The sequence below is a fragment of the Rheinheimera sp. 1928-s genome (assembly GCF_029269265.1).
Taxonomy (GTDB): domain Bacteria; phylum Pseudomonadota; class Gammaproteobacteria; order Enterobacterales; family Alteromonadaceae; genus Pararheinheimera.
In genome coordinates this window covers 1-56,041 of record NZ_JARIXP010000010.1, presented here as the reverse complement: position 1 = coordinate 56,041, position 56,041 = coordinate 1, and the positions used below count along the sequence as shown (strand labels likewise).

Below are 56,041 nucleotides of genomic sequence, written 5' to 3'. Positions count from 1 at the left end.
AATGAGTTGTCGGCGCTGTCGGTGTAACATTGTTTCTCGTTATTGCCACCGCCGGTACAATTCACCTCATGACTCCACTTTGTGGCGTCTATGCCGGAACTACTAAATTCGTCGTTCCACACCATGACCCAGTCACTGACAGGCTGAATTGGATCAACCTTGCCAAAATCTGATTTTGTTTCTGCTCCACCGCCACATCCGTGCAGGCTGGTCAGTGTGACGCCCGCGCAGAGTATGGCGATGCTTGTCGCTATCTTTCTCATGTGTAATGCCCTGTCAATTGGAAGTTTGTTTTTTGATCAGTGCAGCTGATCATTTATGGTTATGAAAGCGCTACCTGAAAGCGCTTTCAAGAGCGTATTAGGAGAGTGAATAAATATCAACCATCAGGTTAATAAATTTCACTTATTGTCTTTAAGTTATTGTTAAGTAATGGGTTTTTATTTTATAAAATGCGGCGTGATTAAAGTTTGAGCGTTTCAGCTGGGTGGATATGAACTTAAATGATTAAGTTTTTAATAAAATTGAACTGGGGATAACCCTGTTTTTGGCGCACTATATTCTGAGTGAGGCAGAGGGTGGTGTTCAATAAATTATAAATAGATTCATGAGGATACCTGTTGTGCGACATTTTTGTGTGTTTTTTCTGTATTAATTAAGGTACTGCACGATTTTTGGGGGCATACATGGTGGTCAGAAAAAATTCTATTGTAAAAACAGCGGAAAAATAATCATTAATTCGTTTAGATCTTAACAAAGCTTAAGTTTTCTTTAAGTTTAGTCCCGCACACTGCCTGCTAAATCGATATGCGGGAGTGTGCTTATGTTGTCTTCTTATCAGTTCGGTCAGTCAGTCGCTGTGAGTTTGCCTGTGCCGGATGTCAAACCGCTGTTGCAGTTGGTGAAAGCATCAGATGTGCAGCGTCCTTCTGTTGAGCAGTTTATTGCATCAGGTTTTGCCAAAGCCTATCAGGCCGATGTGCATAGTTTTATGCCAAATTTGTTAGGCGTAAACAGAGCTGGTGAATGGCAGGCCGTGCTTGGACTTCGCAGTGCGGCTCATACAGATTTATTTATCGAGCACTACTTACCAGCTTCTGTAGAGCAGTTACTTGCTACTTATGGCATGCAGACCGAACGTACTCAACTGATTGAAATTGGCCATTTATATGCCATCAACAAACAAAGCTTATTACAGCTGTTTGTATTGATGGCTTATGCGCTGGACCAACTGAATTACCGTTATTTGTTATGTGCCGCCACTACCCAGGTTCGCGGTATTTTAAGCCGCCATGGCATTGAGCTGACGGAACTTGGCGAAGCAAAAGCTGAAGCTTTAGGTGAAGATGCTGCCAGTTGGGGCAGCTACTACGACACCAATCCCAAAGTTTGTGTGATGGATTTAGCTGCCGTGACCCGCTTTATTCACAGTGATGAAAAATTAACAGCTTTAGCCCATCAACACTGGCCGCAGTTGCATCAGTTAGTGGCTCGTTTACCACAAGGAGACTGCTGATGGGTATTGAATTACCAACAACGGCGGTACTGCGCGACTTAGCGACAGGTTTGGCTTACTCACAAGCTCAAATCAAAAAACAAATGAGGGTATGGCAAGAATTATTGCTGGGCTACGGCGCACAGCGTATTGCGTTGGCGGCGAATAGTTCAGCGCAGTGGGCCTTGTTGGATTTAGCTTGCCTGGATGCGGATTTACTGCTTGTGCCGCTGCCCACTTATTTATCTGAAAGTCAGTTTGCCCATGTCATGAGTCAACTTGAGCCTGATTTCTATATTTCAGACCAAGAACAAAAAAACGCAGAATTTACCTTGTTAGAACAAGTAGGCGATTTATTGCTGTATCGGCGCGAGTTACAAAGCTCTGGCGCTGCTATTCCTGCTACTTGTCAGAAAATTACTTTTACCTCGGGTTCCACGGGACAGCCAAAAGGTGTCTGTTTATCAGCGCAAAGTCAGTTTGATGTGGCGCACAGTCTGCTGGAGCGCATCAACCAAGACGCGCCTAAGCATCTGTGTTTATTACCTTTAAGCACCTTGCTGGAAAATATCGCCGGTATTTATGCACCTTTATTAGCAGGTGGCGAAGTGCTGGTAGCTCCGGATTCATTACGTGGTTTTAGCGGCAGTCAGCTTAGCAATCCACAGGCTTTACTGGCGCTTATCAGCAGTACAGCACCAAAAAGCTTAATTTTAGTGCCTGAGCTGCTGCAACTACTGGTAATGGCGTGCGCTCAAGGCTGGCAAGCACCAGAATCACTGGAGTTTATTGCCGTAGGTGGTGCCCATGTATCCGCCGCTTTATTGCAACAGGCTGCACGTCTTGGCTTACCTGTGTATCAGGGTTATGGCCTGAGCGAATGTGCTTCTGTGGTGGCTTTATCCAGTGTGGATGCACGTCAAAGTACGGCTGCAGAACTGGAATTAGTGGGTATGCCGTTAGCACATCGTGATATTGAAATTATCGATGGCGAAATAGTAGTGAAACAGCCATTTCTGGGCTATTTGGGCGATGCGGCGTCGCTAAGCGACAAAGTCTTTACCGGCGATTTGGGTGAGCTGGATACACAAGGCCGCTTACGTATTCTGGGCCGTCGCAAAAACTTACTGATCTCAAGCCTGGGACGCAATATCTCCCCTGAATGGCCAGAAGCGTTATTGACTCAAAGCGGTTTAATCCGCCAGGCCGTGCTGGTGGGTGATGCCCGGCCTTATTGTGCTGCCTTGTTGTATCTGGCTGATGCCAAAGCGACAGCGCAGTTGCCTGCTTATCTGGCTCAGGTCAACCAGCAGTTACCGGATTATGCCCAAATCAAATCCTATCAGCTGTTAACTCAACCTTTGTCTGTGGTCGATGGCACTTTAACGGCCAATGGTCGGCCACGCCGAGCGGAAGTAGTTAAAAAATACCAAGGCGAAATCAATAATTTATTTGTTTCTAATGATCTAACAGGAGAATCCTATGAGTTTTTATCAGACGCTGGTTAATGCAACTGAAGCAGAGCGTGCTTATTTACTGGATGCTCCCATGATCCGCCGTACTTTCGCCGGGGATTTTACGCTTGACCATTATGTGGCTTTTTTAACTCAGGCCTATCATCACGTCAAACACACAATACCGCTGTTGATGTCGGTGGGTGCCTTGTTACCAGAATCCAAAGAATGGTTACGTGAAGCTGTAGCTGAATATATTGAAGAAGAGTTAGGCCATCAGGAGTGGGTATTAAACGACATAGCAGCTTGTGGTTATGACAAAGAGCAGGCTCGGGCCAGCACTCCGGCTTTTGCCACAGAGCTGATGGTGTCTTATGCCTATGATTCGGTACGCCGTGTTAATCCTTTATGCTTTTTTGGCATGGTGCTGGTGCTTGAGGGGACCTCCATCGCGTTAGCCGAGCAGGCGGCCAGTAAAATAGCCGGTACTTTGCAGTTACCACGTAAAGCTTTTAGTTACCTGAACTCCCATGGTGCTTTGGATCAGGACCATATCAAGTTCTTTGAAAGCCTGATGGATAAGATCACAGAGCCTGCCGATCAGGCGCTGATTATCCATAGCGCCAAACGCTTTTTTCACTTATACGGCGACGTATTCCGTAGCCTGGAAAAACCTCATGGCCTGACTAAAAAAGTGTTAGTAGATGAGGCAATAGCATGAGCGGGTTAGCAGGCGAAACTGTGCTGCTGACAGGGGCGACAGGTGGCATTGGTGCTGAAGTCGCCAGGCAGTTGAGCGGCGAGGGCGCACGGTTGATTTTAACCGGTCGCTCTGTTGAAAAACTTCGTGCGCTGCAAAACCAGTTGGCGGCTGAAACTTTGATCTACTCCTGTGATTTAACTAATACAGCAGAGCAACAAGGTTTGCTGCATTTTTGTCAGCAGCAGGGGGGCATTGATGTGCTGATTAACAACGCTGGTATTAGTCAATTTGGCTTGTGTCAGCAACAGCAGTTTAGTGAGCTGGTTAGCATTAACCTGCTGGTGCCTATGCAACTGTGCCAGATTTTTCTGCCTATGTTGCGGAAGCGCCAAGGCCAAATTCTTAACGTTGGTTCTGCCTTTGGCAGTATTGGTCACCCAGGCTTTACTGGGTACTGCGCCAGCAAGTTTGGTTTGCGTGGTTTTACCGAAGCCTTGCAGCGTGAACTGGCCGATAGCGGTATGCAGGTGAAGTATTTTGCACCACGAGCGACAGAAACTAGTATTAATTCCAGCGATGTAGTGCAGTTAAATCAACAGCTTGGCAACAGCATGGATAGCCCGAACTGGGTGGCAGGACAGCTTGTTAAGCAGCTGAAGTCGAACGAGCTACGCCGTTTTCTTGGTTGGCCTGAACGGATTTTTGTTCGCCTGAACGCCGTGTTCCCGACACTGGTGGATATGGGGTTAAAAAGTAAATTAACACTGATTGAATTATTTGCAGTGGGCAAAAATCACTAACGAGRTAGATATGAATAACGTATTGAATAAATTAGTTTTAATTCCAGCTTTGTTTTTAGTTCAAGTAGCACAGGCCGATGTACTGCAGGATATTAAACCTTTGCAGGATCGCTGGGCTGAAGTGAATTACGCTATGAGTGAAGACCAAAAAGAAAAAGCCTTTCCAGAGCTGGTCAACCAAGCCAATGCAGTGGTTGCGGCCAATCCGGACAAAGCCGAAGCCTTGATTTGGCGTGGCATTATTAAATCTAGTTATGCCGGGGTAAAAGGTGGTTTAGGCGCTATGTCACTGGCAGAAGAATCTAAAGCTGATCTTGAGGCTGCACTTAAAATCGACAGCCAGGCCTTACAAGGTTCGGCGTACACCAGTTTAGGTGTGCTGTACTACAAAGTTCCAGGCTGGCCTATTGGCTTTGGTAGCGATAAAAATGCCAAAAAGATGCTGGAAAAAGCCCTGACGATTAACCCTCAAGGTATTGATCCCAATTATTTTTATGCTGAATTTTTAACTGAAGAGCGCGACTATAAAGCAGCCATGAGTTACATTGAAAAGGCAAAACAGGCTGCACCTCGTCCTGACCGCCCAACAGCCGATCAGGGCAGGTTGCAGGACATCGCTGCACTGGAAGCCAAAGTAGCGAAAAAGCTAAAACGTTAATCAATAAAACGTGTAGGAGCGTGGCTTGCCCCCGCCCGTATCAAATTTCAATCAGATGCTGTTTAGGGGTTATCCCAGTTCATATTCAGGTTCGAATACAGGGGCATGTATGAGACTATTGCTGGTCGAAGACGACCTAGATTTAGCCAAAGGCTTGGTGCTGGCATTGTCCAGTCAGGGTTTTGTGGTAAATCACGTAAGTTTGGGTCAACATGCGTTAAGCAGCATCAAAGCCAAAGACTGCGATGCTGTGATCCTCGATTTAGGTCTGCCTGATATGGATGGTCTGGATATACTCAAACAAAGCCGTCAAAGAGAAGGTCATTTACCTGTGCTGGTGCTGACTGCCCGCGATGGGGTGGATGACAGGATCCGTGGTCTGGATTTAGGCGCTGACGATTATCTGGTTAAACCTTTTGCTATGCCTGAACTGTTCGCGCGTTTGCGGGTGATAGAGCGGCGGCTTGGCACCGCAGCTACGCATTTAATTAAACTACAACAAGTAGAATTGGATACCAGCGCGCATTTAGTCCGAGTCGAAGGTGAATCTGTTGGCTTGTCACGCCGCGAATATATGCTGCTAAAAGAATTGATGGAGTCGGCTGGACGGATAAAAACCCGCGAGCAGCTTGAAGCCAGTTTGTACGCCTGGGGTGAAGAAGTGGCCAGCAATGCGCTGGAAGTGCATATCTCCAATTTGCGTAAAAAGCTGCCGAAAGATTTTATTAAAACCCTGCGAGGCGTGGGGTATAGCGTGAGTGTGAACCCGGCATGAGCCTAACTATATGAACCAGCCATGAGTCTGCTATGAGATCCTTGCGCCGCTACTTAGTCACAGTGCTGATCGCGCTTTTTACGCTGATTAGCTTTGTTGCAGCTTTGCAAAGCTATAAACAAAGCGCCAGCAGGGCCGAAGCTTTATTTGATCAGGACTTACAGATCCTGGCGTCCAGTTTGTCGCAGCAATATCAGGCCGGTTCACAGCAACAGCTGGGGCTGGCGCTGCAAGTCTGGCAAAAAGGTAAGTTGGTGTATCGTAGTGCTTTGGCACCTGAAACGTCGATGTCGGACGCTGAAGGTTTTAGTGAGCATAATTTTGCCGGTAAAAGATGGCGGGTGTTTCGTCAGACGCCTACCGATCTGTTGACTGTGATAGTGGCACAACCCTTGACACAGCGCCAGCAACTGGCGGATGAAGTGATCACAGCCTCTATTTATCCGGTTGTGCTGAGTTTGCCGCTGCAGGCCTTATTGATATGGTTGGTGGTGAGTAAAGCTTTGTCGCCTATCAAACGTTTTTCTGCCCAGTTGTCGTCTAAAAAAGCCAATGATTTAAGCCCGGTAGAGTTGGACCAGGTACCGGCAGAGCTGGATCAGATGCTAAAAACCACCAATCAGTTATTTGCCCGTTTAGCCGATGCTTTTGAGCGGGAAAAACGTTTTGCCTCTGATGTAGCGCACGAGCTACGTACCCCTTTAAGCGTATTGCAGGTGAATTTGCACAATGCTTCTCAGCAGTGGCAGCGTTGTGGCATTAACGACCCTGAAGGTTCTATGTTGGCCTTGCAGGCTGGTGTAGAGCGCATGAGTGCTTTGATCGAACAAATTATGCTGTTGAACCGAACTAACCCAGAGCATTTTCAGGCCCGCACTGAACAGCTGGATTTAGCTGGGTTATGCCGCCAGGTGGTGGCCGACTGGTATCCACACATTGAGAAAAAGCAGCAACAAATTGAACTGTTGGGCCTTGAGCATTTGTCACTGAAAGGGGACGCTTTTGCGTTGCGTTTATTAGTCAGCAATCTGGTGGGTAATGCCAGTAAATACACTCAAGTCGGCGGTTCTATCCAGCTGGAGCTGTCTACTGACCAAGATAAAGCCATGCTTGTGGTGCAGGATAATGGCCCTGGTATAGCGCCCGAAGAATACAAAAGAGTGTTTGACCGCTTTTATCGGGTGGGTGGTGACAGGCATCAATCCGGCACTATAGGTTCAGGTTTGGGCTTGGCTATAGTACGGGATATAGTGGTTTTGCATCAGGGCAACATCAGCCTTGGAGCCTCTGATTTTAGCAGCGGATTAAAAGTGACAGTGGAGCTGCCGCTTTGAAAAACAAAAAGTTAAGAAAAAACAGTAAAAAGGCATTGCCCGTTGCAGCATTGTTATTGCTGACTCTGCCTGTTGTAGCGGAGCAAAAGGTATTTGAGCTGCACATTAAAGATCATCTGTTTCAACCCTCTGTGCTGTACGTACCCGCTGGTGAAAAAGTGAAGCTGCTGGTGCTGAATCAGGACCCGTCGCCTGAAGAGTTTGAAAGCTTTAGCTTAAACCGCGAAAAAGTGATTTTAGGCAAAGGCAAAGCCACCTTATTTGTTGGGCCTTTGCAGCCTGGCAAGTACCAGTTTTTTGGCGAATACAATCCAGACAGCGCACAAGGTGTGTTAATAGCCCTGCCTGAAGATGAATGGCTACGGCATAGGGCGAATCATGCTTATTAATACGGTGCTGATGTTTTTACGCGAGTTGTTACCGCTTTGTTTGCTGCTTGCGACTTTGCTGGTGTGGCACAGAACTGTCTGGCGTAGTTTTGCTTTGTATTTTGCCTTGCCCTCAGTGCTGATGCTAAGCCTTATCAGCCTGAAAATGGTATGGGTCTCAGAACAACTCGATGGTCTTGGGCTGGAGCTTTTATATAGCTTCTTGTATCTGAGTTGTTTTGTATTGCTCTGTTTGTCGGCCCTGAAAGCTCAGTGGGCGCTGTTGAGTTCAGCGCTTGCCGCAGCTTGTCTGTTTAGTATTAGTGGCAGTAACTTATTGTTATACATCTGGTTGCCAACACAGGCAGAAAACACACCGGCCGATTTGGTGTTAGGGTCAGCCTTAGGAGTAGGTATAGGGGCCAGCATAGCTGTGCTTTGGTATTACCTGCTTAGTGAGCTGAAACAGTGGCGCATCAGCAGTTTTGCTTTGCTGTTGTCATTATCCGGCGCTCGTCAGGTGATGATGGCATCAGCCTTATTGCTCCAGTCTGATTGGCTCCCCGCAGGGCCACAGCTTTGGCAAACCGAACAGCTACTGTCGGAGCAATCCGAATTAGGTTTCTTTTTACAGGCGCTGATGGGTTATGAAGCCACACCTAGCCTGTCGCAGCTGCTGTTGTATTTACTGTGTTTTGGTCTGTTGTTCTGGTGTTGCAGCTTGATGGAGAAAAAAAGATGAAGCTTTACAGCAAAAAAGCGGTGATGAAGGCTTTGTGCTTGGTTTGTCTGTGCAGCAGCATGTCGGCTTTGGCGGATGGGCGAGTGGTCGACAAGGTGTATCACCCTTATGTGCAGCCGCTGGAGCGTGAATTTGAGTACCGCTACTTTTACCAGCGTCAGGCCGATCATCCAGATAACAATACCATGGGGCAAAAACTGGGTTACGGGTTTTCTGTGACTGAACGCGCAGCATTGGAAATTTACGTCATCGCAGATCGCATCAGCCCTGAAGATTACAAATTAACAGGCTACGAGCTTGAGCTGCGCTGGATGCTGACAGAGCAGGGCCAGTACAGCGCTGATTGGGGGATGTTGTTTGAACTGGAGCGGCAAAATAATCAGGATAACTACGAATTCACCACTGGCCTTTTAATGGAAAAAGAATTCGGCCCAACCAGCCTGACCTTAAATGCCTTGGCTGTCTACGAGTGGGGTCAGACACTTGACGCCGAATGGGAAGGCGAGTTCCGCGCTCAATACCGATACCGCTGGTTACCTGCAGTACAACCAGCCATCGAACTCTACGCCGGTGAAAACTACAAAGGCGCAGGCCCAAGCTTAATGGGGGTGCATAAGTTTGATAAACAAAAGCAGCTGAAATGGGAGCTGGCGGTGATAGTCGCCATAGACAACGACACAGTAGACCGCACTTTACGTTTTGCGTTGGAGTACGAGTTTTAGAGGTCGCTGCATTTTGTTGTTGCGATAAGGGCAAGGTACGTGCAGACCGCCTCAAATCGTGTTGGTCAGAATACGAGGTTGGAATGACGAGAAAAGTTCTACGTTGAGCTTATTATTTACCAGAGTCCTCTTAAGCCTCCCTTAAGTATCTACTTTTATGCTGGCCTCAACTAAAAACTGAGGCCTGTTTATGTCTGCTGTAACCGCCGGAAAATCGTCTTTACTTTCCAATTTTTTTTGCTTAGGCCCTTATCGCTACTTGATCCGCACTGCTGTGTTGGGGCTGGTGCTGTTGAGTCTGAGCAGGCTGGCTTTAGTGTTGTGGCAATACGACAGAGTTGTGCAAACTGATGTACTGATGCAGTTGTTTGTGCAGGGCCTGCGGGCCGATATTATTGTGATTTGCTTACTCTTGGTTGTGCCTGTGCTGCTTATTCCTCTCTCATCAGTGCGAGGATTCGGCAAGCTCTGGTTTCAGTTTAGTTATCTGTGGTGCCTGAGTGCTTTGATGCTGCTGGTGTTTATGGAATTGGCATCACCTGCTTTTATTTTGCAATACGATGTACGACCGAACCGGCTTTTTGTTGAGTACCTGAAGTACCCAAAAGAAGTGTTATCGACTTTATGGTTTGGCTTTCGTTTGCCTTTAGTTTTAGGTGTTGTCGCGACTTTGGTTTTAACCTGGTTCATGCGGCGGATTTTTCGCTCTGGTAAATGCAGTTTGATTAGTTGGTCTATGGGTAAAACTGTTGTGCTTTGGTGTCTGGCGCTGGTACTGCTTTTTGCTGGTATTCGTTCTAGCACCGACCATAGGCCTGCTAATCCGGCATTATTTGCTATTACCTCCGACGCTATGGTCAATTCTTTAGTGTTAAGTTCAGCCTATTCAGTGCTTTATGCCATCTACAATTTGAAGCATGAAGCGCACTCCAGTGAGATCTATGGCAAATTGCCAACAGAACAAATGCTGAAGCAAAGTCTGGACTGGCCTTGGCTGAAAAGCTATCAGTTTACTAATCCCTATTACCCTACAGCGCATTGGCAACAGGCGGTGTTCAAGCGCGCGAGGCCACTGAATTTGGTAATCGTACTGCAGGAAAGTCTGGGTGCTACTTTTGTAAAGTCGTTAGGTGGTTTGGCCGTCACGCCAGAGCTTGAGAAGTTAAAACAGCAGGGCATCTGGTTTGAAAATTTGTATGCCACAGGCACCCGTTCTGTGCGTGGTATTGAAGCTGTAGTGGCTGGTTTCCCGCCAACACCTGCACAAAGCACAGTGAAGTTATCCAATAGCCAGCAGCATTTCACTACTCTAGCGTCAATCCTTAAAGCCCAGGGCTACCACACCCAGTTTGTGTATGGTGGTGAAGCGCACTTTGACAATATGCGCAGTTTTTTTACCGGTAATGGAGTAGATCAGATTGTGGATCAAAGCCAGATGCAAAACCCTGTGTTTATCGGCAGTTGGGGCGTTAGTGATGAGGATCTATTTACTGTTGCGCACCAACAATTAACTGCTTTGCATCAGCAGGGTAAGCCATTTTTTAGTCTGATTTTTACCTCCAGCAATCATGAGCCTTTTGAGTTTCCGGATGGCCGTATCCAGTTAAATGAAGAGCCAAAAGCTAGCGTCAATAACGCGGTGAAATATGCAGACTGGGCTATGGGGCAGTTTTTCGAAAAGGCCAAACAAAGCGACTATTGGCAGGATACCTTGTTTTTAATAGTGGCCGATCATGACAACAGAGTGTTCGGCGACAACCTGATCCCGGTCGAAAAGTTCCATATTCCGGCGCTGATTTTAGGTGCTGATACAAAGCCAGAACTGCTGAAAACCCTCGCCAGTCAGATTGATTTAGCGCCCACCTTACTATCTATGATGGGTATATCCAGCTGCCATACCATGACAGGACGTGATTTTGCTCTGGATAACACCAGCCCCGGCCGCGCCTTACTGCAGTTTGAAAATTACTTTGCCTTGATGCAGCAAAAGCCGCAGCAGCAGGAATTAGTGATCCTCAAACCTGATGGTAAAAGTGTCGCTGCGATTTATCAGCCACAACAGCAAAAGCTTGATTTAAGCGATCAAGCTGTGTCGCTTGCAGATAAAAAGCAGGCTTTGGCTTTAGTGCAGTTGCCTTCGTATTTATATCGGGAGCAGAAGAATTCAAGTAAGGCGAGTTGTATATAAAGATGATTGTAGAGTGATGCATTGCCGCTTCGCGTCGAATACATCCTACGTTTTTTATAGATGAAGGCTATAGGTGTAGGGTGGACTCGCTGCAGGCAGTCCGCCATAAGTCACAGCAAGCATATTGCATTTTGCTTGTGCCGGAGTACTCTGCTCTACACCTTGTGTAGCTCAGGAAACAGCATGAACCGTAAATTATTTATCAACTTAGCTGCCAGCGATTTAAAAGCCTCGACTGACTTCTTTCTGCAACTTGGGTTTGGTTTTCATCCTCAGTTTAGTGATGATACCGCCAGTTGTATTGTGCTGAGTGATGACTTGTATCTGATGCTTCTGACCAAAGAGAAGTTTGCATCTTTTAGCCCACATCCTTTAATCAACAGCCATCAGCAGACGCAGGTGCTGAACTGCTTAAGTTGCCGCAGTAAAGCTGAAGTGGATGAACTGGTGCTAAAGGCAGTAAAAGCCGGTGGAAAAACCTATAGCCAGCCCCAAGATCATCCTTATATGTATGCTCATGGTTTTCAGGATTTAGATGGTCATGTCTGGGAACTGGTGTATATGGAAATGCTGCAGGCCTCTGTGTGAAACTCCAGTAGTCAGCGGCATTTCAGCTGTTATAATGCCTCGGTATTTTATATGTCCAWACTGACAAATTTGCTGTCGGTGCATTTAGATAAGGATTTGAATTTTATGGCGGACGTTGAACATCGCCCAACTAACTTTATTCGTCAGATCATCGATGCCGATCTGGCTTCGGGCAAACACAGAACTACTGTGACCCGTTTCCCGCCAGAGCCTAATGGTTATCTGCACATTGGTCATGCAAAGTCTATTTGTCTGAACTTTGGTATAGCGGAAGATTATCAGGGCCAGTGTAACTTACGTTTTGACGACACCAACCCTGAAAAAGAAGACATCGACTTTGTAAATTCGATTCAGCAGGACGTGCAGTGGTTAGGCTTTCACTGGTCTGGCAATGTGCGTTATTCGTCAGATTATTTTGATACGCTGTATGGCTATGCAGTTGAACTGATTAACAAAGGTTTGGCTTATGTTTGTTTTTTAAACGCAGAACAAATGCGTGAGTACCGTGGCAATTTAACTCAGCCTGGTAAAAACAGCCCAACTCGTGACACCTCACCTGAAGAAAACTTGGCCTTGTTTGAAAAAATGCGTGCCGGTGGTTTTAAAGAGGGCGAGTGTTCGCTGCGCGCTAAAGTTGATATGAGCTCAGCTTTTATGTGTATGCGCGATCCGGTGATTTACCGTGTTAAATTTGCCCATCACCATCAAACCGGTGATAAGTGGTGCATTTACCCAATGTACGACTTCACGCACTGTATTTCTGATGCGCTGGAAGGCATTACGCATTCGTTATGTACGTTGGAGTTCCAGGACAACCGTCGTTTATACGACTGGATTTTGGACAACATCACTATTGCTTGCCATCCACAGCAAATCGAATTCTCCCGTCTGAATCTTGAATATCAGGTGATGAGTAAACGTAAGCTGCACACTCTGGTGGAAGGTGGCCATGTTGCTGGTTGGGATGACCCGCGTATGCCTACTATTGCAGGTTTACGTCGCCGTGGTTTTACCCCAGCTTCATTACGTGAATTCGCAAAACGTATTGGTGTAACCAAGCAAGACAATATGATTGAAATCAGTGCGTTGGATTCGTGCATCCGTGAAGATCTGGATGCCAATGCACCACGGGCTATGGCGGTGATTGATCCGTTAAAAGTCACCATCAGCAACTACAACGCCGCTGATGTGGAATGGTTAGAAGTACATAACCATCCAAAAGAAGAAAGCATGGGCAGCCGTAAAGTGCCGTTTGGCCGTACTTTGTATATAGACCGTGCGGACTTCCGTGAGGAAGCCAACAAAAAGTACAAGCGTATGGTGACAGGTGGCGAAGTTCGCTTACGTGGTGCTTATGTTATTCGTGCTGACGAAGTGATTAAAAACGAAGCGGGCGATATTGTTGAACTGATTTGTTCGTACGATCCAGAGACTTTAGGTGTGAACCCGGCGGATGGCCGTAAAGTGCGTGGTGTTATTCATTGGGTAGAAGCGTCGCAAGCTGTGCCTGCTGAATTCCGCATTTACGACAAGTTATTCACAGTACCAAACCCTGCAGCTGAAGAAGACTTTTTAGCTGTGATTAACCCGGCTTCATTAACAGTGAAAACAGGTTGGGTTGAGCCAAGCTTAAAAACAGCTGAAGCAGAAAAAGCCTTCCAGTTTGAGCGGGAAGGGTATTACTGTGCTGACAACAAAGATTCAACGCCGGATCATTTGGTGTTTAACCGTACTGTAGCGCTGCGCGATACCTTCTTCGAAGACTAAAAGTAAGTCAGAGCCTTGGTTCTGACTTACTTATCAGGCTTTGCTGCCCCGAATTAGGGAGGTGAAGCCTGATTTATGTTGCTTCATCGATCACAGGGGGAGAACCAATGGCTCTCCCCTTATTTATCTTCTAGACTCTAAGCAATTCAATGATCAGGAAATACCTGATGTACAGATTTTGCTGTTATCTGCTGCTTTGCTTGGCGCTTTGTCTGACTTCTTCTTTGGCTGCTGACACAGTGCGTTATCCTGCTATCGAAGATTCGACTGATCATCGTTCTGTATATGCTATTGCTTTACTTGAGCTTGCCCTTAAAAAAGCGGGGAGTACAGCAAGGCTTCAAAGCACAGCTAACAGAGTGTCCAGAAGTCGCGCTTTGCATTTGCTCGAAATAGGAGTTGAACTGGATGTGGTCTGGACCATGACCTCTGTTGAACGTGAAAAACGTTTTTTACCAGTCCGGATCCCTATCTACAAAGGCCTTGGCAGTTACCGCTTGCTGCTTATCCGAGCTGAAGATCAGGCTAAATTCAGCGCTGTGAAAGATGAAACCGCTTTAAAGCAGTTCATGATGGCGCAGGTGCATGATTGGGTTGATACGCAGGTGCTGCGCCATAATAAATTTAAAGTACTGGATGCGTCAGCTTACCAGATCTTGTTCCAGATGTTATTGCACCACAGAGTCGAGGCGGTGCCGCGCAGTGTGCTTGAGATATCGGCGGAACAACAGCAATTTGCAGACCAGGGCTTGGCTATTGAAACCGACTGGGTATTGCATTATCCCGGGGCCGTGTACTTTTTTGTTTCCAATAAAAACCCTCAGTTAGCACAGCACATAGAAACAGGATTAAGGCTGGCATTAAAAGACGGTAGTTTTGATCTGTTGTTTCAAAAACATTTTGTCAGCCATCTTAAAAAAATGAAACTGTCTGAACGAAAGCTGGCAGAACTTGATAATCCCTTTCTTCCAGCCGAAACGCCTTTGGCAGAATCAGTGCTCTGGTACAGGCTGGATTAAAACCCTCAGAATAAATACAAAAGCCTGGGTTTTATCGCTTGTGTTTAAGAGCCGATCTGCTTTAGATTCAATGCATTAATGCTTTGTCCTCTGGAGTTGTTGTGGACGTTTTCTTTGCTGTGTTGTTTTTTGCCTTTTCCACTACCGTAACCCCGGGTCCGAACAACATCATGATGTTGTCCTCTGGTGTGAACTATGGTGTTAAAGCCAGCCTGCCGCATTTTTTCGGTATTTGTTTTGGTTTCCCTTTGATGGTGTTGCTGGTTGGTTTGGGTTTTGGTGTGGTATTTGAGCGTTTCCCGCAGCTGCATATCTGGATCAAAGTGATTGGAGTGTTGTATCTGCTGTGGCTGGCCTGGAAAATTGGTTCCAGCACGCCAAGCAGCATTGAAGGCTCTGATGCTAAACCTTTTAGCTTTCTGCAAGCTGCCTTATTTCAGTGGGTGAATGGCAAAGCCTGGATTATGGCATCAGGTGCTGTGGCTGCTTTTACCACTGTGGCAGGTAATGCCTGGTGGGATGTCACTCAAATCACTGCTGCGTTTTTGCTGGTCAGTTTTCCTTGTGTGGGCGTCTGGTTAACCTGTGGTGCTTTGCTGCGTTCCGTATTAAACCAACCTTTGTATCAGCGTATTTTTAACTGGGCCATGGCTATGTTGTTGGTGGTGTCTGTACTTCCGGTCTTGACTGAGCTTTATTCAGAGTGGATGAACTAAGATGCTGAGTATTAAAGATTTAAGTTTTAGTTATGGCAAGCAACAGCTGTTTTCAAATGTACAGCTGCAGTTAGAATCCGGTTTACATTGGTTAAGTGGCGTCAATGGCAGTGGTAAATCCAGCTTGTTGCGGGTTTTGGCTGGATTAGATAAAGCTCAGCAGGGCAGCATTGACTTTAACCAACTTTTGGTGGGCAGTACTGCTTATCAGGCAGTGGTAGGTATCAGTGCTGATGCAGTGGCACCTTTGCAGGATAATACAGTGCTTGGCGTATTGCAGTTGGTGGCTCGTTGTCGTGGTATTGCGATGCACCAGTTGATGCTTTATGCCGTAGCTTTTGCTCTTGAGCCTTTGTTGCTGCAACAAGTGGCTGTGCTGTCGTTAGGGCAGCAGAAAAAATTGAGTTTAACTTTGGCTTTGGCCGCAAAACCGCAGTTGTTGTTGCTGGATGAGCCTTTTAACGCTTTGGACCCGAGTTCTTTGCGTTATTGCTGCACGCAATTGCAAAAGGCGAAAGAAGAGGGAGCTTTAGTGCTGATTGCCAGTCATTTATCCCCTGAAAGTTTTGAGCTTGCAGTCGATCAACATCTGGAGTTAAAGGCCGGTGGGCACTTATCTTTTAGTTCGCTTTGAGTTGTTCTGGCAGCAGACTTGTAACGCCTTTGCGCCGCTGCAGAAGTTTTCCTTTTTATTGCTGCTGGTCGCAGGCCATGCATTGTTGGGGCTGTTGGCTCCTTTGGTGTTGCTGGGCTTCCAGTTGTTTAACCCGGAACTGAGTACTACCGAACGCTGGCCTTATCTGCAGATGTTATTAGTGATCCTGTTCTGCTGGCAAGGTGGTGTCGCCTGGCAGCAAAAACCAATGGCCCAGCAGTATTTTGTCGAAAGTCTGGCACCTTCTGCTCGCGTTGCCTGGCTTAGCAATAAACTGATGGCGACCTTCAATCAGCTGCCCTTCTGGTTCTTAACCTTGCCGGCATTTGTGTATCTGCTGCTCAGCGGTAAAAGTATGGCCTCTGTTGACGCCATCCAACTACTGCTGGTGCTGGCGGTACTCTGTTTGAGCTTTAGAGCCTATCAGACTAGTTGGCTGGCGTTGCTGGCAGTGTTTGTATTGCCTGCCATCAGTTTTTGGAGTGTGCCTTTATTGGCTTTGATGCTGTTAGAGAAAACTCTGCAGCAGAAGCTACAGGGGCTGCAGTTATCGGCGGGTTCTCTGTTTCGTTATTGGCTGTATTGGTTTGTGCGGCAGCAACAAAACAAAGCGATGTTATTACTGATCATTTTTGTACAGGCTTTATGGTACTACTGGCTTGAGCAACAACTGAAGCCTGAAGCTATGCTATTTGTAAATTCGGCTTTTAGCTGGAACCTGGCACTTTTATGTTATGCCCAGCAGAAGTTATGGCAACAGCATCTGTTGGCTCAGCATTATTTTTGGCTCTCTCTGTGTACAAAAAAACAGTGGGTTCTGTTAAAGCTGCTGAATGTTTTACCTGTCGGGCTAGCTCTTGGTCTGGCGCTGAACTTATTTGATGCAGTTTCTGCTGTCAGTACTATTGCTCTGGCTGTTGCTTTAAGTTTTTGGCAAAAGCTGCGTTTATTGTCGGTAGCGCTGTGTTGTTTTATGCTTTTATTGTTACTCAATGGACAAGGACTTTGGGCATGAAAAATGTACTGATATTACTTTTGTTGTGGGCGCCAATGGTGCTGGCGCAAAGCCTGTGGATTGATGTACGCACTGCGGAAGAATATAAAGCAGGGCATTTAGAGGGCGCAATCAACATTCCTTATAATGAAATTGAGCAAAAGATCACTGATATCAGCGCGGATAAAACCGCAGATATTCAGTTGTATTGCCGCAGTGGCCGCCGCTCTGGCATTGCGCTTGAAACCTTAACAAGTATGGGCTACAGCAATGTAACTAATGCAGGGGCTTATGAGCAGCTGAAACAAAAACAACCCAAATCTAACGATTAGCTTGTGTTGTTTTGGCCTGGTAAGCGGGGCGCTTTAATTCGGTTTTAAAAGCCACAAAACTGGCGCGTAACGAGCTTAACGTCAGTTGTTTTACCAGCCATTTGGGCAATTCACCACCTGGGTGGGCAGATCCTTGATATTGCATGTCAAAACCCTGGTCTTTTGGGGTTAAAGTCCAGACTGCTTTTACATCCCGAATGCGCACATAGTCTTTAGTTTCTGGCACTAAGTCTGAGCAGTCGCTTATTTGGACCAACAGGCTTTTCATTTTTCTGATCACATCAGCACAGGTCACCATATCCCGTGGGCTAACAGGCCAGACCGATTGAAAGCGGGTGTAAACCTTCCAGTGGCTTTCTGTGCTGCCTTCCAAAAGCTTTGCGTCCTCGCTTTGTTTCAGCCAACGTCGCACCGATTTGGTGTCTTTGAGTAACAGCAAAAAGCTCTCTGGTTTGCCCGGATAAAAGGCACTGGCTTTGACTTCAAGCTCTGGGTTGTATCGGTAACTCAAACTGATCCCGGCTTTGGTTTTTAATGAGGTCCATGTTGGCTCTGTAGCAACAGCGGGCTGAGCCACCAACACAAATAAAACCACAGCGAATAAAAAATGCATAACCACCTGACTTTTTTCGTTAATATACAAGCTTATACGAAACACAACTTTGTTGGGTGTGATGAAAAGCAGTATCGATGAAAAAATAGCGCTGGAACATCAGGCCGCCAAACTTTTTATGCGACTGTACCAGCACAAATTCGGCATCAAAATGCAGCATATCTGGCATAACGAGCCAGCTAAGCCTGATGTGTCCTGTTATCTGGAGCAGCAACGGCTGGATCTGGAAATTGCTCATTTGTATGGCAGCGAAGCCGAAGCGATGAAAATACTGGGGCGGGAGCTTAAAGGCGGCACGCTGGACGCTTTGCAATCACTGACGCAATTTCCTGTGGCAGAACGTTTATTGCAGGCGCTGGATAAACTCATTAGCAATAAAGCGCAAAAAAGTTATGACTCCGAAAAAGTCTGGCTGGTGATCCGCAATGCTCATCCGGATTGGCATGCGCAAGAGCTGGAACAAACTCCGCATCTGTTACAAATTCCACTAAAACATCCGTTTGAACAGATTTGGCTGGTTGCGGATATGACGGGACAAGCCGGACTTGTGCCTTTGTACCCTGTCACCTTAGCATCAAGCCTGAAAGAGAAGGGCGTATGAATCTGCTTAGCAAGGCACAGCAGTTAGCGCAAAGGCTGTATATCTGGCGTTTTGGCCTGGTGTTTCTGGGTTTTTATGCGCTTGGTTTTGGCGTCTATTACCTGCTGCAAGGCCCGTCTGTGGTCTATGAAGTCGCCTTGTTATTATCCGTTGTATTACTCGGCTGGGTGCTATTGGCATGGCTGGCGTTATTATTATTTCGCCATTTGCCTGATTGGCAAACACCACAAAGCTGGTGGCATAAGTTAAAACAAGCAGCGCATAAATTATGGTATCAGGCCTTGCTTTGGAGTTGCTTGCTGCTTAGTATCGCCACCCTGTATTTAATGGCCAAAGCGCTGAAAGCTTTGGTTAGCCAACTGATCTGATAGCTAAAAGGTAACGCATGCGCTGCGATTTGTTTTGTTCTGTAGTAGATAACTTTGGTGATATCGGCATTTGCTGGCGTTTAGCCCGGCAACTGCAAAATGAACATCAATGGCAGGTCACCTTGTGGGTTGACGATTTAGCTAGCTTTCAGAAAATTTGCCACAGCGTCAACCCAAAGCTTGCCAGTCAGTTGCAACATAATGTGCTGGTAAGGCATTGGACTGCTGTATTGCCAGAGCTTACAGCAGCTGACAGACCCGATTTGGTGATAGAAGCTTTAGCCTGCACTATTCCGCCTTCTTATTTACAGTGGATGGCTGCTTTTACTGACAAACCTTTGTGGTTGAATCTGGAATACTTGTCGGCAGAGGACTGGGTGCATGGCTGTCATGCCTTACCATCACCTCACCCACAATTACCGCTGCAAAAGTATTTCTTTTTCCCGGGTTTTACTGAGCAAACCGGTGGCTTATTAAGAGAGCAGGGGCTGGTTGATTCTTTGATGAAATTATCTGATTCAACAGAGCTACAACAGCAGTTTTGGCAACAACTTGGTCTGTTGGATGCGATGGATTATCAGCAAAAAATCTCCTTGTTTGCTTATAGCCAGGCTGAAATTCAACCTTGGCTGGAGCAGCTGGCTGGTGCCACAGAAAAAACCTTATTGTTGGTGCCTCAAGGGCAACTGGCGACAGATTTAACCCAACTTTTCTCCGAACTAAAAACAGGCCGTTTTGACAATAAGTCGTTAAGTATCCGCATTTTAGATTTTATGCCTCAGCCTATGTACGACCAGCTACTGGCCTGCTGTGATATCAATTTTGTCCGGGGTGAAGACTCGGTGATCAGAGCTCATTGGGCTGGCAAGCCTTTTATCTGGCAAATTTACCGACAGGAAGAGCAGGCGCATTTAATCAAACTGCAGGCCTTTTTAGACAAGTATCTGCAGCATGCAACGGATGAACAAAAAGCCTGTATAAAAAAACTGCATATGGCCTGGAATCTGGAGCAGGATATCAATGCAGAATTTGCTTTATTCAGTAATTTTCATGAACAAATTCAGATGCATAACAAAAAGTGGCAGGAATATTTAATTCAGCAGCAAGATCTTGCCAGCAACCTCGTGCGTTTTGCTGAAAATAAACTTATAATGTCGCGCAATTTTTCCTAACAAGAAGATATTTCAATTATGATGAAGACTGCTCAAGAAGTACGCGCTGGCCAGGTGATCATGGTCAACAACGAGCCAATGGTTGTTCAGAAAGCTGAATTCAACAAATCTGGCCGTAATGCTGCTGTTGTAAAAATGAAAATGAAAGGTCTGTTAACTGGTGGCGGTCTTGAGACTGTGTACCGTGCTGACGACAAGTTCGAACAAGTCATGTTAGACACTAAAGAAGTGACTTACTCTTACTACGCAGACCCAATGTATGTATTTATGGATGCTGAGTACAACCAGTACGAAATCGAAGCAGACAACATGACTGACGCGCTGAAATATCTGGTTCCGGATATGCAGTGTTCAGTCGTTTTCTACGGCGAGCGCGCTATCTCTGTTGACTTACCTCCATTCGTTGTACGTGAAGTGGTTTACTCTGAACCTGCTGCCCGTGGCGACACTTCAGGTAAAGTCATGAAGCCAGCTAAGCTGGACACAGGTTTCGAATTAATGGTTCCTGCTTTCGTTGAAATCGGCGACAAGATTGAAATCGATACCCGTACTGACGAATACCGCAGCCGCGCTAAGTAATTAGCTCGTTGCCGGCCAAGGGGTCAGAGCCATTGATAAGCGAATAGCGGATCAATGACTCTGGCCCCTTTGTTTTTATGCCGTTATTTTTCTGACCCACCTCTTTTTTAAGGAGTTCTGATGAGCATTATTTCAACCCGCATTGATGGCCTGGAACTGCGTTTAGCGACAGAAGCTGATGTGCCTGCTATTTTAAGTTTTATTCAGCAACTGGCCGATTATGAAAAACTGTCAGATCAGGTGGTCGCGACTGAGCAAAAACTGCGTGACACTTTATTTGCTTACAAAGCCTATGCCGAAGTGGTGCTGGCGAATTATCAGGGCAAAGATGTAGGTTTTGCGCTTTTTTTCCATAACTACTCGACCTTTTTGGCCAAGCCTGGAATTTATCTGGAAGACTTATTTGTTGAGCCTGCTTGCCGTGGTGTGGGCGTAGGTAAAGCCTTGATCACTTATCTGGCGAAGCTGGCGGTAGAGCGTGATTGTGGCCGTCTGGAATGGTCTGTTTTGGACTGGAATCAGCCCGCTATCGACTTCTATCAGTTTTTAGGTGCTGTGATGCTGCACGACTGGCGCATCAATAGGGTGACTGGTGCTACCTTGACGCAGATGGCAGAGCTATTTCCGGCTTGAATTAAAGCTGATGATCCGGATAGAGCAAATAAGGCTGGCGTTGCTGCCTGAAGCGTATGAGTTCACTCTGCCAGCTTTGGCGAATTTGAGCTTCGCTCCAGCCTTGTTCAATGTGTTCTCTGAGCTTATTTGTGCCAGAGAGTTTGTCCATAAAGTCCGGCGAATTAAATAACTTCAACTGATGTTTAGCAAAAAGCGCCTGCGCCTGAATTAAATAACTTAAATCCAAACCTCCGGCTTTAACTTGACGCAAATCCAGCCCTAAAACCAATTGATTTTTCAGCGGAGGGTTCAGGGCAGCGCCAGCTTTTGAGACAGGACTAAAGGCAAAATTTCCTAAAGGCGGGTTGGCGTACCCCAGCACCTGAAATGGAAAGTCAGTACCCCGGCCAATACTTAAAGGTGTGGCTTCAAAAAATCCTAAAGACGGATACAAAGCCACAGCCTGAGCATTCGGCAGATTTGGGCTAGGCCGCACCGGTAACTCATACGGCATATCCCGCTGATAGTTTTTTACTGGCAGTACATAGAGCTTTAATTGTTCAGCCTTATTAATCCAGCTTTCGCCTTTGATCATCAAAGCCAGCTCGCCCAGCGTCATGCCATGCAAAAGTGGGATAGGGTGCATCCCGACAAAAGACTGATACTGTTTATCAAGTACAGGACCGTCGACATAAGTGCCATTTGGATTGGGCCTGTCGAGCACCAAGAGCGGAATATTCTGCTCTGCTGCAGCTTCCATCACATAATGCAAAGTGGATAAATAGGTGTAATAGCGCACGCCGACATCCTGCAGATCAAAAATCAGCAGCTCTATATCCTGCAGAGCTTCTGGCGTTGGTTTTTTGTTTTTGCCATACAAAGACAGCACAGCGACACCAGTCTGTGGATCTATGCTGTTATCCACTGCTGCGCCGGCATCTGCAGTACCTCGAAAACCATGTTCAGGCGAGAATATTGTTTTGACTTCAAGGCCTTGTTGCAGCAACAGCTCCAGCAGATGAGTATCGCCCACAAGCGAGCTTTGGTTGACTATCAGGCCTATATGTTTTGCTTTTAATTCAACAGGAGATGAGCCGGGGAGTGTAGCCAACTGGCTAGCACCAGTTTGTAGTTCTTGGTGTTGAGCAAAGCAGGTCGTCGCGAAACAGACCAGCAACAAAATGAAAGCGCGCATCAGGCAGGCACTCCATTAAGTTCTGTTTGCGCCACTGTATCGCTACTTTTACCCAACTGACAAATGCCAAAAGAGCAGACAAAACCTATACAAAGCTGCCAGCTAAAGGCTAAATCAAACTGCCAGTAGGCAGGTAAATAATAAGTTTGAATATAAGGTTGCATCAGCAAGGTGATGACAAAACCCGCTATTAAAGCGGCCAATACGGATGCAGGACTGCCACGCTGACTAAAAAGTGCACTGGCATAAACCCCAAGTAAACCACTGTAGCTAAATACCATCACGCCCAAAGCAAAGGTCAGTAATGGCATATCGCTGCTTTGTTGCCAGTAAAAACACAGCATCGCCATCAGCGACAAGGCAGTAGCACAGAGCAACATAGACCAGCGCGCTGCGGCAACATAATGCTGTTCTGTTTTATCTGAGCGCTGTTGCTGCCAGGGTTTGTATAAATCCTGAATAATCACAGAAGCCATAGAATTTAAACCCGATGTCAGAGTAGATACGGCTGCGGCTATTACACCTACAGTGACTAATCCGCGTAAGCCAGCAGGCATTTCATGCAAAACGTAATACATAAATACAGTGATATTTTCTCCGCTAAACTGACTGCTTTGCATCGTAGCGCCAGAACCGGCCATCAGATCGGGTCTTTGGTAAAAGATATGCAGTAAAAAACCAATGACGATAAACACCAGGGTAACGGGCACCACTAAAATCACAGACCAGATGATAGCTAACGAACCCTGGCGGGCATTTTTACAGGTTAAAGCGCGTTGGGTCAGGTCCTGATCCAAACCAAAAGAGGCGATATAAAGCAAAAACAGGCCGGTGATACTGGAATAGAGTGTAAAAGCACTGGCCGAACTGAAATCCCAGCTGGTGTCGATCAGCAGCAGTTTACTGGCAGCGTTTTCAGGCGGATGTTCTAAGGCCTGCCACACCGTTGCAAAGTCGGCTGGGATCGACTGCCATAAATACAGCATTACCAAGACTGCGGCGCCAACATAAACAAAACACTGGAAAGCATCGCCATAAATCACCGATTTAATGCCACCAAAAATCGAATACAGCAGCGCAACCAGACAAAGCAGGGCGATAGACCAGATCACATGAAGCAAGGCTATATCGGTAAATAAGATCATCGACACCGCTATAGCCGCCATATAAAGCCTGGCACCATTGGCGAAAATCCGGCCAAATAAATACATTAAACCTGCCTGTTTTTTAGCCTGGCTGCCAAAACGTAATTCAAGCAGCTCATAAACAGTGCTGACTTTGTAACGGTAAAACCGCGGAATTAAAAAGTAGCCGACAAAAAAGGCCGCCATTAAAGCGCCTATAGTGCTGGCAAGGTAGGTCAGATTGCTGCGGTAGCCAATATCAGGGCCACCTAAAAACGTAGCGGCAGATTGTGCTGTCGCCAACACAGAAATGGCTGCCAGCCAGGTGGGCATGCTGTTGCTGCCGATAAAATATTCCTGGCTGTTATTCGCACCACTGCGGTTAATCCACCAGCCGGTCAGGGCCAGCAGTACAAAATAAACAACAAACATCAGCCAGTCTAAAGGTGAAAAAATGGACGTCATTGTTCCTCTGCTGGCTCTGTTGGCCAGTTCATTGATTTCATCTCTCATTGAAGCTTATTCAAAATCGCTTGGCAAGCGCTGAATTCTGCGGAAGCTGTTGCTTAAATTCTGCCCTTTTTACAGAATTCGCTTTTTGTTTCAGCTCTGATTCTGGCATACTACATAGGTTTTTGTAATCGGTTACATTGTTAATGTGAACTTGACAGATGGTGAACACGAACATCCGTTGCTGTTTGTCCTTGTCTTTTGACAGAGCCACTTTCAGGTGGCTCTGTATGGTTTTAGTCCGGGTGCGACCGGGCTAGATAGTTCGTAGCTAAAACGGATTTGAGTTGCGAAAAATTGGGTGTATACCCGCATTCTTGATGAATGTCCTGAAACAGCAGAACCCTTCTCCCATTGGGTTTGCGAGGCCAGTCTTACGGACTGGCCTTTTTTTATAAGCGTCTTATGCCTGATGTTTACCCAAAATAGGTTAGCCTGCGAAATATAAATCTACAGGCTAGACTAATTTATTACGTAATACTTTGATCTGGGTCGCCTTTAGATCAGGTAGCTAAAAACCACCAAGGAATCTTTATGTCGGTACAACGCAAATTTATGTTAACACTCACCGGCCTGGTTTTACTGGCTATGCTGGGATCCATAGTGGTTATTTCATTCAGCAAATATCAGGAAATTGAAGCCGGGGTAAATACGGATAAAGACAGATTAAATCGTGAAATCACTAATATTTTAACTATTACAGACAGTTTGCTGGGCCAGCAGGTGCAAAGCAGCATGAAGCTGTTAAGGCAGCGTATTGCCGCTTTGGGCAGTGTTTCACAGGGGCCGCTGTTGTCTTTTGGTCAGCAGCAAGTGCCTGATTTATTGCTTGGCACTTCAGCGCAGGGCAATCAATACCAGTTGGTTGATGACCTGACCAGCATTATGGGTGGCACCGCCACTATTTTTAGCCGCACCGGTGATGATTTTGTCCGGATCTCCACTAATGTAATCACAGACACAGGTCGGGCTACTGGTACTTTATTGGCCCCCACTGGAGCCGCTATGGCGGCCATCCGTCAGGGCAAAGCGTTTTATGGTTCTGTTGATATTTTGGGTAATCCTTTTGTGACAGGTTACGAGCCACTTAGCAACGCGCAGGGAGAAGTGGTTGGTATCAGCTATGTTGGTTACAAAGCCGATTTAGAATCTTTACGCCAGCTATTGGCTTCAAGCCGTTTATTGACCTCAGGTTTTGTCGCTTTGCTCGACAGAAATGGAGCCATTCGTGCTCAGTCCAGCCATATCAAGCCAGAGGAACTGGAGCAGATCCTGAAAACTAAAAACCCGGACTGGACTATTCACACCGAAGCTTTTGCGCCATGGGGTTATCAGATTGTGTCGGCCTATTCCAATACAGAATTAAGTGCTGCTGTACGCGACAATGTGGTGAAAAGTTCGGCTGCTATAGCAGTGGGTGCAGCTATTTTATTGTTAGTGGTGTACTGGTTAACCCATAGCATAGTGGTGACCCGGGTGAACGATACCATCAGAGCCATTAAAGCTATTACCGAAGGTGAGGGCGATTTGACGCGACGCTTCTCCAATTACAGCAGTGACGAATTTGGCGAAATGGCCCGTTGTTTCGACCAGTTGCTTGAACAATTACGCTTAACCATAGTGGAGCTTCGCTCAATGACGAATGGTTTGGTGCAGGCTTCGGTGGAATTGGCGCATGTGGCTGAAGAATCGAGTGCTGAAGTTGAGAAACAAACCTGTGATATTGAAGTGACAGCCTCTTCTATTCATGAACTTGCGACAACAGCTTCAGTTGTTGCCCACAATGCAGAGCAGGCAGAACAAGCCAGTGTCGAAGCCTCTCGTCTGACTCAGGGCGCGATGAAAACTCTGGACGCAGCAGTTAAAAATGCAGCTCAGCAGTTACAGGACTCCCAACAATCCCAGCGCTCAATTGCAAGCTTATCTGCATCAAGTACGGAAATAGGTAAAGTGCTGGAGGTGATCAATACCATAGCTGAACAAACCAATCTGCTGGCATTAAATGCGGCTATTGAAGCGGCCAGAGCGGGTGAGCAAGGTCGTGGTTTTAGTGTGGTTGCCGATGAAGTTCGTTTATTAGCGGGCCGCACTCAGTCCTCTACAGGTGAAATCAAGCGGATGATTGAACAGTTGCAGCAAGGAGTAAACGAAGTGCAAAGGTTAAACTCGACGGCACAAGCGACGGTAAAAGATAACGAAGTAAAAGCCAGTGAAGCCAGCCACGCTATGGATTTAGTGCTTAAAGCCATAGAAGAAATTAATCATCTGAACGCGCAAATCAGCTCCGCTGCTGCAGAACAACGTGATGTCGCTGACGGTGTTAACCAGAAAACCAACCATATCCATTCAGCGGCGCAGCAAAATGCGGTGCACAGCTCGACTACCAAGGATTCCAGTCGGGGATTAAAGCATATAGCGGAAAACTTCAGCGCTGTGTTGTCGAAGTTTAAAGTCTAAAAAGTGTAAAAGTAGTGAGGAAGGGCATCAGAAAAAACTGATGCCTTTTTTGTCACGTCAGCGTTATTTCACCAGTGTGGTCGCATTTTTCAGATACAGAGCACCTTGCTGCTGCACTGTGGTGGTGTCCATTTTTTCAGACGCAATATGCACTTCTTCCAGCACTACTTTGAGCTGTGCCGTTTCCTGATGGATTTTTTCCAGCGCCACTTCCATGCTGTAGGTAAGCTGATGAATTTCCGCCATAGCTTCAGGCGTAAGCTGAGCAGACTGTAACTGAGCAAAGCGTTGATTGGCTTCTTTAAAGTTAACCACAGCTTCGGCCAGAGTTTTGGCTTCTTTGCCTTTAAAATGATCCGGGCGATCAGAGGCCATGGCAGTAAAAGAGCTGGCGACTAACACAAAACAACCTACGACCAATGCAGAACTTTTCATCACACACTCCATTAATTACACTTAGATGAGAATAGTTATCAAGAAGGTTATCATGAAGTAAAGCACTAAACCAGCCGCATTAGCCTATTGCAGACTATTTTTGTCCTGTTGTCTGGTGATCCATTCAATCAAGCCATCCAGCACCTCGCGTCCACGGCCTGCCGTGGGATCGTTGATAAAGCTGGCAACGACCCAGGTGCGGCCACTTTGGTCGGTGACAAAACCAGCCAGTGCCACCACATTACGTAAAGTCCCGGTTTTTAATCGTGCTTTGCCTTGGGTCTGAGGCTGAGTAAAACGCCGTTTTAAGGTACCGTCGACGCCAGCAAGCGGCATACTGGCGATCAATTCCGGCTGATAACGGGCTTGGTAAGCATGCTGCAGCAGGGCGGTCATCAACTGCGGACTGATACGCTCGGATCGGGATAAACCTGAGCCGTTTTCTAACCTAAGGCTGCTGTGATCCAGACCTAAGCTGCTGATAAAACTTCGGATCTGTAACTCAGAGCTCTGAGCGGTAAGCTGAGTTTCTACTGCACTTTGTTGTGCCCCTAAGGTTAAATACAACTGGCGGGTGACCGCATTGTCTGAGCTTTTATTCATATCCCGCAGCACTTCAGCCAAAGTGCGGCTTTGATGTTCTGCCAGCAGTACAGTGGCTTCTGCTGCGTTTTGCTCCAGTACCGGCACTTCTTTTTGTCCTGAGATCTGTTGCCACAGTTGCTGAACCGCTAAGCGGCTGAAATCCACTCTGTTGATCAGTTGCAAATAATCACGCTTCTGGCAGTTTTTCGGAAACTCGCCCTGCAACACCAGTTGCACAGCATGCGGCTGGCGCTTAAAGGCCATATGTTGTGGGTGCGGATACCACTGGGCGCAGGGAATATCTGTCAACTGAACCTGAGTTGTGACCAGTTCAAGGCCATGCAGCGAAGGGTAAAATTGCCCTGAAATACTATCTGCAGTGGACTGCAGCCTGATACCCAGCATATTGCGCTGTAAAAACAAGGCGTCTGGCAGCAGGTTGTAATATTCGCGTGGGGTTTCATCAAAAGGTAAAGCGGTCAGCTCAGGCCGGGCCGGATTAAACCAGCTCCGGTCGATCTGAATGGCGGGTACCTGACGTATGCCCTGATCATGCGCCTGTTGCAGTAAATACCACAGCTGTTGCAGCGTAAAATCCATATCAGCTAAGCCTTTAAGCACTAAAGGGTGCTGCATATTTTCTTGCGCTTGTTCATAAGCCCGTAGCTGAGTTTTACCTCTGTAAGCCGGACCTAATTGTTCTAATGCAGCGATACTGGTCAGCAGCTTCATGGTAGAAGCGGGTTGCATGGATTTTTCGGCTTGATAGCTGACTTTTTCTGCAGCATTGTCCAGCGGATAGGCCGTAAAGGCGAGGGCATCCGCAGGCAGGCCGGCGCCCTGTAATTGTGCTGATAACTGACTGAGCAGCTGGTGTTGCCGGGTGTGCAGCTTTTTATCCGGATATAGACTGCTGCAGGCAACAATGGATAAGGCTAAAGCCAGCAGGAGCACAGATTTAAATAACGACGACAGCATTGCAGTTCCTCGGTTAATTCACCGGAAAGTCAAAGTAGGTGTCAGGGTATTTTTCATTTGCCAGTGTAAAATGCCACCATTCCATGGCATAAGCAGCAAACCCCTGTTGTTGCATTAAGTCTTTGAGCAATAAACGGTTGGCTTTTTGCTGAGGACTAACAGCAGGGCTGTCTAAATGAGAGACAGGGTCAAATAGATCATAAGTTCCCCCCATATCAAGCTGTTGCCACTGTCCTGCTGCATTTTTTTTCAGCAAGGTTAAATCCACAGTTGAGGCACGGCTATGGCCTGAAAAATTAGCTATATAGCCCTGATTTAACTGACTTTTGTCAAGGTTCGGATAATAAACCGCTTTGGTGATTTGGTCTGCTGTATTGCCAACCCACAACATAAAATGACTGGATGCGCGCTGAGGTCTGTAACAATCCAGTAGTTGCAGTCCATAGCCTAAACGTTCGGCCTGCAGTGCCACTCTGGCCAGCGCTTGTGCTGCATTTTCTTCTAAATAGCAGCTATTGGCCTGATATCCAGGTACTGCTTTGCCGGTAAAGTTGTTGTCACCGGCATAAGCCATAGTGATTTGAACTTTGGTTGTGGCGGTCAGTATATTCACTACATCGGCAGGTTTATGGGTTTCAATCCGGAATGGCCCCTGCGGATTTAATGTCGGAGCCGCTGCAACTTTGGGGATTGGAGCTGGGCTTTGTTGCTGTACTTTACTGGCACAGGAGAGCAGCAAAAAACAGCTATAGACAACTAAGGTTTGTGTTTTCATTTAATGCTCATCCAATGTTTATCCAGTCTTGGTCCAACGCTTATTCAGGCTTGCGTTCATACTTAGCCAATCATTAACCATCCACTGATTAAAAAAGCGATCAATGCCAAAGCGCCACAAAACAGCGCATAAGGCAGCTGAGTTTTGACGTGTTCTAATAAATCACAGCCAGAGGCGACGGAACTGACCACTGTGGTGTCGGAGATAGGTGAGCAGTGATCGCCCCAGATGCCTCCACTTAAAATAGCCGCCAGCAGCAGAGAAGGGGGCAAGCCCAGCATTTCCACCAGTGGCATGCCAATAGGAATTAAAATGGCAAAAGTTCCCCATGAAGTGCCGGTAGTAAAAGAAATAATGGCGCCAGCGATAAAAAGCAAAGCGGGAATAAGCACCAGTGGTGTCGATTCTTTGACAAAAGATGCGACATAAAACCCAGTGCCGAGATCTTTCATGGCACTGCCCAAAGCCAGCGACAATAAAACGATGCTGACTAAAGGCAATAATTCACTCATGCCTTTAAAGCCAATAGTCACCAGTTGCTGATGATTAAATTTCCGGCTGTAGGCCATCAGGCCATAAGCCACTACACAAGCTAAGGTTGTAGCATAAAGCGCAGCTTTGGCTCCTGAACCTTCGACCAGACTGCCGTTACCAGTCCACAACATAAAGGCAACCATACCAAGCACCAAGGTCAATAATGGCACCAGCATCAGTGACATACTGCTAGGAGCAATCTCAATGTCACTGTGGCTGGAGACAGTATTCAGATCAATCTCAGCCTGTTTCATCGGACCATAGACTTTGTCGGTATAGATGGTGTAGAACACCACCAACAGTGTAAAGAGGGCATAAAAATTCAGTGGAATACTGCCAATTAATACGGAGATAGCAGATTCCGGCAAGTTGTAGGTGCTTAACAGCCCAAGTACATAAGCACCCCAGCCATTCAGCAACACCAAAATACAAATAGGTGCGCTGGTGCTGTCGACTATATAAGCAAGACGAGCGCGGCTCATTTTAAATTTATCGTACAAACCACGGGAGACTATGCCTGCTGTTAAAGCACTCAGGTTGGATTCAATAAACACCAGAATGCCTATGCCATAACTGATAAAGCCGGCCTGACGTTTCGTGCGGGCCACTCCTTTGCGGATAAACCAGTCCACCATAGCCGATACGCCGCCTGAATCCCGCATATAGGCCATCAGTGCGCCTATCAGCAAAGAAAACAATAAAATCCTGCTGTTATCGGCAGAAGAGGTGACAGAAATGATCCGTTCTAAACTTTGCACTGGGCCATGCAACAAAGCGCCAAAGACACTCAGTTCCGGCTGTTTTAAATAAAGTAAAACTTCAGCACAAGCTACGGCCAGGATCAGCGCCAAAATTACTTCTTTGCGCCAAATAACAACAGCAATGGCGACGACGGCGGGTAATAAACTTAAACTATCAGGCACTGTAGCTTCCCTTTATACAGAGTTAAGCAAATGATGGCTTTTATACTGCAGCAATTAGCTGTGGCTTTCCAGTTCGGCTGAAGTCTTTATTGGGTTAGTTGGTTGATTTTTATTCGGATCTGTTGGATAAATGCGAAAGAGGAGGTTTGACGAGGAAAAAATCAAAAAAAAATTAGCTAATACCTGGATTAGAGTACTAGCTAATTCATGCTGTCACAGGTGCTGCTTTGGGCCATATCAGCAGCTGTAACCGCAAAATCGTAACTTAAAACACGTTATTTAAAGGTTAAACTGCCTGCCCTTACGCTTTGCACACCTTTGATATTTTCAGCCAGTTGCACGGCAAGAGCTTTTTCAGAGCCACTGTCAACCAGGCCTTCAAGAGTAACCACACCTTTGGTGGTGTTTACCGCAATGTCTGAACCATCGACATTACGCGAATACATAAACGTGGATTTAACCTTGGTCGTGATCCAGCTGTCTGCCATCACAGTACCTGGTTTGGATTTGTTATCCGGGTTTGCTTCTACCGTCAGTTTATTGTCCACCGACATAACGCCGCGGGTGGTCATGGCTAAATTACCCGCCAGTTCCATAGCTTCTTTCGTTTCAGCTGTTCCGGTTAACGTCACCATACCTTTTTTGGTGGTGATTTTGGTGTTACCGCTGTCGACATAACGGCTCCACATCAATTTAGATTTCACTGCTGCGGTGACGCTGGCATCATCAATAATTTCGGCGTAACTTGACTCGCCTGTGCGCACTGGTGTCTGGTAGTTTTCTTCGGTGATCATCTTGTTATCAACATCACTGACGCCTTTTACGCCTTGGGCAATTTCAGTGGCCAGATCTTTATTGACATCGCTTTCTACTTTGCCAGTGATAGTGGCTTTCCCATCTTTCACTGCGACACTGATGTTATCGTGGCGTAAATAAGGGCTCAGCTGATAAGTAGTCAATATCTGGCTTTCCAGTCTGGCATCAAGCACATCCTGATTGGCTTTATTGCCTTGCGCCATCACTGGGGCTGACAAACTGGTTAACATCAGCACCAGTGCAACTGAATGTGGTTTTTGGATCAATTTCATGTTGCTCTCCTTGGCTTCATTAGCTGCGATTATCGATAAAGTTCTTTACTTGCTTATCGGCATCCGGCCGGCTGATGGAGTAACGCAGTTGCACCAGCTCTGCTAATTTCGCCGGTTCGCCTGCTGATTTTTTCAGCTCGCTTTCAGACAGTTTGCTCCATACTTTATGGGCTGCGCCTACACGCTTTTTCCAGGCATCGTCTGTTGTTTTGTTTTGCTGTGGGCTGGTCAGGCCCTGGCTTTTTTGTGTGGTTGCAGCTATTGACGCTTTAGTTGTTTTTGGATCTTTTGTTGTTGTGGTCGTAGTCATAGGTGTGCCGGCAATAATAGGACTGATCTTTGCTGTTTTATCTTTAGATGTAGTCATTAGTATTCTCCTTGACCTGCATGCTTCAGCGAAAGTGCAAAGCATGCAGGGGGTGACGCTTAACTAAAGTAGGAGGAATCAAAGCGCACTTCAGTGCGTTACCGCGCTAAAGTAAGAAAAGGCTTATTTAATACGCATATCATCTTTCACCGACACCACGCCAGAGACGCCACGGGCCAGAGTAATAGCTCTGTCCGCGTCAGCACGCGAGTTAATAAAACCACTTAATTGCACCACGCCTTTAAAGGTTTCTACATTAATTTCCGCGACTTTTAAGCCTTTTTCGCCTAAAAATGCGGCTTTTACTTTAGTGGTGATCACAGTGTCATCAACATATTCGCCTGTGCCTTCCGAGGTACGGGTAGACGCGCAGCTCACGCTGCCAAGTACAGTCACTGCCAACAAGGTAGCCAGCAGCAATGGTTTAATAGTCATAGGTATTCTCCAATAAAGATCACTGTGGACAGGCCCGGGACTGGGCTGGTTCACTGAGTAACCTGAGTCAATAAAACAGTAGGGTAATGCCGAAGTTCTGTGGTTAGAGACGACGTCTTTGCACCAAACGCAATACAAAAAGCACCAGAGCAACGACCAGCAGCAGGTGCAGAGCGCCACCTAACGAATAGGATGAGACCATGCCCAAAAGCCATAAGATCACCAGCACCGCAACAATAGTTTCTAACATGAATTACTCCATATATTTAAGGAAAAGCCTACTTTGAGCGAAGCCTTTTTAGCGGTCTGTGCGTTGGCGTACTTATAATGAAAAAGCCCTGAAATAGGGTTCAGGGCTTAGCTCGGCAATACAACTTTTACGCGTTAATCAAGCGCTGCTTCATCAGTTCGTTCTGTCGTAGTAGCTATGGATCAGTTCACGCCATGCAGTGTCTGCCATATCAGGCCAGTTATCTTTATCAAAGCCTGGTGCGTTATCTAACCTGTCTTTATCGATATCCAGTTTAAATCTTTTGTTTTCGGTATCCAGGATCAGTGCACTCCACGGCACTGCAAATAGTTTTTCACCCATGCCTAAAAAAGAGCCGAAGGACAATACGGCATAACTGACTTTGCCTGCGTTCATATCCAACATGATTTCTTTGATATCACCCACTTTTTCTTCATGGTGATTGTAGACATCATTACCTATCAGGGTTTCGGCACCCATCAGGCTTGGGCCTGGGCCTTGATTGCCGTTTTCAAGCAGGCTACTGGTTTTATAAATGCCATATTGGTCTTTATCGTTGTAATTCACTGAGAACTCCTTGAGGCTTTCGCCTGAGCTGCCGGCGCAGCGGCATCATACCGGACCCCGAGTCTGCCCCGTTCAAACACCTGGTTCCGTTCGTCAACGAACAAAGCCAGTGTTTGGATAGGGTAAGTCAGGTAAAAAAAGCTGCTGCTTGTCGAGCAAATCGCGGTAACAGCTGCAGCAAGCTTTCTCCAGCGCAGCGCGATTTAGAATGTGAATCTGGCCTCTGTGATAATCAATGATTTTTTTTTGCAACAAGGAACCCGCAGCTTCGGTCACACTGCTGCGTCTGACCCCTAACATCGACGCTAAATACTGATGGGTCAGAAAAAACTGATCGCCGCCAGCTCTGTCATGGGTCATGAGCAGCCAGCGGGCTAAACGGGGTTCTGTCTCGTGGTAATGATTGCAACAGACTAAACGGGTCAACTGAACCACATAAAATGCCAGATAGTGCTGCAACAGCTGTTGTAACTTAGGGCTGTGCTTCAATTCTGTGGCAAAAACTTCGGTTTCAATCTGCAAGGCCGTGCCGTTCCCCTGAACTACAGCCTGTACAGGCGACGTGTGCACGCCGACACAGGATAAAGCGCCAAGCATGCCTTCATTACCGATTAAACCTACTTCTAACCCCTGGTTGTGTTGCATTGAGGTCAGAATGGAGATAAAACCCGACAAAGGAAAATAAACATAACCGCAGTTTTTTCCTTCTTCACATAACAGCTGACCAAATTCCATATCGATGGTTTTACTGTGCCGCATGATCGCTTGTTGTTCCTCGTCAGACAGTTGTTGCAAAAGTTTGTTTTGCGGTAGGACTGTATGCATCGATCGCGCCTTGTTGAAGAGTACTAAACATCAGTCTGTTTGATTCAACTACAGATTTCTGTTCGCCACAGCACCAAACTCCAGTGTCAGAGCGCTGACGCACAGAAGCTGGTTTCGGCATTGTGTCAGGCTGTATTTTTGGTTGATCCATTTCAGCAGATGGCAACTGTGATGCAGCAAAAGGCGGAGGCTAAAATTGACAGAAGGAAGAGAGCAGGTGAAGAAACAAGCCGCAGTTTCGCCAGTGATAAAAGTAACCACCTTGCGGACAGACAAAAACAGCCTGTGTTTAAGCCCTGCTTTGATGCAGAAACTTCGCAATCGGTTAAAGCGGGTCATAAAGAAACATCAGACAGCGACAGCAGTTACTGGCTGATGGGTTCATTCTGCAGAGGACTTTACACTTTCGCTGTGTTTTTGGCCCATGGTAATAGACGGTCTGACTCTTTACGCACAACGGCGTAACATTCACAACTTAAGCTTTCAAGTTTGGCGCGATTTAGCACCTGAATATGGCCTCTGTGGTATTCAATCACTCCTAAGCGCTGTAAACGACCTGCCGCATCTGTAACTCCTTCACGGCGCACCCCCAGCATATTGGCAATCAGCTCCTGCGTCATTCTCAGTTCATTGCTTTCCAGCCGGTCCAGCGACAATAACAACCAGCGACACAATTGCTGGTCAATAGAATGATGGCGGTTACAAACGGCCGTTTGTGCCATTTGAGTGATGAGGGCTTGGGTGTACTTCAAAAAGGTGTGCAGCAGAGCGCCATGGCGATGAAATTCATCTTTTACGCGTTGCGCCAATAAACGATAGGCCTGGCCAGCACTTTGTACTATGGCTCTGCTGGTCGTACTGTCACCGCCCATAAACAATGCGACGCCTATCAGGCCTTCTTTGCCGACGACGGATATTTCTGCGGAAGCACCACTTTCCATCACATACAACAAAGAGACGATGGAATTAGTAGGGAAGTAGACATAACGCAGGGTATCACCGGATTCATACAACACTTTGCCAAGAGGTAATTCGACAAACTCCATATGCGGATACAATCTTTCCTGAACATCGGCAGGCAGGGCAGCCAGCAGATGATTCTGCTGTGGGCCTTTTAAATGAGGCATCCAAAACTCCATGTATAGACTTAGGGTCGACATTGACCAGCATTAGCATCAGCTGTTATTTACCTGAAGTCTGTACGCCGCCGTACAGAGAATTCTGTTTTAATGAAATTAGTTTGGATCCAACTAGTTAAGTTGGATTTTATCATCAGGAAAAACAAGCAGCTCTGCATCACTTCAGATGCTGCGGTTTTTACCTTTCTGTGTTCGATACCATACCGAACAGTGCATTTTTATTCGCCACTATCGATTGGCGGCAGGTAAGTCATGAGGCTGCTAAACGGGCACCGATTTATCTGTTTGAATTCAAAATCAATCCAATGAGGTATTCCATGATGAACATGAAAAGAATTCTATCCACTGGCGCTCTGGTATGTATCTTAGGTGCAGCATCAAGCCTGGCCTTTGCAGCAGATAAAATCGATGCCGACGACTTTGTCGAAGAAGTATCTGCAAAAGGTATTGCAGAAGTAGAGAGCGCAAAAATGGCGCAACAGAAATCAAGCTCTGCTGATATCAAAGCTTTCGCCACAAAAATGATTGCTGATCATTCAGCTGCTAACGCCGAACTCGCAGGTATTGCAAGCCGGAAAAACCTGGAGGTATCTGATGAGGCGGAACTGACCAACAAAGCGAAAAAATTCATGTTGGAACAGCGTGATGGTGAATCCTTCGATAAAGCTTATGCAAAGAATCAGGTCAAGGCACACGAAGACACTATCGAATTATTCCAGCGAGCCACGCTCTCGGATGATGCTGAGATTGCAGCCTTCGCGACTAAAACCTTACCTAAATTCCAAAATCATTTAAAAATGGCGAAAGAGTTGGCCGCGACACACGACAAGGAATAACTACAAGCATTCCTGCTGGCAGCCAGAGCTGTTGGCAGGTGATGTCTTATCATTGTTAAACTGAATCCGTGTTGAAGCGGACAGCTGAGTGCGTAGGGGGATGTGATGGCCATCGGAAGCGAAAATAAATACACCAAAGAGCAACGAAGAAAAGCAAAATACATAGAAGATAGTGATGAGGAAGCAGCCGTTTCACATAAAAAAACTGAGCATATAGCCCGGACCGGGAAGAATAAACAATCCGGTGCTGATGACCTCACAAATGAGGGGACTGCAACTTCTGAATGGCAGAAAAAAACAGTGCGCAAAGACTCAGCCAAAAATGCGGTAAAAAATACGCATGCTTTGGCTGAACCCACTGCATTGGAGCAGCAGCCCATTGACGTGCTGCGCAAAAAAGCCAGAAAAAAGCATATTAGTGGCAGTTCATCTATGACTCAGCTTGAGCTGATACACGCATTACGAAGCCGCTGACAATGCCCGGGCCACCAGGGATAAAACTTAGCTAAAACGAAGTATGAAACCCAAGGTTACACTTTGTCTGTGTATTTGGCCCATGGCAATAGACGGTCTGACTCTTTGCGTACTACGGCATAACATTCACAACTTAAGCTTTCAAGTTTGGCCCGATCAAGCACTTGAATATGGCCTCTGTGGTATTCAATCACTCCTAAGCGTTGTAAACGACCTGCCGCATCTGTAACGCCTTCACGTCGTACCCCCAACATATTGGCAATCAGTTCTTGTGTCATCACCAGTTTATTTCCCTCCAGTCGGTCCAGTGATAACAATAACCAGCGACACAATTGCTGGTCAATGGAGTGGTGGCGGTTACAGACGGCTGTTTGTGCCATCTGAGTGATCAGCGCCTGAGTGTAGCGCAGCAAGGTATGCAGCAAAGCACCATGGCGATTAAATTCATCTTTTAAGCGTTGGCCCAATAAACGGTAGGCCTGGCCAGCACTTTGTACTATGGCGCGGCTGGTGGTGCTTTCGCCACCCATAAAGAGTGCAACACCAATTAAGCCTTCATTGCCGACCACCGAAATCTCGGCGGAAGCGCCACTTTCCATCACATACAACAAGGAGACGATGGAATTGGTGGGGAAGTAGACATAACGCAGGGTATCACCGGATTCATACAACACTTTACCCAGAGGTAATTCAACACATTCCATATGGGGTAATAATCGTTCCTGAACATCGGCAGGCAGGGCAGCCAGCAGATGGTTTTGCTGCGCTCCTTTTAAATGAGGCATCTGAAACTCCATGTATAAATTTAAGGTAGAGACCGATCGACCCCAGCTTCAGCGGTTCTGCTGCTGAAGTCTGTACGTCGTCGTACATAGAGGTCTTAGCGAATAAAATTCATCTGTGATCCACAGATTTAAACAGCTGTTAATCCTGAGTTTGACGTTTTTTCTGCAACCAGTGCTGGCCCAGAGTTAAGGCAACAGACCAGAGTAAAGCCGATTCTTTGCCATGCAGTTTATTTTTCAGCACCATCAGCCAGGGGGCTGCGCCGGATAACTGTTGCTGCAGCAACCTCATGCCCAAGCTGCGGGGAAACTGATCGGCGTCCTGTTGCTGCTGTGGCCCTATGTATTGTTGGATCAACAGGCGTTGCTGTGCCATTTTCTGACGTAACAACAGAATTTGGACTTGTAGTGGTAACGGCTTTTCAGTAGTCATACCTGACGCCTTAATAGCTGAAGGTCGGTTTTTAGCTCTTGAAAACTTGCGTTAAAGGCGCTCTGACCTTTACTGCCTAAGCGGTGGATGAGAAAAAAACAGGCTGCGGCTAATAGAGTAAAAACCACCGGCAAAGTCCAGATCACTAAGGTAAAGCTCTCGTTATTTCTGTTCAGATAAAGCAAAGCGAAACCTGCAAACAGGAAGGCCAAAAATACAAAACTGATGCTAAGCACACTGTAGAGCATGATCCATTGCAAACGGCGTTTTTCCTGTTGCCATTCCAAATGCATCAACTGCCCATGCAAACCCAACTGTGTGATCAGTTGCGGGCTGGCTTTATCGAGCAACCAGAGCCAGCGGGCAGGGTCAAAACCTACAGAACCTTTGTTGGCATTTTCCATTTCAGGTGTCGACATGCAAACTCCATTTAAAAAAACCGACCGCAAAGGGTCGGTGTACGTCATGTTATTTAGAGCCTGAACCGCTACAACGGGCGACAAAAGCGCCTAATATGAAGCTGGCCGCTGCACAGACAGCAATAGACTGCCAAGGCTGTTGGTGCACATAACGGTCTGTTACTTCAGCAGAGTGGCGGGCTTTGGCAGCAAAGTTCTGGCCTATATCTTCCACTGACGCTTTGGCTGTAGCCACACGTTCAGTCAGCTTTTTCTTGGCTTGCTCAAATTCCGCTCCGGTTAAGGACGTGGTGGTTTTGAGTAAATCTTCGATGTCTGCAATAAAGTTGTGGAATTCATCGGTTAAAGCCGGGCCGTTCTGGCTTGAATTTTGAGCTGCGCCATCGGTACGAGTGGGCATAAGTACATCCTTTTATGTGGGTGGCAATCTGGTCCCTGAAAAATCTGACCGTCAAATCCTTTTGCTCAGAGTGAAGGGCCAGACTATAGCACCTAAACGGCTCTGTATGTGGGTCAGAGCACAAAGTAGCTAATTAACTTTGTATTAAATTTTTTTTATTGTCTTTTTCACATGAAAAGTAACAGTGCTATATGAGCGCCAGCGCACCGAGGGCTGTGATTTTAAGGTTCAGTATGCAAAAACAGGCAGGCTCGTATCGGCTGAGTTTCAGGAAGAGCTTTGCTGTTTGTTGTTGTTTTTTGATTACTGATCAGGGAGTTACCATGTATCTATCCACGAATTTATCTTCGTACTTCTCAAGCCGCTATCCATCTGTCCGCAACACTGTATTGATGTTAAGCCTGACAGCTGTACTTGCGTCTTGCGCTTCAGCACCAGAAGCACCAGTAGGCCAGATCCAGGCCGCAGAACAAGCTATTGCTGCCGCTGAACGTATTACAGCAAGCGATTACGCCTTACCAGAATTGCTGGAAGCCAGAGCTGATTTAGTTTCAGCCCGTACTGCGGTTCAGAATGAAGACATGCTGGCGGCCAGCCGTTATGCCGAGCTATCCAAAGCGGGTGCTGAACTGGCATCAGCCCGTGCCAGTGAAGGAAAAGTCCGCGCTGTGATTGATGATATGCAAAAAAATATCGATGTGTTAAGGCAGGAAATGCAACGTAAAACAGGACAAATGCAATGAAAATTTTAACAAGGACGACCCCAATTCTTGTGCTGGTTGCCGGTGTAATGACCTTATCTGCCTGTAGTTCTAAGGTGGAGAAACCTGAGGGCTCTTATGCGGTCAGACAAAAACTGACTGCTTTGCAGGCCGACCCGAATCTGGCGAACAGAGCCGTGTTGCCAGTGCAGCAGGCCGTAACCGCTGTATTAGCCGCTGAGCAGCCAACGAAAGACAAAGCTCTGGCTATGTACAGAGTCAAGCTGGCAGATAAAAAAGTGGAAATAGCCAAAGCTGTAGCGCAAACCAGTTATCTGGATGAGCAATACAAAACCTTAGGTGCACAACAAGCCGATGCCCGCCTCGATTCCAGAACTCAAGAAGCAGATGCAGCCCGCTATGACGCCAAATTAGCCCGGCAGGATGCAACAACAGCTCAAGCCGAATCGGAATTGGCCAGACAACAAGCTCTGGAATTACAGCAACAAATTTCAGAGTTGAATGCAAAAGAAACCGAAAGAGGCTGGGTGGTGACTTTGGGTGATGTGCTGTTTGATACAGGCCGTGCTGAGCTCAAAGAAGGTTCACTGAATAACTTGTCGAAACTGTCGGCCTTTTTAAATCGTTATCAGGATCGTACTGTGCAGATTGAAGGTCATACCGACAGCATTGGCAGCTCAGATTCCAATCAGGGGTTATCAGAGCGCCGTGCTAATTCAGTGCGCCGTTATCTGGAAGCTCAGGGGATTGCTTCTAACCGTTTAACGGCCAGAGGTTTAGGCGAGCATGCACCAGTCAGCGACAATGAGTCTGCCGCCAGTCGTCAGCAAAATCGCAGGGTAGAAGTTATTATTGCGAATACAGCTGCAGCGCCACTTTAGTCTTTAGCAGACTACAGGAGTTTTGTTGATGAAAACCCGTAGTAATCCAAAAAAACCGGCAGCGACACCCGCTGCCGGGTCTTTGCTTGAACAGCAACAATTCTGGCTGCTGAATCTGGATGCAGCGCAGCAGTGCTGGAACAAATTATCCCGAGCCGATTTGCTGCAATCAGAAGGCATGCCCCACCGGCTAAGCCGGTTATTGCAGGATCATTATGCCTTGTCGCGAGAGCAGGCAGATCATCAAATCAACCGCTTTAAACAAAGCTACCAGCTATCACCTGATAAGTCTGATTAACCTGATGTGTGGGTGGAATTAGCCCTGCACATCAGTTCTGTGTTTCTCCTGCCTGATTATTTCATCGTTTTATTCAAATTAGTGCGATAACGCACATTCAGTCTGATTTTTGTACAGTAAGTTAACTACATATTATTCAAAAGGAAGTGTTGATGAGTCCACTTATTACCGATCATAAATTACTGCGCCAGCATGCCAGGCAACACGTGGAGACAGGTGCTGTCACTCAAGGGTATCAGGCCGGACGCAATGATGTGGTGCGTTTATTAAATTCGGCGTTAGCCTCAGAACTGATCTGTGTGTTGCGTTATCGCAGTCATTATTTTTTAGCCAAAGGGATTCATGCCAATACGGTGGCTGCCGAATTTTTAGATCATTCCAATGAAGAATTACAGCATGTGGATTGGCTGGCCGCCCGCATAGTGCAATTGGGTGGTGAGCCTGATTTTTCTCCACAAGGAGTGATAGAGCGGGGTCAGTCTATATTTGGCACCGGCCAGAATTTATATGAAATGATCAAAGAAAATCTGATTGAAGAGCGGGTGGCTATCGATCATTACAAAGAATTGCTGTTGTTTATCGGCGATGATGATCCAACCAGTGCCGCTCTTATCCAGAAAATTTTACAAACCGAAGAAGAGCATGCCGATGAACTGGCCAGCTTATTATGGGGGCTGCCGGAGCAGCACAATTAACCTAAGCACCAGGAATGGAATCGATGAAATCAGATCAACAATTAACCATGGATATCAAGGCCGAGCTGAAGTGGGACAGTGCCGTGCAGACCGACTCTATTAGTGTTTTAGTCCATGGTGGCATTGTGACCTTATCGGGCAGAGTGTCTTCTCTGGCTGAGCTGTGGCATGTGCAGTGTGCTGTGCACAGAGTCTATGGCGTACAGTCACTGGATAACCAACTTGTAGTGTCATTGCCTCATCAGCATGTCTATCAGGACGTTGATTTAACCCGGGTGGCTGAAGCTGTGCTGCAATGGTCCAGTCATATTCCGCCTCAGGGTATTGAGCTCACTGTGTCTATGGGCTGGATCCACTTAACAGGTGAGGTCGCTTTCGACTACCAGCGTCGCGCTGCAACCGAAGCTTTGCGTTATCTGGCTGGTGTGCGTGGTGTCACAAATCAGATCCGTTTAACGCCAAAAAATCTGGCTGGCACGGTCAAAAAAGATATAGAAACCGCACTGGCAAGACAAAGTCGAAAAATGGAGTCCGCCATAGTGGTTGAAGTGATCGAGTCTGATGTGGTGCTGACGGGCACAGTCAATAGCTGGTCTGAACATGATAAAGCGCTGGTGTCGGTCTGGAGCACACCGGGCGTGTTGCATGTAACCGATCATATCTACGTGCTGTAACGGCCTTTTCCTTTGTAGCCTCCTCAAGTTTTACCTTGTTTCTTTTGCTCAATTAAAATACAGGTCCATGATCTGTATTTTGCTTTTCAGCCGTTACAACTTGTTACCCTTTACGCAGGACTGAAACTTCTGACTACCTTATAGTGACCTGAATAAAAAAGTATCTAAGCTTGCTTGATTACCGGATGGGTCTGGACCATGAAAACTATAAAAATGACATTCATTGCTTTGTGCATAACCAGCACTTTAGTGGCCTGCTCTAAACCAGAGGTCGCTGCCACAGTGGAGGCTACGGCAAAACCTTTGCAATTGGTGTCGCAAGATTTACTGACGTTAACAGAAAGTACACTGGCTCGTGGTCCTGTGATCTCAGGCTCTTTGCAACCAGTGGTGAAAGCTGAATTGAATGCTGAAGTCTCAGGTATCGTCATGCAGGTCCTCAAAGACAATGGGGATTTGGTGAAAACCGGTGATGTGCTGGTGAAGCTGGACCAAACCACCTACCGCGACAAATTATTATCCGCTCAGGAAGCTGAACGCTCTGCTGTGGTCACTCTGGAGCAATCCAATCGCCAACTGAAACGTATGCAGTCTTTATCCAAACAAAGTTTAGTGACTCAGGAAGGGCTGGAAGCTGCTGAAAACAAAGCCAACCAGGCCCAGTCTGATTTAGCTTCAGCTCGTGCCCGTTTGGTTGAAGCCCGTCAGCAGATGGAAAAAACTGATGTCAAAGCGCCATTTTCTGGTGTTGTGGCTACCCGTAAAGTGTCAGCTGGTGATACAGCTCAGATAGGCAAGGGCCTGATGGTACTGATTGACCCGGCCAGTATTCGGTTTGAAGGTTATGTGGCCGCGGATCGGGTAGGTCAGGTGAAAGTAGGCAACAAAGTTACGTTTAAGGTCAATGGCTACAGTGGCCAGTTTTTCACGGGGACAGTAGAGCGTATTAATCCACTGGCCAATGAAAGCACCCGTCAGGTGCAGTTATTAGTGGCTATGGAGTTAAAAGAACAGTCCTTAGTTGCAGGTTTGTATGCTGAAGGTCATGTTGAGGCGCAGAACAGCGATGCCTTGATGGTGCCTGAATCGGCTCTTATTCGTGAAGGCGATAAAAACTTTGTCTGGCAGTTTGCCAACAACGAGCTGAAAAAAACCGAAGTGAAATTGGGGGATAAAGACGAACGTTGGGGCACGCAGCAGGTGTTGTCCGGCATAGTGTCCGGCGCTCAGATTTTACGCCATCCACAAGGAGCCTTAACAGACGGCGGCAAGGCTGAATTAGCCAGTGCACCTCAAGTTTCATCTGTACAAACATCAGCTAAAGTCAGCACAGGAAACTAAACCATGTTTTTATCTGATTTTAGTATCAAGCGCCCTATGGTGGTGGTGGCAGTGACCCTTGCCATGATGATTTTTGGTTATTTTGCGATGACCAATTTAAAAACCAACCAATTTCCTGATGTACAGCCGCCTGTGCTGGTGATGAATATTCCTTACCCTGGTGCTTCCCCCGAAACTGTCGAGCGGGAAATACTGAATCGGGTAGAAGACTCGATGGCCACCATTACCGGCATGCGCGAACTGCGCTCTTATGCCCGTGAGTCCAATGCGGTGATAGTGGCAATTTTTGAATTTGATAAAGATCTGATTGAAGCCTCACAGGAAATGCGTGATGCGGTCGCTGTAGTACGCGACAAACTGCCGACCGAAATGAAAGAGCCTTTCCTGCGCCGTGAGGATCCAAACGCTCAGCCTATTATGTCGCTGGCATTGTCTTCAACTTCGATGGATCCGATTGAATTATCGCAACTGGCAGAGCATCAGATTGCCCGTGAAATTCGTTCTGTTCCAGGTGTTGCTTTAGTCACGCTTGAAGGGGAAAAAGAGCGTGAAATGACTATATTCCTGAACTCAAATGCCATGCGTGAAGCCAATGTGTCGGCTATGGATGTGGTCAGTGCGCTGCGTGCACAAAACGTGGCCGCTCCGGTGGGGCGTGTGGTGAATGGCATGGAAGAGCAGGGCATTCGTATTCAGGGCCGTTTGCGGGATGTGCGTGAATTTGAACAAATGGTGGTCAAACGCAATGGCGATCAGGCTATTCGGTTAGACCAAGTGGCCGATGTAGTGGATGGTGCTGCAGAGCAGCGCCGTTTATCTATTTTCAACGGTGTGGCCTCGTTAGGTATTAACGTAGTCAAAGCCCGTGACGCGTCCACTATTAGTGTGACCGATGATATCAAAGTCAAAATCGATCAATTAAAGAAAACCTTACCTGCCGACTTTGAACTGGTGGTAGTGCGTGACTCGGGGGAWGATGTTGCGGCCAGTATGCGCAATGTCACAGAGGCCTTGTCTGTAGGCGCTTTGCTAACCATAGTGACAGTTTTTGTGTTTTTAAACTCATGGCGTTCTACCTTAATTACCTCACTGGCCTTACCTACCTCTGTACTTGCTTCCTTTATTGCAGTCTGGGCTTGTGGTTTTACCCTGAATTTTATGTCCTTATTAGGTTTGTCACTGGCCATAGGTATTCTGATTGACGATGCCATAGTAGTGCGTGAAAACATTGTGCGCCATATGGAAATGGGCAAAGACAATATGACTGCTGCCCGTGATGGTACCCGCGAAATTGGCATGGCTGTTATCGCCACCACTATGTCTATTGTCGCGGTCTTTATTCCTATCGCTTTTTTGGATGGTATTACTGGCCAGTGGTTTAAACCTTTTGCTCTGACGGTCGCCTGTTCTGTATTGGTGTCCTTGTTTATCTCTTTTACACTTGACCCTATGATGTCTGCCTACTGGCACGACCCGGATCATGATAAAAATGCTAAACGTCGTGGTTTGGGTAAAGTGCTGCAAGGCTTTAATATCTGGTTTGATCATCAGGCGGAGCGTTATTCCAAGCTGATTGGCTGGGCATTAAAACACCGCAAATCCATGTGGATCCTGGCTTTTGGTTCATTTTTTGGTGCTATCGCTTTACAAGGCATGTATGGCGGCTCGGGTTTCCTGCCGGAAACAGACGACGGTGGTATTGTGATTTCAGTGCGCGCGCCTTCAGAGGCCAGTATTGAATACACCAGTATTAAAGCGGAGCAGGCTGCTGCTATAGCCCGTCAGTTGCCTGAGCAGCTGTACACCCAAACCACAGTCGGAACTCAGGGCAATATCACCAGAGCTCAGGTCTTTGTCAGATTGACCAAAGAAATGGAACGCAGCCGCAGTTCACGTGAAATTGCAGCTGAACTTCGAGCTAAAGTTCAGCAACTGGTTGGCGCAGAATATACAGTCTCTGCTGATTTAAATGGCGGCGGTGGTGGGAAAGCCTTACAAATCCAGTTCCGTGGCCCGGATAGCAGAGTATTGGAAGGGCTGGTGATGGATTTTATGGAGCAGTTAAAAACCATACCTGGAGCTGTCGATGTCGGCTTGTCTTCTCAAGACCCTAAACCTGAACTGCAAATTGAATTTAACCGGGGTTTGGCTTCCAGCTTAGGTTTGTCGATGAATGATGCCGCCAATGCATTACGTCTGGCATTTGCTGGTGCTGAAATTGGTGACTGGATTGACCCAACAGGCGAAACCCGCAACGTTTATGTGCGTATCCGGCCGGAAGAGCGGATGACAGTGCAGGATCTGGAACGTCTACCGCTGCTATCTAGCCGCACCGGTGCCATGATACCACTGGAACAAATTGCGACTGTGACTGTAGGCAAAGGGCCAGCTGTGATTGAACATTTGGATCGTCAAAGTATGATGGCTGTAGGCGCCAACGTTCAGGGCCGCAGTTTTGGTGAAGTGGAYGCTGATGCTAAAAAACTGCTGAGTACTATTCCTTTCCCACCTGGTTATGACGTAGTTCGGGGTGGTCAAAGCCGGGATCAGGAAGAAGTCTTTGGTAGCATCTTTGGCGCTCTTGGTTTAGCTGTGATGCTGATGTACCTGATTTTAGTAGTGCAGTTCCACAGCTTTCTGGCACCTGTGTCTATCATGATGTCCTTACCGCTATCGCTGATTGGTGTGGTGTTGTCGCTGTTAATAGCGGGCGCTACCTTAAACCTGATGAGCTTAATAGGGGTAGTGATGCTGATGGGCATAGTAGTGAAAAATGGCATTTTATTGATTGACTGCGCCCGCAAAAAAGAACGGGAAGGTTTTGAGCTGGAACAGGCGTTAATAGCTGCGGGTCGTGAGCGTTTACGTCCTATTCTTATGACTACTTTTGCTTTAGTGGCAGGTATGTTGCCTGTTGCTATTGGTATCGGCGAAGGCTCGGCTTTTTACAAACCTTTGGGTATAGCTGTGATAGGTGGGGTTATCACCTCTACTGTACTGACTTTACTGGTGGTGCCTACCTTCTACGATAGTCTGGAAACAGCCAAGCGCAAACTTAAAGCCAGATTCTTTCGTCGCACTGCTGTGACGACGGGGTATGAGGTGCCATTAGCGTCAAAATAAATCTGCTAACAAGAAAAGAGCACTGCGGTGCTCTTTTTTGCTTCAGGCCTTTGAAGTTTCTGTTTAACGGGTTAAATAATGCTTTGGTCTGCCTTGGTTATGGCAGACTTGGGATGGCGCATTAAATCCGCTAGTATGAACTTATTTCTCATTGTTCAGGCAGTCAAAATGGATTTGCTTACGCCCTACCAGTTACGCCAACAGATCAGAACAGGCCAGTTTCAGAGCCAGACCAGTGGTTTGGCTCCAGGTTATGTGCAGTGCAATATGGCGATATTGCCGAAAAGCTCTGCTGCTGAATTTTTACTGTTTTGCCAGCGTAATGCCAAAGCTTGTCCTTTAGTTGCTGTGTCTGAACCTGGTCAGTTTTTGCTGCCTGAATTGGGACAGGATCTTGATCTTCGCACCGACTTACCTTCCTACCGGGTTTTTAAGCAAGGTGAACTGGTGGACGAAGTGCAGGATATCCGTGCTTTATGGCGGGATGATCTGGTCAGTTTTTTAATTGGCTGCTCTTTTTCTTTTGAAGAGGCTTTGCTTGCTGCCGGATTAGAAATCCGGCATATCAGCGAAGGCAAAAACGTCCCTATGTACAACACGAACCTGCAATGCGCCAGCGCAGGACGTTTTTCTGGCAACATGGTGGTCAGCATGAGACCTATGAAGCCTGCAGATGCCATTCGGGCTATTCAGATCTGTAGTCGTTTTCCTGCTGTGCATGGCGCGCCTGTGCATTTTGGCGACCCGCAGGCTATTGGTATTTCTGATCTCCGATCACCGGATTATGGTGAAGCCGTCAGCATCAGATCAGGTGAAGTACCGGTATTCTGGGCTTGTGGTGTCACGCCTCAGGCTGTGATTAAACAAGCCAAACCAGATTTTTGTATTACCCACAGCCCTGGTCATATGCTGGTGACCGATCTTTTAAATTCTTCTTTAGCGAGTTTTTAATGAAACCTGTCATGAAACTGAACTGTGATTTAGGCGAAAGTTTTGCTGCTTATCAAATGGGGCTGGATGCAGAGGTGATGCCGCTGATTGATCAGGCCAATATCGCCTGTGGTTTTCATGCCGGCGACCCGACAGTACTGGTGAATACCTTAACTTTGGCAAAAAAACATCAGGTAGAGATTGGTGCTCATCCTAGCTACGACGATAAACAGGGTTTTGGTCGCCGCTCGGTAAAAATGGCGGCTGATGAGTTAAAGCATTTACTCTGGTACCAGATAGCCGCAGTAGATGGGGTGGCAAAAAGCCTTGGGCTGGAGCTGAGTTATGTCAAACCACATGGTGCTTTGTATAACGATATGATGGCAAGCTCAGCCTTGCTTGAAATCGTGATGCAGGCGGTTGCCAGTTATCATAAACCCTTAAAGCTGATGTTATTGGCCACAGCTGCTGCAAAACAACATAAGCTGTTGGCAAAGCGATATCAGCTTGAACTGCTGTTTGAAGCTTTTGCGGACAGGTGCTACAAAAAAGATGGCTCTTTAACTCCCCGCAGTCAGACGGGCAGCGTACTGGATCATCAGACCGCTTTAGTGCAAGTGCAGCAGTTACTGCAAAGCGGCACAGTACAAAGTGATACAGGCGAACTGGTGGCTATTGAAGCCGATACCTTGTGCGTACACGGTGACAACCCAGCTGCGCTTGCCTTAGTGCAATCTATTCGTCAGTTACTGGGGACAACATGATCCAACTGGAACTGGCCGGTGAAAATGCGCTGATCCTGTATTTATCAGCAGAAATCTCGGCACAGAATCTTTCACAGCTTCAGCAGTTGCAACACCAAATCCGCAGCCTGCTTGATAAGCAATTGCAGGAGTTGTTGCCCTCTTATGCGTCATTGCTGATTGTGCTCAAACCTCAGCATCAAGGGTTGCTGGCTATTAAAACTATGCTGGAACAACAGCTTGTACTCTGCGCTGCCAGTACTGAGCCGCTAGGCCAACTGCTGACTTTGCCAGTGTATTACCACAATACCTGGGATCTGGACCATGTTGCTCATAAGGCAGGCTTAACCACAGCGAAGGTGATTGAACTGCATCAGTCTGTTGAGTACAGAGTGTACGCCATAGGTTTTGCACCGGGTTTTGCCTATTTGGGTGAATTAGACGCACGCCTTACCACAGCGCGATTAAAAAGCCCACGGGCTAAAGTGCCCAAAGGTGCTGTTGCTATTGCCGACCGGCAAACTGCTGTCTATCCGGCTGAATCACCTGGAGGCTGGAATATTTTGGGTCTATGTCCAACGCCATTATTTGAACCTGAACATGTAGGTACGGCAAAGCCCTTGATGCCTTTTGCCGTGGGTGACAGAGTGCGTTTTCAATCCATCAGCAGAGAAGAGTTCTTCGCTTTAGGTGGCCAGTTGCCGCAGGAGCTGTGCTGATGTCTGCTTTTGTCGTATTAAAAGCTGGAGTACTAGCCACTTTGCAGGACCAGGGCCGTTTTGGTGTTGCCCATTTGGGATTAACTCAGGGTGGGCCTGCTGATTATGCCAGTTATCGGATCGCCGATTTGTTGCTGCAAAACCCAAATCCCTGCTGTCAGATTGAAATCGCAATGGGTGGTTTTAGCCTGCTGGCGTTAACAGACACTGTGTTTTGTGTGACCGGTGCAGCAATGCCTCTGACAGTAAACKGTCAGCCCAAAAGCTTATGGCAAACTCACCGTATAAAAAAAGATGATGTACTTGAGCTTGGTTTTGCCAAATCCGGCTTGCGTTGTTATCTGGCAGTAGCCGGAGGTTTTAAATTGCCAAAAGACTTTGGCAGCAACAGCACAGTGCTGCGGGAAAAAATCGGCGGCATTGGCGGAGCTGCATTAGAGCCAGGCCAGTTTTTACCTGCTGCTTCAGTCTACCGGCCTTTATTGTGGGCTTTGCCTGAGAAACTCTGGCCTGATTATTCTGCACCGCTGGAACTTGGCCTGCTACCTGGTTATCAGCAGCATTGGTTTGGCGAGTCTCAGTGGCAGCAGCTGTACAGCACCGACTATCAGGTGTCTGCTTTGTCTGATCGGATGGGGTATCGCTTGCAAGGTGAGCCGCTGTTGTACCAGCCAAGAGCTTTGTTATCCGAAGGTATTTGTTATGGCGCAGTGCAATTGCCACCTGATGGTTTACCTATAGTGCTGTTAAACGACAGACAAACCTTAGGGGGATATCCTAAACCCGGCGTTGTTCTGGCACGGCATGCGGCCGCTTTAGCTCAGTGTCAGCAAGGCCATCCGATCCGATTTTACCCTGTATCACCAGAGCAGCTTGAAGCAGAACAGAGGCAACAAAGTTGTTACTGGGCTGAGCTTGCTATGGAATTCCGGAGTCTGGTTTGAAAGATTTGCTACCACTCAGCCAACAGATAGAGCAGATGCTGGTACGGCAGAATGTAAGGGGTATGGCGACCTTATTGCCTTATCTGAAAACAGGTTCTTACTTAAGAGCCGCTGGTTTAATCGCAAAAGCAAAAGGGCTGGTGCTGATAGGCACAGGCTTTCCGGTCGGCGATAGTTTTGAAACCGACGGGCCTGTGGGAGCTATTGTTTTGTATCAGCTTGTCGAAAAACTGGGTGCCAGAGCTATGCTGGCCTGTGGTGAACCATTATTTTCCGCGCTAAAAAACGACTATGCCTGCCTGGAGTTGCCGGTCAACAGCGCTGATGCGGCAGCATTTGCCCGTCAATCTTTGCAGCAGTTAACCCCTGAATTAATTATTTCAATAGAAAGACCAGGTTTGGCCGCTGATGGTCGCTATTACAATATGCGGGGAGTGGATATCAGCGCCCGTTGTGCCAACTTTGATGTATTTTTTCAGCAGGCCAGTTGCCCAACTATAGCGATTGGGGATGGTGGCAATGAGATTGGCATGGGAAATCTTTATCAGGCTCTGTCGCAGTTGGCTATTACACCAGCGGTAACTGGCTGTGATGAATTAGTGCTGGCTGACGTATCCAACTGGGCTGCCTATGGACTGCTGGCTTTGGTATCACTAATCAGAGATGCAGAAACAGGTGAGGGCTGGTTGCTCGATTGCCAGCCTGCAGAGCTTTTACAGTATTTAGTCAAGCGGGGTTGTGTTGATGGTGTGACAGGCCTTGCCAGTATCACAGAAGACAGTTTACCTCCAGAGCATGCAATGCAATTGATCCACGACTTACAACAACTTTGTTTTAAGAAATAAGAATTGATAGGAAAAGCCATGAGTGTGGTGTATTTAAACGGGCAATTTATGCCTGCAGAGGACGCAAAAATATCGCCTATGGACAGAGGCTTTTTATTTGGCGATGGCATTTATGAAGTGATCCCGTCTTATGCCGGGCTTTGTGTAGGCTTTGCCGCCCATATCGAGCGCTTGCAGCAAGGGTTAGCTGCACTGGAGATCCGCTGTGCTTTCACAGCACAAGACTGGAAAGAGTTGGTACAGCAACTGATCCAACAAAATGGTGCTGGTAATCTGGGTATTTATCTGCATGTCAGTCGTGGCACCGACAGCAAAAGAGCCCATGCTTACCCGCAGGATATTTCGCCCACTATTTTTGCTTATTGTTTTGACATAGCTGCTGAGCCAGAAGCTGATATCGACAAAGCGCCACGTTATAAAGTGATGACAGCCACAGATTTACGCTGGCAGCGTTGCCAGATTAAATCCACGGCTTTGCTGGGGAATGTGATGCATCATCAGCAAGCTGCGGCTTTGGGGTTAAACGAATGTATTTTGTTTGATGAACAAGGCTTTTTAACCGAGGGCAGCTCTACGAATGTGTTTATTGTCAAAAACGACGTTGTGATCACCCCGCCTTTAAGCCATCAGATTTTGCCCGGTATAACCCGTCAGTTGCTGCTGAGTATTTTGCGTCAGCACAGCAGATTAGAAGTGGAAGAACGAGCTGTCACGAAAGATGAAGTATTGGCTGCGGATGAAGTCTGGTTAACCAGTTCCAGTAAAGAAGTTGCAGCTGTGATTGAAGTGGATGGAAAGGCCATTGGCAGCGCAGAACCAGGCCCCGTCTGGTGGCAGGCTCAGCAGTTATTTAGTCGATATAAGTACAGTTACTCTTAGCTAATTATCTGTAAAAATTTAAGTTTTTCTATAATTTGTCGCCTATGCTTTCAGACTCAGAGAGTGAAATATCTATAAAAATCAAACAAGGGAAGGGATAAATATGTTGTTGAGGAACTATAAAATTGGTGCCCGCTTATTAGCTGGTTTTGCTGTATTAGGCTTGTTAGTGCTGCTTCAGGGCAGCATGGCGCTTATGAATATGGCACAAATGCGCACTACCACAGCTGAAATTGAAGATAACACCATTCCAACTCTGGATAATCTGGCAGCATTGAATTTAAGTATGATGCGGGTACGAATTTTTACTTTTCGTCTGATGTTAGCTGAAAACGATACACAAAATGCAGACTACAGAGCGGCTTTAGAGAAAGTACGCTCAGAAGTCACTGAGAATCAGCAACAGTATGAAAAACTGATTTCTATCGATGGCGAAAGGGCTGTATACCAAGAGTTCTCAGCGGCCCAGCAAAGCTATTTCGCCGGACAAAGCCTGCTATTGCAAGCCTTAGACGCGGGTAATAAAGCCGAGGCAACCCGGATCAGCAATGAGGAGTTAACAAGTCATTCAGATAGAATGACGAAAGCTCTGCTTCAGTTGGCAAAACTAAACCGCGACTATTCTAAAGTTCAGACCGACCTCTCAGCTGAAGGCTACCAAAGCAGTAAGATTTTGGTGATTTTAGCTATAGTGGTGGGCATAATCGTCAGCATTTTTGTTGCTTTGTGGATGACCCGCAGTATCACGACGCCAATGACTGAGGCTCTGATCGTTGCGGAAACTGTTGCTGCAGGTGATTTAACGCAAAAAATAACCAATAGTGGCGATGACGAAGCCAGCCGTTTGATAGCTGCACTGCAAAAAATGCAGCATAACCTTCGTGATGCCATGAGCCATATTTCCAATTCTTCTACTCAATTGGCATCAGCAGCGGAAGAACTGAATTCAGTGACTGAAGATTCATCCCGTGGTTTGCAGCAGCAAAATGATGAAATTCAGCAAGCTGCAACTGCAATAACCGAAATGAGTTCTGCTGTGGATGAAGTAGCGCAAACCGCAGTTCAAACCTCGGAGCAATCCACTGAGTCGGCCAAATTGGCGGTACAAGGTCAACAGCAAGTGGATGAAACTGTGACTGCTATCCGCGATATGAATCAGGATGTGGCCTTAACTTCAGAGCTTATTCAGGGCCTGGCTGTGCAATCCCAGGACATAGGCAAAGTATTGGATGTGATCCGCGCTATTGCTGAACAAACTAACTTACTGGCGCTTAATGCTGCAATAGAAGCGGCGCGGGCAGGGGATGCAGGCCGGGGTTTTGCTGTGGTAGCAGATGAAGTGCGGGCTTTAGCCCACAGAACTCAAACCTCAACCCGTGAAATTGAGGAAATGATTGCCAAAATTCGCAGTGGCACTGGCGATGCGGTGAATGCTATGAAACACAGCAGTGATAAAGCCGGCCATGCTTTAACAGTCGCTCAGGCTGCTGGTCAGGCACTGTCTGTTATTACCCAGCGGATTAATAAAATCAGCGACAGTAATCTGGTGATTGCAAGTGCAGCTGAGGAACAGGCCAAAGTATCTCGGGAAATTGATCGTAATATTGTTAATATCAGTGATTTAGCTGCACAAACTGCAGCAGGGGCCAACCAGACCAGTGCTTCTGCTCATGAGTTATCCCGCTTAGCTGTGGATTTAAATGCCTTGGTCACGCGCTTCAAAGTATAACTACAGGTTCTTTGCATGGACGCAGTATCTTCGCTTTCAGCCCGAGTGCATCAGTTTGATGCACTGCGTGGTCTTGCTGTGCTGATGATTTTATTTGCTAATATTTTTGCCTTTGCTTATCCGCTGGAACTGGCAGAAAAGGCTGGATTGTCAGACTCTATATCTGTTTTGTCGCAGGTTCAGCATCAGCTGTATCTGGTATTTATCCGCGGTAAATTTATCAGCCTGCTTACCCTGTTATTTGGTGCCAGCTTGTATCTGTTGTGGCACCAATCTGGCTCGTCTGCCATCAAGCTGAAAGCCAGAATGTCAGCCTTGTTGCTGATGGGGCTTTGCCACGCCATGTTTGTCTGGTCGGGTGATATTCTGCTGATGTATGCCGTGGTGGCATCAGGGCTGTTATGGCAGCAGGCACTGAGCTGGACACCCGATCATCAACTTCGTTATGCCAAGCACTATCTGGCCGCAGGGCTGGTTCTTCCAACGCTGATCTGGCTGGCTCCAGGCGGGCAAGTTGAAGAACCGGCAGAGACGGCAAAACTGCTTGCTGTGTATACAGGGTCTTATAGTGATCAGCTATGGCATCAATTTAAGTATGTTGGATTACTGGTGTTTGATTTACTGTTTGTCAGTTACTGGTGGTTTGGTGGCATGATGCTACTTGCGATCTGGGGCATGCAGTCCGACTGGCAGGCTTTATTAAAAAAGCACTTTTATAAGTTGGTGCTGATTGCATTTGGTTGCGCTTTAGTGCCATTGGCCTGGACCGGACTCTCAGTTGAAAAACAGAGCCCTCTGTCATTTCAAATGATCTCCGACTTGTGTTTTGCCTTGATTTACATCAGGTTATTTATGCTGGTTGCGCCTGCTTTTCCCAAAGTCATTGAACTGCTCAGATACTGCGGTCGTTGTTCTTTGTCTTTATATCTTTGGCAGTCTGTGGCGATGGTGCTGCTGTTCCGCTGGTTCTGTCCAGAGTGGTTTGGCGTTTTAGACAGAGCCTCTCTGACCGTGATTGCCGCGAGTTTTCTGGCACTGCAACTTTTGTGGGTGCAGCTGTTTTACAAAAACGGTCAATTATGGTGGTTTGAGCGGCTGTACCGGCGGCTTAGTGTGAAATTGCAGACCAGGGCTGCTCAAACCAGATTGTAAAATTCCTGCTTAAAACCTGTAGGCATAAGACAGCGCGAGAAAATCCAGACCGGGGTTAGGTTTTTGTAGCCCGGCATTGGAGTAATGCATATAACGCAGTGCCAACTGGGCTTTACTGTGCAGCTGCCAAATCAGGCCAACACGGTCTTCAAACTGGTAATGTGAACCTAAATCTTTACCGGCAAAACGTTGCTTGTTGAGTAAACTAAAACCTATACCAAATTCCCAATACAAAGCTCTGTCGTACAAAGTGCTGAATTGCTTCACCAGTACAGGGGACAAGGCAACAGCCAGATTACTTTCATATTCAGGCTCTTCACCATAACGCCACAGATTAGCACTGACTTCCATATAAAGCTGGGCATCCCCTAAAAGCGGAATTTCAGCCAGATGCCATTCCACAGGTCGGTAACCCAGCCGCAATCCTAAAACCTCACCTTCGCCTTTGACTAAATCAATAGCTACAACCTGAGCTTGTACCTGAAGGCTCAGCATTAAAAAACTAAGTACTAATAAAATTTTTTTCATGAAAGGTTCTGCCTTAATACACGCTGCGAAAGCTAATAAACAAGGGTTATGTAACGAGTGGTACATAAGTTGTGATGGAAATCAGGATCTCAAGAGGGGAAGATAAAAAATGTATGACAGTTAAATATGGCAACAGACCTATGACAGTTGAACTCTAAACACAGAGAAGAAGTTGACCTTTCACGGCTTGCTGATTAACCTTGCGGTTTATTTATTCTGGCAAAGGCAATTATCTCATGGCGAATTCTTCCGAACAGAACACTACAGCCTTGGATCCAAACAGCCAAAAAGCATTACATTTGGATCAGCAGCTCTGTTTTGCTTTGTATTCCACCTCTTTAGCTATGACCAAAATGTATAAACCTTTGCTTGATGCCTTGGGTTTAACCTATCCACAGTATTTAATTATGCTGATTTTGTGGCAAAACGATGGTCTGGCGCTCAAAGACGTGGGCGAGCAACTCCACATAGACTCAGGTGCTTTAACTCCGGTGATAAAACGCATGGAAGCTATGGGCTTATTGGTCCGCACTCGTAATCCACAAAACGAACGCACCTTGGAAATTCGCTTAACCAAAGCGGGTTGGGCCATGCGTGAGCAGGCAGTGCAGGTGAACCGTACTGTAGGGTTAAGTTGTGGTTTAGCGGAAACTGAAATCCATGCGTTACGGCAGGAATTGATAGAGCTCAGAGCTCAGTTAACTAAAAAACTATAAATACTAAAGCGATAGGAAGGGGCCTTTTAGGCCCTTTTTTTTATTTTTAAATTCAAGCTAATCAACAGCTTRAAAAATAGTTGGTAAAAAGTTTAAAATTAAACTTGCGAAATAACAGTTATCGCAATAATATAATCGCAAGTCGGGGCAAACAGCTGGTTTAACAGCAGTACAACCCATAAGTTAATCCCATTTTCATGGGAGAAATCCTGGCGAATACGGCCAACAAACACATCATCCTGACCCGCAGCATTGCCTACCTGAGTCGGATAATCTGCGTTGTCTTCCATCAGGGTCACACCGGGTGCATTGGCTAACAGCGCTTTTACC

63 protein-coding genes (1 of these 63 cut by a window edge) are annotated in these 56,041 nt (G+C 46.8%); 42 read left to right on the top strand and 21 right to left on the bottom strand.

The window, feature by feature from the left end; genetic code table 11:
- Positions 1–263, bottom strand: partial view of a glycoside hydrolase family 16 protein gene (locus P3C17_RS19255; protein ID WP_300930941.1) — the beginning only. Its footprint begins 2,395 nt before the window's first position; 263 of the gene's 2,658 nt are visible here — the first part of the coding sequence; it begins with the start codon at positions 261–263; its stop codon lies off the left edge, out of view.
- A 560-nt stretch (positions 264–823) separates the two neighbouring features.
- Here P3C17_RS19255 and P3C17_RS19250 point away from each other — a divergent pair.
- From P3C17_RS19250 to P3C17_RS19165, 18 genes are all read left to right on the top strand, one after another.
- The gene (locus P3C17_RS19250) at positions 824–1,516 is read left to right on the top strand and encodes a thermostable hemolysin (RefSeq protein WP_300930940.1); all 693 of its coding nucleotides are present in this window, start codon (positions 824–826) and stop codon (positions 1,514–1,516) included.
- On the top strand, positions 1,516–3,003 hold the full coding sequence (locus P3C17_RS19245) for an AMP-binding protein (protein WP_300930939.1): 1,488 nt from the start codon (positions 1,516–1,518) through the stop codon (positions 3,001–3,003). The genes P3C17_RS19250 and P3C17_RS19245 overlap by 1 nt, the downstream gene beginning before the upstream one ends.
- Entirely contained in the window at positions 2,978–3,670 is a 693-nt protein-coding gene (locus tag P3C17_RS19240; RefSeq protein ID WP_300930938.1) for an iron-containing redox enzyme family protein, read from the top strand. Before P3C17_RS19245 ends, P3C17_RS19240 begins: the two co-directional genes overlap by 26 nt.
- Positions 3,667–4,452: an SDR family oxidoreductase gene (locus tag P3C17_RS19235; RefSeq protein ID WP_300930937.1), complete on the top strand. Its 786-nt coding sequence runs from the start codon at positions 3,667–3,669 to the stop codon at positions 4,450–4,452. Before P3C17_RS19240 ends, P3C17_RS19235 begins: the two co-directional genes overlap by 4 nt.
- Positions 4,453–4,462: 10 nt before the next feature.
- Positions 4,463–5,110 carry a hypothetical protein gene (locus tag P3C17_RS19230; protein WP_233080560.1) on the top strand — a complete coding sequence of 216 codons (648 nt, stop codon included), beginning with the start codon at positions 4,463–4,465 and terminating at the stop codon, positions 5,108–5,110.
- A 109-nt stretch (positions 5,111–5,219) separates the two neighbouring features.
- The gene (locus tag P3C17_RS19225; protein WP_300930936.1) at positions 5,220–5,885 is read left to right on the top strand and encodes a response regulator; all 666 of its coding nucleotides are present in this window, start codon (positions 5,220–5,222) and stop codon (positions 5,883–5,885) included.
- A gap of 32 nt (positions 5,886–5,917) precedes the next feature.
- Positions 5,918–7,219 carry an ATP-binding protein gene (locus P3C17_RS19220; protein ID WP_300930935.1) on the top strand — a complete coding sequence of 434 codons (1,302 nt, stop codon included), beginning with the start codon at positions 5,918–5,920 and terminating at the stop codon, positions 7,217–7,219.
- Positions 7,216–7,608 (top strand): cupredoxin domain-containing protein, encoded by a 393-nt coding sequence (locus P3C17_RS19215; protein ID WP_300930934.1) that lies wholly within the window; start codon positions 7,216–7,218, stop codon positions 7,606–7,608. The genes P3C17_RS19220 and P3C17_RS19215 overlap by 4 nt, the downstream gene beginning before the upstream one ends.
- Positions 7,598–8,329 carry a hypothetical protein gene (locus P3C17_RS19210; RefSeq protein WP_300930933.1) on the top strand — a complete coding sequence of 244 codons (732 nt, stop codon included), beginning with the start codon at positions 7,598–7,600 and terminating at the stop codon, positions 8,327–8,329. Before P3C17_RS19215 ends, P3C17_RS19210 begins: the two co-directional genes overlap by 11 nt.
- On the top strand, positions 8,326–9,051 hold the full coding sequence (locus tag P3C17_RS19205; protein ID WP_300930932.1) for a hypothetical protein: 726 nt from the start codon (positions 8,326–8,328) through the stop codon (positions 9,049–9,051). The genes P3C17_RS19210 and P3C17_RS19205 overlap by 4 nt, the downstream gene beginning before the upstream one ends.
- 190 nt (positions 9,052–9,241) lie before the next feature.
- Complete coding sequence (locus P3C17_RS19200) at positions 9,242–11,239, top strand: LTA synthase family protein (protein ID WP_300930931.1); 1,998 nt, start codon at positions 9,242–9,244, stop codon at positions 11,237–11,239.
- A 183-nt stretch (positions 11,240–11,422) separates the two neighbouring features.
- Positions 11,423–11,827 carry a VOC family protein gene (locus P3C17_RS19195; protein ID WP_300930930.1) on the top strand — a complete coding sequence of 135 codons (405 nt, stop codon included), beginning with the start codon at positions 11,423–11,425 and terminating at the stop codon, positions 11,825–11,827.
- A gap of 105 nt (positions 11,828–11,932) precedes the next feature.
- Entirely contained in the window at positions 11,933–13,594 is a 1,662-nt protein-coding gene (gene glnS, locus P3C17_RS19190) for a glutamine--tRNA ligase (protein ID WP_300930929.1), read from the top strand.
- A 167-nt stretch (positions 13,595–13,761) separates the two neighbouring features.
- Positions 13,762–14,613 (top strand): hypothetical protein, encoded by an 852-nt coding sequence (locus P3C17_RS19185; RefSeq protein WP_300930928.1) that lies wholly within the window; start codon positions 13,762–13,764, stop codon positions 14,611–14,613.
- A gap of 101 nt (positions 14,614–14,714) precedes the next feature.
- The gene (locus P3C17_RS19180; protein ID WP_300930927.1) at positions 14,715–15,329 is read left to right on the top strand and encodes a LysE family translocator; all 615 of its coding nucleotides are present in this window, start codon (positions 14,715–14,717) and stop codon (positions 15,327–15,329) included.
- A 1-nt stretch (position 15,330) separates the two neighbouring features.
- Complete coding sequence (locus tag P3C17_RS19175) at positions 15,331–15,963, top strand: ATP-binding cassette domain-containing protein (protein WP_300930926.1); 633 nt, start codon at positions 15,331–15,333, stop codon at positions 15,961–15,963.
- Entirely contained in the window at positions 15,935–16,999 is a 1,065-nt protein-coding gene (locus P3C17_RS19170) for a hypothetical protein (protein ID WP_300930925.1), read from the top strand. The genes P3C17_RS19175 and P3C17_RS19170 overlap by 29 nt, the downstream gene beginning before the upstream one ends.
- A complete protein-coding gene (locus P3C17_RS19165) occupies positions 16,996–17,310 on the top strand; it encodes a rhodanese-like domain-containing protein (protein WP_300930924.1) in 315 nt (104 codons plus the stop codon). The genes P3C17_RS19170 and P3C17_RS19165 overlap by 4 nt, the downstream gene beginning before the upstream one ends.
- Here the strand turns inward: P3C17_RS19165 and P3C17_RS19160 are convergent.
- The gene (locus P3C17_RS19160) at positions 17,300–17,923 is read right to left on the bottom strand and encodes an START domain-containing protein (RefSeq protein WP_300930923.1); all 624 of its coding nucleotides are present in this window, start codon (positions 17,921–17,923) and stop codon (positions 17,300–17,302) included. The two genes, P3C17_RS19165 and P3C17_RS19160, sit on opposite strands and share 11 nt — an antisense overlap.
- 61 nt (positions 17,924–17,984) lie before the next feature.
- On the opposite strand from P3C17_RS19160, the gene P3C17_RS19155 reads away from it, so the two are divergent.
- The 5 genes from P3C17_RS19155 (at position 17,985) to P3C17_RS19135 (ending at position 21,276) form a co-directional block, all read left to right on the top strand.
- On the top strand, positions 17,985–18,524 hold the full coding sequence (locus tag P3C17_RS19155) for a hypothetical protein (protein WP_300930922.1): 540 nt from the start codon (positions 17,985–17,987) through the stop codon (positions 18,522–18,524).
- Entirely contained in the window at positions 18,521–18,892 is a 372-nt protein-coding gene (locus P3C17_RS19150; protein WP_300930921.1) for a hypothetical protein, read from the top strand. The genes P3C17_RS19155 and P3C17_RS19150 overlap by 4 nt, the downstream gene beginning before the upstream one ends.
- Positions 18,893–18,909: 17 nt before the next feature.
- Positions 18,910–20,064 (top strand): elongation factor P maturation arginine rhamnosyltransferase EarP, encoded by a 1,155-nt coding sequence (earP, locus tag P3C17_RS19145; RefSeq protein WP_300930920.1) that lies wholly within the window; start codon positions 18,910–18,912, stop codon positions 20,062–20,064.
- Between the two features lie 21 nt (positions 20,065–20,085).
- Complete coding sequence (efp, locus tag P3C17_RS19140; RefSeq protein WP_040555189.1) at positions 20,086–20,643, top strand: elongation factor P; 558 nt, start codon at positions 20,086–20,088, stop codon at positions 20,641–20,643.
- Positions 20,644–20,763: 120 nt separating this feature from the next.
- Entirely contained in the window at positions 20,764–21,276 is a 513-nt protein-coding gene (locus P3C17_RS19135) for a GNAT family N-acetyltransferase (protein WP_300930919.1), read from the top strand.
- A 1-nt stretch (position 21,277) separates the two neighbouring features.
- Here the strand turns inward: P3C17_RS19135 and P3C17_RS19130 are convergent, their stop codons facing one another.
- Both P3C17_RS19130 and P3C17_RS19125 read right to left on the bottom strand, forming a co-directional pair.
- Positions 21,278–22,369: a DUF1343 domain-containing protein gene (locus P3C17_RS19130; RefSeq protein ID WP_300930918.1), complete on the bottom strand. Its 1,092-nt coding sequence runs from the start codon at positions 22,367–22,369 to the stop codon at positions 21,278–21,280.
- 83 nt (positions 22,370–22,452) lie between these two features.
- A complete protein-coding gene (locus tag P3C17_RS19125) occupies positions 22,453–24,090 on the bottom strand; it encodes a sodium:solute symporter (protein ID WP_300930917.1) in 1,638 nt (545 codons plus the stop codon).
- Between the two features lie 531 nt (positions 24,091–24,621).
- Between P3C17_RS19125 and P3C17_RS19120 the strand changes: the two genes are divergently transcribed.
- On the top strand, positions 24,622–26,544 hold the full coding sequence (locus tag P3C17_RS19120) for a Cache 3/Cache 2 fusion domain-containing protein (protein ID WP_300930916.1): 1,923 nt from the start codon (positions 24,622–24,624) through the stop codon (positions 26,542–26,544).
- Positions 26,545–26,607: 63 nt separating this feature from the next.
- Here P3C17_RS19120 and P3C17_RS19115 read toward each other — a convergent pair whose 3' ends face one another.
- The 11 genes from P3C17_RS19115 to P3C17_RS19065 form a co-directional block, all read right to left on the bottom strand.
- Complete coding sequence (locus tag P3C17_RS19115; RefSeq protein WP_233080579.1) at positions 26,608–26,979, bottom strand: DUF6746 family protein; 372 nt, start codon at positions 26,977–26,979, stop codon at positions 26,608–26,610.
- 84 nt (positions 26,980–27,063) lie between these two features.
- Positions 27,064–28,542, bottom strand: coding sequence for a D-alanyl-D-alanine carboxypeptidase/D-alanyl-D-alanine-endopeptidase (gene dacB, locus P3C17_RS19110; protein WP_300930915.1), 1,479 nt, complete (start codon positions 28,540–28,542; stop codon positions 27,064–27,066).
- A 13-nt stretch (positions 28,543–28,555) separates the two neighbouring features.
- Entirely contained in the window at positions 28,556–29,317 is a 762-nt protein-coding gene (locus P3C17_RS19105) for a M15 family metallopeptidase (RefSeq protein WP_300930914.1), read from the bottom strand.
- Between the two features lie 62 nt (positions 29,318–29,379).
- The gene (locus P3C17_RS19100; protein ID WP_300930913.1) at positions 29,380–30,774 is read right to left on the bottom strand and encodes a Na+/H+ antiporter NhaC family protein; all 1,395 of its coding nucleotides are present in this window, start codon (positions 30,772–30,774) and stop codon (positions 29,380–29,382) included.
- Positions 30,775–31,049: 275 nt separating this feature from the next.
- Positions 31,050–31,862 carry a BON domain-containing protein gene (locus tag P3C17_RS19095; RefSeq protein ID WP_300930912.1) on the bottom strand — a complete coding sequence of 271 codons (813 nt, stop codon included), beginning with the start codon at positions 31,860–31,862 and terminating at the stop codon, positions 31,050–31,052.
- Positions 31,863–31,881: 19 nt separating this feature from the next.
- The gene (locus P3C17_RS19090; RefSeq protein WP_300930911.1) at positions 31,882–32,229 is read right to left on the bottom strand and encodes a hypothetical protein; all 348 of its coding nucleotides are present in this window, start codon (positions 32,227–32,229) and stop codon (positions 31,882–31,884) included.
- A gap of 123 nt (positions 32,230–32,352) precedes the next feature.
- On the bottom strand, positions 32,353–32,664 hold the full coding sequence (locus tag P3C17_RS19085) for a BON domain-containing protein (RefSeq protein WP_300930910.1): 312 nt from the start codon (positions 32,662–32,664) through the stop codon (positions 32,353–32,355).
- Positions 32,665–32,767: 103 nt separating this feature from the next.
- Positions 32,768–32,914 (bottom strand): lmo0937 family membrane protein, encoded by a 147-nt coding sequence (locus P3C17_RS19080; RefSeq protein WP_233080586.1) that lies wholly within the window; start codon positions 32,912–32,914, stop codon positions 32,768–32,770.
- Between the two features lie 153 nt (positions 32,915–33,067).
- Positions 33,068–33,481, bottom strand: a complete 414-nt coding sequence (locus P3C17_RS19075; protein WP_300930909.1) for a PRC-barrel domain-containing protein — start codon at positions 33,479–33,481, stop codon at positions 33,068–33,070.
- Positions 33,482–33,574: 93 nt separating this feature from the next.
- Positions 33,575–34,306, bottom strand: a complete 732-nt coding sequence (locus P3C17_RS19070) for a Crp/Fnr family transcriptional regulator (protein ID WP_300930908.1) — start codon at positions 34,304–34,306, stop codon at positions 33,575–33,577.
- Between the two features lie 398 nt (positions 34,307–34,704).
- Positions 34,705–35,433 (bottom strand): Crp/Fnr family transcriptional regulator, encoded by a 729-nt coding sequence (locus tag P3C17_RS19065; RefSeq protein WP_300930907.1) that lies wholly within the window; start codon positions 35,431–35,433, stop codon positions 34,705–34,707.
- Positions 35,434–35,762: 329 nt separating this feature from the next.
- Here P3C17_RS19065 and P3C17_RS19060 point away from each other — a divergent pair, with 329 nt between their 5' ends.
- Together P3C17_RS19060 and P3C17_RS19055 are read left to right on the top strand one after the other, a co-directional pair.
- Positions 35,763–36,281, top strand: a complete 519-nt coding sequence (locus tag P3C17_RS19060) for a DUF4142 domain-containing protein (protein WP_300930906.1) — start codon at positions 35,763–35,765, stop codon at positions 36,279–36,281.
- A 105-nt stretch (positions 36,282–36,386) separates the two neighbouring features.
- Positions 36,387–36,755: a hypothetical protein gene (locus P3C17_RS19055; RefSeq protein WP_300930905.1), complete on the top strand. Its 369-nt coding sequence runs from the start codon at positions 36,387–36,389 to the stop codon at positions 36,753–36,755.
- 56 nt (positions 36,756–36,811) lie between these two features.
- Here the strand turns inward: P3C17_RS19055 and P3C17_RS19050 are convergent, their stop codons facing one another.
- The 4 genes from P3C17_RS19050 to P3C17_RS19035 all read right to left on the bottom strand — a co-directional run bounded on the left by P3C17_RS19050 (position 36,812) and on the right by P3C17_RS19035 (position 38,792).
- Positions 36,812–37,540: a Crp/Fnr family transcriptional regulator gene (locus P3C17_RS19050; RefSeq protein WP_300930904.1), complete on the bottom strand. Its 729-nt coding sequence runs from the start codon at positions 37,538–37,540 to the stop codon at positions 36,812–36,814.
- Between the two features lie 139 nt (positions 37,541–37,679).
- Entirely contained in the window at positions 37,680–37,973 is a 294-nt protein-coding gene (locus P3C17_RS19045) for a hypothetical protein (RefSeq protein WP_300930903.1), read from the bottom strand.
- Positions 37,970–38,392, bottom strand: a complete 423-nt coding sequence (locus P3C17_RS19040; RefSeq protein ID WP_300930902.1) for a phage holin family protein — start codon at positions 38,390–38,392, stop codon at positions 37,970–37,972. Before P3C17_RS19040 ends, P3C17_RS19045 begins: the two co-directional genes overlap by 4 nt.
- Positions 38,393–38,441: 49 nt before the next feature.
- Positions 38,442–38,792 carry a DUF883 family protein gene (locus P3C17_RS19035; RefSeq protein WP_300930901.1) on the bottom strand — a complete coding sequence of 117 codons (351 nt, stop codon included), beginning with the start codon at positions 38,790–38,792 and terminating at the stop codon, positions 38,442–38,444.
- 323 nt (positions 38,793–39,115) lie between these two features.
- Between P3C17_RS19035 and P3C17_RS19030 the strand changes: the two genes are divergently transcribed.
- The 15 genes from P3C17_RS19030 (at position 39,116) to P3C17_RS18960 (ending at position 54,467) form a co-directional block, all read left to right on the top strand.
- Positions 39,116–39,535 carry a DUF4398 domain-containing protein gene (locus tag P3C17_RS19030; protein WP_300930900.1) on the top strand — a complete coding sequence of 140 codons (420 nt, stop codon included), beginning with the start codon at positions 39,116–39,118 and terminating at the stop codon, positions 39,533–39,535.
- A complete protein-coding gene (locus tag P3C17_RS19025; protein WP_300930899.1) occupies positions 39,532–40,395 on the top strand; it encodes an OmpA family protein in 864 nt (287 codons plus the stop codon). The genes P3C17_RS19030 and P3C17_RS19025 overlap by 4 nt, the downstream gene beginning before the upstream one ends.
- Before the next feature lie 28 nt (positions 40,396–40,423).
- Complete coding sequence (locus tag P3C17_RS19020) at positions 40,424–40,693, top strand: hypothetical protein (protein ID WP_300930898.1); 270 nt, start codon at positions 40,424–40,426, stop codon at positions 40,691–40,693.
- Between the two features lie 152 nt (positions 40,694–40,845).
- Positions 40,846–41,388, top strand: coding sequence for a ferritin-like domain-containing protein (locus P3C17_RS19015; RefSeq protein WP_300930897.1), 543 nt, complete (start codon positions 40,846–40,848; stop codon positions 41,386–41,388).
- Positions 41,389–41,411: 23 nt separating this feature from the next.
- Positions 41,412–42,062 (top strand): BON domain-containing protein, encoded by a 651-nt coding sequence (locus P3C17_RS19010; protein ID WP_300930896.1) that lies wholly within the window; start codon positions 41,412–41,414, stop codon positions 42,060–42,062.
- A gap of 198 nt (positions 42,063–42,260) precedes the next feature.
- Positions 42,261–43,403, top strand: a complete 1,143-nt coding sequence (locus P3C17_RS19005) for an efflux RND transporter periplasmic adaptor subunit (protein ID WP_300930895.1) — start codon at positions 42,261–42,263, stop codon at positions 43,401–43,403.
- 3 nt (positions 43,404–43,406) lie between these two features.
- On the top strand, positions 43,407–46,526 hold the full coding sequence (locus P3C17_RS19000) for an efflux RND transporter permease subunit (protein ID WP_300930894.1): 3,120 nt from the start codon (positions 43,407–43,409) through the stop codon (positions 46,524–46,526).
- A 168-nt stretch (positions 46,527–46,694) separates the two neighbouring features.
- Positions 46,695–47,477, top strand: a complete 783-nt coding sequence (locus P3C17_RS18995; protein WP_300930893.1) for a putative hydro-lyase — start codon at positions 46,695–46,697, stop codon at positions 47,475–47,477.
- Between the two features lie 11 nt (positions 47,478–47,488).
- Positions 47,489–48,220, top strand: a complete 732-nt coding sequence (locus P3C17_RS18990; protein ID WP_300930892.1) for a 5-oxoprolinase subunit PxpA — start codon at positions 47,489–47,491, stop codon at positions 48,218–48,220.
- Complete coding sequence (locus P3C17_RS18985) at positions 48,217–48,918, top strand: allophanate hydrolase subunit 1 (protein ID WP_300930891.1); 702 nt, start codon at positions 48,217–48,219, stop codon at positions 48,916–48,918. The genes P3C17_RS18990 and P3C17_RS18985 overlap by 4 nt, the downstream gene beginning before the upstream one ends.
- Positions 48,918–49,862 carry a biotin-dependent carboxyltransferase family protein gene (locus P3C17_RS18980; protein ID WP_300930890.1) on the top strand — a complete coding sequence of 315 codons (945 nt, stop codon included), beginning with the start codon at positions 48,918–48,920 and terminating at the stop codon, positions 49,860–49,862. The genes P3C17_RS18985 and P3C17_RS18980 overlap by 1 nt, the downstream gene beginning before the upstream one ends.
- Positions 49,859–50,707 carry a glutamate cyclase domain-containing protein gene (locus P3C17_RS18975; RefSeq protein WP_300930889.1) on the top strand — a complete coding sequence of 283 codons (849 nt, stop codon included), beginning with the start codon at positions 49,859–49,861 and terminating at the stop codon, positions 50,705–50,707. Before P3C17_RS18980 ends, P3C17_RS18975 begins: the two co-directional genes overlap by 4 nt.
- 18 nt (positions 50,708–50,725) lie before the next feature.
- Entirely contained in the window at positions 50,726–51,586 is an 861-nt protein-coding gene (locus P3C17_RS18970; RefSeq protein WP_300930888.1) for a D-amino acid aminotransferase, read from the top strand.
- A gap of 103 nt (positions 51,587–51,689) precedes the next feature.
- Complete coding sequence (locus P3C17_RS18965; RefSeq protein ID WP_300930887.1) at positions 51,690–53,315, top strand: methyl-accepting chemotaxis protein; 1,626 nt, start codon at positions 51,690–51,692, stop codon at positions 53,313–53,315.
- Positions 53,316–53,330: 15 nt separating this feature from the next.
- Positions 53,331–54,467, top strand: coding sequence for a DUF418 domain-containing protein (locus P3C17_RS18960; protein WP_300930886.1), 1,137 nt, complete (start codon positions 53,331–53,333; stop codon positions 54,465–54,467).
- 9 nt (positions 54,468–54,476) lie between these two features.
- Here the strand turns inward: P3C17_RS18960 and P3C17_RS18955 are convergent, their stop codons facing one another.
- A complete protein-coding gene (locus P3C17_RS18955; protein WP_300930885.1) occupies positions 54,477–54,995 on the bottom strand; it encodes an acyloxyacyl hydrolase in 519 nt (172 codons plus the stop codon).
- A 236-nt stretch (positions 54,996–55,231) separates the two neighbouring features.
- Between P3C17_RS18955 and P3C17_RS18950 the strand changes: the two genes are divergently transcribed.
- A complete protein-coding gene (locus P3C17_RS18950) occupies positions 55,232–55,711 on the top strand; it encodes a MarR family transcriptional regulator (protein WP_300930884.1) in 480 nt (159 codons plus the stop codon).
- 98 nt (positions 55,712–55,809) lie between these two features.
- Here P3C17_RS18950 and P3C17_RS18945 read toward each other — a convergent pair.
- The coding region (locus P3C17_RS18945; RefSeq protein WP_300930883.1) for an Asd/ArgC dimerization domain-containing protein at positions 55,810–56,041 on the bottom strand (232 nt) is incomplete at its 5' end.

What these genes read in the sequence shown, in the direction of transcription:
- P3C17_RS19010 (WP_300930896.1), top strand. Translation starts at nt 41,412, where the DNA reads ATGAAATCAGATCAACAATTAACCATGGATATCAAGGCCGAGCTGAAG.
- P3C17_RS19025 (WP_300930899.1), top strand. Translation starts at nt 39,532, where the DNA reads ATGAAAATTTTAACAAGGACGACCCCAATTCTTGTGCTGGTTGCCGGT.
- P3C17_RS19030 (WP_300930900.1), top strand. Translation starts at nt 39,116, where the DNA reads ATGTATCTATCCACGAATTTATCTTCGTACTTCTCAAGCCGCTATCCA.
- P3C17_RS18950 (WP_300930884.1), top strand. Translation starts at nt 55,232, where the DNA reads ATGGCGAATTCTTCCGAACAGAACACTACAGCCTTGGATCCAAACAGC.
- P3C17_RS19015 (WP_300930897.1), top strand. Translation starts at nt 40,846, where the DNA reads ATGAGTCCACTTATTACCGATCATAAATTACTGCGCCAGCATGCCAGG.
- P3C17_RS19250 (WP_300930940.1), top strand. Translation starts at nt 824, where the DNA reads ATGTTGTCTTCTTATCAGTTCGGTCAGTCAGTCGCTGTGAGTTTGCCT.
- P3C17_RS19050 (WP_300930904.1), bottom strand. Translation starts at nt 37,540, where the DNA reads ATGCCTCATTTAAAAGGAGCGCAGCAAAACCATCTGCTGGCTGCCCTG.
- P3C17_RS19240 (WP_300930938.1), top strand. Translation starts at nt 2,978, where the DNA reads ATGAGTTTTTATCAGACGCTGGTTAATGCAACTGAAGCAGAGCGTGCT.
- P3C17_RS19090 (WP_300930911.1), bottom strand. Translation starts at nt 32,229, where the DNA reads ATGACTACATCTAAAGATAAAACAGCAAAGATCAGTCCTATTATTGCC.
- P3C17_RS19005 (WP_300930895.1), top strand. Translation starts at nt 42,261, where the DNA reads ATGAAAACTATAAAAATGACATTCATTGCTTTGTGCATAACCAGCACT.
- P3C17_RS18970 (WP_300930888.1), top strand. Translation starts at nt 50,726, where the DNA reads ATGAGTGTGGTGTATTTAAACGGGCAATTTATGCCTGCAGAGGACGCA.
- P3C17_RS19230 (WP_233080560.1), top strand. Translation starts at nt 4,463, where the DNA reads ATGAATAACGTATTGAATAAATTAGTTTTAATTCCAGCTTTGTTTTTA.
- efp (WP_040555189.1), top strand. Translation starts at nt 20,086, where the DNA reads ATGAAGACTGCTCAAGAAGTACGCGCTGGCCAGGTGATCATGGTCAAC.
- P3C17_RS19045 (WP_300930903.1), bottom strand. Translation starts at nt 37,973, where the DNA reads ATGACTACTGAAAAGCCGTTACCACTACAAGTCCAAATTCTGTTGTTA.
- P3C17_RS19225 (WP_300930936.1), top strand. Translation starts at nt 5,220, where the DNA reads ATGAGACTATTGCTGGTCGAAGACGACCTAGATTTAGCCAAAGGCTTG.
- P3C17_RS18955 (WP_300930885.1), bottom strand. Translation starts at nt 54,995, where the DNA reads ATGAAAAAAATTTTATTAGTACTTAGTTTTTTAATGCTGAGCCTTCAG.
- P3C17_RS19055 (WP_300930905.1), top strand. Translation starts at nt 36,387, where the DNA reads ATGGCCATCGGAAGCGAAAATAAATACACCAAAGAGCAACGAAGAAAA.
- P3C17_RS19070 (WP_300930908.1), bottom strand. Translation starts at nt 34,306, where the DNA reads ATGCATACAGTCCTACCGCAAAACAAACTTTTGCAACAACTGTCTGAC.
- P3C17_RS19080 (WP_233080586.1), bottom strand. Translation starts at nt 32,914, where the DNA reads ATGTTAGAAACTATTGTTGCGGTGCTGGTGATCTTATGGCTTTTGGGC.
- P3C17_RS19245 (WP_300930939.1), top strand. Translation starts at nt 1,516, where the DNA reads ATGGGTATTGAATTACCAACAACGGCGGTACTGCGCGACTTAGCGACA.
- P3C17_RS19115 (WP_233080579.1), bottom strand. Translation starts at nt 26,979, where the DNA reads ATGAAAAGTTCTGCATTGGTCGTAGGTTGTTTTGTGTTAGTCGCCAGC.
- P3C17_RS19195 (WP_300930930.1), top strand. Translation starts at nt 11,423, where the DNA reads ATGAACCGTAAATTATTTATCAACTTAGCTGCCAGCGATTTAAAAGCC.
- P3C17_RS19085 (WP_300930910.1), bottom strand. Translation starts at nt 32,664, where the DNA reads ATGACTATTAAACCATTGCTGCTGGCTACCTTGTTGGCAGTGACTGTA.
- P3C17_RS19165 (WP_300930924.1), top strand. Translation starts at nt 16,996, where the DNA reads ATGAAAAATGTACTGATATTACTTTTGTTGTGGGCGCCAATGGTGCTG.
- P3C17_RS18995 (WP_300930893.1), top strand. Translation starts at nt 46,695, where the DNA reads ATGGATTTGCTTACGCCCTACCAGTTACGCCAACAGATCAGAACAGGC.
- P3C17_RS19220 (WP_300930935.1), top strand. Translation starts at nt 5,918, where the DNA reads ATGAGATCCTTGCGCCGCTACTTAGTCACAGTGCTGATCGCGCTTTTT.
- P3C17_RS18965 (WP_300930887.1), top strand. Translation starts at nt 51,690, where the DNA reads ATGTTGTTGAGGAACTATAAAATTGGTGCCCGCTTATTAGCTGGTTTT.
- P3C17_RS19035 (WP_300930901.1), bottom strand. Translation starts at nt 38,792, where the DNA reads ATGCCCACTCGTACCGATGGCGCAGCTCAAAATTCAAGCCAGAACGGC.
- P3C17_RS19160 (WP_300930923.1), bottom strand. Translation starts at nt 17,923, where the DNA reads ATGCATTTTTTATTCGCTGTGGTTTTATTTGTGTTGGTGGCTCAGCCC.
- P3C17_RS19065 (WP_300930907.1), bottom strand. Translation starts at nt 35,433, where the DNA reads ATGCCTCATTTAAAAGGCCCACAGCAGAATCATCTGCTGGCTGCCCTG.
- P3C17_RS19095 (WP_300930912.1), bottom strand. Translation starts at nt 31,862, where the DNA reads ATGAAATTGATCCAAAAACCACATTCAGTTGCACTGGTGCTGATGTTA.
- P3C17_RS19175 (WP_300930926.1), top strand. Translation starts at nt 15,331, where the DNA reads ATGCTGAGTATTAAAGATTTAAGTTTTAGTTATGGCAAGCAACAGCTG.
- glnS (WP_300930929.1), top strand. Translation starts at nt 11,933, where the DNA reads ATGGCGGACGTTGAACATCGCCCAACTAACTTTATTCGTCAGATCATC.
- P3C17_RS19040 (WP_300930902.1), bottom strand. Translation starts at nt 38,392, where the DNA reads ATGTCGACACCTGAAATGGAAAATGCCAACAAAGGTTCTGTAGGTTTT.
- P3C17_RS19125 (WP_300930917.1), bottom strand. Translation starts at nt 24,090, where the DNA reads ATGAGAGATGAAATCAATGAACTGGCCAACAGAGCCAGCAGAGGAACA.
- P3C17_RS19120 (WP_300930916.1), top strand. Translation starts at nt 24,622, where the DNA reads ATGTCGGTACAACGCAAATTTATGTTAACACTCACCGGCCTGGTTTTA.
- earP (WP_300930920.1), top strand. Translation starts at nt 18,910, where the DNA reads ATGCGCTGCGATTTGTTTTGTTCTGTAGTAGATAACTTTGGTGATATC.
- P3C17_RS19200 (WP_300930931.1), top strand. Translation starts at nt 9,242, where the DNA reads ATGTCTGCTGTAACCGCCGGAAAATCGTCTTTACTTTCCAATTTTTTT.
- P3C17_RS19155 (WP_300930922.1), top strand. Translation starts at nt 17,985, where the DNA reads ATGAAAAGCAGTATCGATGAAAAAATAGCGCTGGAACATCAGGCCGCC.
- dacB (WP_300930915.1), bottom strand. Translation starts at nt 28,542, where the DNA reads ATGCTGTCGTCGTTATTTAAATCTGTGCTCCTGCTGGCTTTAGCCTTA.
- P3C17_RS19020 (WP_300930898.1), top strand. Translation starts at nt 40,424, where the DNA reads ATGAAAACCCGTAGTAATCCAAAAAAACCGGCAGCGACACCCGCTGCC.
- P3C17_RS18990 (WP_300930892.1), top strand. Translation starts at nt 47,489, where the DNA reads ATGAAACTGAACTGTGATTTAGGCGAAAGTTTTGCTGCTTATCAAATG.
- P3C17_RS19135 (WP_300930919.1), top strand. Translation starts at nt 20,764, where the DNA reads ATGAGCATTATTTCAACCCGCATTGATGGCCTGGAACTGCGTTTAGCG.
- P3C17_RS19210 (WP_300930933.1), top strand. Translation starts at nt 7,598, where the DNA reads ATGCTTATTAATACGGTGCTGATGTTTTTACGCGAGTTGTTACCGCTT.
- P3C17_RS19185 (WP_300930928.1), top strand. Translation starts at nt 13,762, where the DNA reads ATGTACAGATTTTGCTGTTATCTGCTGCTTTGCTTGGCGCTTTGTCTG.
- P3C17_RS18985 (WP_300930891.1), top strand. Translation starts at nt 48,217, where the DNA reads ATGATCCAACTGGAACTGGCCGGTGAAAATGCGCTGATCCTGTATTTA.
- P3C17_RS19205 (WP_300930932.1), top strand. Translation starts at nt 8,326, where the DNA reads ATGAAGCTTTACAGCAAAAAAGCGGTGATGAAGGCTTTGTGCTTGGTT.
- P3C17_RS18960 (WP_300930886.1), top strand. Translation starts at nt 53,331, where the DNA reads ATGGACGCAGTATCTTCGCTTTCAGCCCGAGTGCATCAGTTTGATGCA.
- P3C17_RS19060 (WP_300930906.1), top strand. Translation starts at nt 35,763, where the DNA reads ATGATGAACATGAAAAGAATTCTATCCACTGGCGCTCTGGTATGTATC.
- P3C17_RS19105 (WP_300930914.1), bottom strand. Translation starts at nt 29,317, where the DNA reads ATGAAAACACAAACCTTAGTTGTCTATAGCTGTTTTTTGCTGCTCTCC.
- P3C17_RS19235 (WP_300930937.1), top strand. Translation starts at nt 3,667, where the DNA reads ATGAGCGGGTTAGCAGGCGAAACTGTGCTGCTGACAGGGGCGACAGGT.
- P3C17_RS19150 (WP_300930921.1), top strand. Translation starts at nt 18,521, where the DNA reads ATGAATCTGCTTAGCAAGGCACAGCAGTTAGCGCAAAGGCTGTATATC.